This window comes from Nocardia sp. CA-107356 (assembly GCF_050946365.1).
In the GTDB taxonomy this organism is placed as follows: domain Bacteria; phylum Actinomycetota; class Actinomycetes; order Mycobacteriales; family Mycobacteriaceae; genus Nocardia.
Genome location: NZ_CP191992.1, coordinates 6247663 through 6305333, shown reverse-complemented (window position 1 = coordinate 6305333; position 57671 = coordinate 6247663). Strand labels below are relative to the sequence as shown.

Below are 57671 nucleotides of genomic sequence, written 5' to 3'. Positions count from 1 at the left end.
GAGGGGCAGTAGAACGGGCCGACCGCCTTGGTCGCATTGCCGCATCCAGTCGCGACGGCGCCGGAGAACAGCACCAGCTTCGGCTTCGCATACTTCTTGCCGGTCTGCTGCGGCAGTTGGGCCGCCCATACCGCGTCGAGGCTCTGCGCCGTGAGCACTACTCGGCAGTCGACGTACCTATTCGCATCCGCACCGGTCTTGCAGTGCTCAGGGGTCCCCGCGATGCCGGGCTGCACCTGGCTGTTCTCGGTGCCGTTCAACTGCCCGAGCAGCGACCCGGGATCACCTCCCAACAACAATCCGAGCACCAGCAGGATCAGACCGCCCGCGCCGCCCCCGAGGGCGAGTTTGCCGCCCATCCCGGGGCCACCGCCGGAGGAAGCTCGATCCGGGTCGATCTGGAGGCCTTCATTGAAGGTCATCGTCGTCGCTTTCTGTGTTGGATTTGCAGCGCTTGCGGCGCTGCGTGTTCGCGCCCCCCGATTGTCTCGCGACCGAGCGGCCGAGACGCGCGACCGCACTGCATGCGCTTCGGCCACTCGGCTGCGAGACGGCCGCGAACGGCGTTCGTAAGACTCGCACCTTGGTGGTCACTAACGTGGTAGCGCCCAGATTCGGCCCAGAAACGCGCGGACCGACGACCTGTTGCCTACAGCTTGGCATGGGCTCGGCCATATCGGTTTCCACTCGGGGAATGTGTCTCACTACGATGGACGCGCACCGGGTCGCCCTTCCGGTGTCACATTCGTCGAAAGGAATCCCGTGCTGCGCACCCACTTGGCTGGTTCGCTGCGAAGCAAGCACGCCGGTCAGACCGTCACCCTCACCGGCTGGGTGGCCCGGCGTCGTGACCACGGTGGCGTGATCTTCATCGATCTGCGCGATGCGTCGGGTGTGGCGCAGGCGGTGTTCCGCGAAGGTGAGCCCGCCGAGCAGGCGCATAAGCTGCGCGCCGAATATTGCGTGCTGGTCACCGGTGTCGTCGAGCAGCGGCCCGAGGGCAACGAGAACCCGGAGCTGCCGACCGGCTCGATCGAGGTCAACGTCACGAAGCTCGAGGTACTCAACGAGGCCGCGCCGCTGCCGTTCCAGCTCGACGAGCAGCCCGGTGACGAGGCCCGCCTCAAGTACCGCTACCTCGATCTGCGCCGTGAGGCACCGGGTAAGGCCATTCGGCTCCGGTCCAAGGTCAACGCCGCAGCCCGCGCGGTGCTGGCCCACCACGAATTCGTCGAGGTCGAGACCCCGACGATGACCCGCTCGACACCAGAGGGCGCCCGCGACTTCCTGGTTCCCGCCCGCTTGCAGCCGGGCAGCTTCTACGCACTGCCACAGAGCCCGCAGCTGTTCAAGCAACTGCTGATGGTCGCGGGAATCGAGCGGTACTACCAGATCGCGCGCTGCTACCGTGACGAAGACTTCCGCGCCGACCGCCAGCCCGAATTCACCCAGCTCGACCTCGAGATGAGCTTCGTGCGCCAGGAGGACGTGATCCTCGTCGCCGAGGAAGTCCTGGAGGCGCTGTGGAAGCTGGTCGGCTATGAGATCCCCTTCCCGATTCCGCATATGACCTATGCCGAGGCAATGCGTCGCTTCGGTAGCGATAAGCCCGACCTGCGTTTCGGCGTCGAGATCACCGAATGCGCCGAGTATTTCAAGGACACCCCGTTCCGGGTGTTCCAGGCGGAGTATGTGGGTGCGGTCGTGATGCCGGGTGGTGCGAGCCAGCCGCGGCGTCAGCTCGACGCCTGGCAGGAGTGGGCCAAGCAGCGCGGGGCCAAGGGTTTGGCGTATGTGCTGGTACAGGAGGACGGTACGCTCGGCGGTCCGGTCGCCAAGAATCTCAGCGAATCCGAGCGCGAGGGCTTGGCCAAGCATGTCGGCGCGGTGCCCGGTGACTGTGTGTTCTTCGCCGCTGGTCCGGCCAAGGCGCAACGCGCGCTGCTCGGTGCGGCGCGCGGCGAGATCGCGCGCAAATGTGGCTTGATCGATGAGAACGCTTGGGCGTTCGTGTGGATCGTGGACGCGCCGATGTTCGAGCCCACCGCCGACGCGACCGCGAGTGGTGATGTGGCACTTGGTTATTCGGCGTGGACGGCGGTGCATCATGCGTTCACCTCGCCCAAGCCGGAATCGCTCGACACCTTCGATACCGACCCGGGTTCTGCCCTGGCCTACGCCTACGACATCGTCTGCAACGGCAATGAGATCGGTGGCGGCAGCATCCGTATCCATCGCCGCGATGTGCAGGAGCGAGTTTTCAAGGTGATGGGCATCGGGCACGACGAGGCCCAGGAGAAGTTCGGCTTCCTGCTCGACGCGTTCTCCTACGGTGCGCCGCCGCACGGCGGTATCGCATTCGGCTGGGACCGGATTACCGCACTGCTGGCCGGGATGGATTCGATCCGCGAGGTAATCGCCTTCCCGAAGACCGGTGGAGGTGTCGATCCACTGACAGACGCTCCCGCGCCGATCACCGCGCAGCAGCGCAAAGAAGCGGGTCTGGACTTCAAGCCGGAGAAGAAGAAGGACGGCGACGCGAAGGGTGCGGCCGCCGCCGAGTAGTGGCTGTGGATGCGGTCGCTGCCCTCGAAGTGACCGCCAATTCTGTTGTGGGGCCGAGGTCCCGGTGCGCTGGACGCAGGTGCGCCCAGCGGCACCGGGACTAGGACACGGACACGGTGCCGCCGGTGAGTGCCCGGTAGGCGTAGGTCACCGCGATCGTGCACACCGGTCCGGCGACCAGCAGACCGAACCCGCACAGCAGCGTGGCGACGAAGGTGATCACCAGGACCGCGATGGCGAGCAACAGCACCTGCCCGATATTGGCGATGACCAGCGTGGCGCTGGACTTGATCGCGGCGAACGGCCCCTGTTCCTGATCGACGACGAAATGCAGTGCGAACATGCACAGGAACCCAGCGATCAGGCCGGGCACCAAGCACAGTGCCGCGCCGATCCAGGTGAGCGCGAAGGCGAGCAGAGCTGTCAAGAGGACATTGCCCGCATTCACGAAATGGAAGTAGGACGCGAAAGTCGGTTTGTTGCCGTCGGTTTCGTAGAGCGCGCCGCGGATCATGGCGGCCTGCAGCAGCCAGATCGCGGCCATCACCACCAAGAAGATCAGCAACAGGCTGAACAGCGAATTCGGTTGGACGACCTGGACGATGAGCACGAAGGCGAGATAGATGATCACGCCGAGCGCGGTGATCGCGAGCCAGGGGCCGGCATTCGCGCGGAACTTCTCCCAGCCGTAGCTCAGCGCGTTGCCGACGTCGAGGCTGGTCGGTACGCCGGGGGCGGACTGGTAGCCGTAGGTCGGTGTGTCGGGTTGGGAGCCGGGGGGCATTGTGCCCGGGGGCGGCATGGTTCCGGGCGGCATGGTGCCGGGCGGCGGCATTGCGCCGGGCTGCATCGCACCAGGCTGCATCGCACCGGGAGGCATGGCGCCAGGAGGTACCGTGCCGGTCGATGCGGCGCCGGGCGGCATGGTGCTGGGCTTCTGCAGGCCAGGCGGTGTACCGGTCGGTGCACCGCCGGGTGGCATTGCGTCGGAGTGTCCAACGCCAGGTTGTGCCGTACCGGTCGGAACGGCACCGGCAGGTGCGCCGGATTGCATGGCGCCGGGTGACGTCGTCGCGGGCTGTGTCGACCCGGGCGCTGCCGCGGGATCGGTTGCCGGCGGTTCGTAACTCGGCTGTCCCGATTGCCCGGGCGTGCCGACGGGCGGCGCCGGCTCCAACGGTTCACTGCCGTATTGCGCCGCGCCCGGACCCTCGAACTGTGGGTATCCGGCGGGCCCCGCCATCTCGTGCCTGCTGTGTCCGGCGCTCGGTTCCATCGGTTGCGGGGCCGCGCTTTCGTGCTGTCCCGGTCGCGCGGCGAACTGTTCGCCAGCACTGTCCTCGGGCGCGCCGCCACTCTGCTCGGGCGAGCCGGCTGGCTCGTTCGGCGTGGGCGACGGTGTGTCGGTCATTATCTGAAGACCTTTCGACGCAACTGGTTTGCGGTGTGGCGCACGGCAGTTGACGATGAGAAAACCGGACAGCCGCAATGGTGTCAAGCAAGCAGTGCCCGTTCCGCAACCTTGACGCAGACACGCCGAGCGACGCGGAAAGGTTGTGTAACCGCTCGCTAGAAGTGACCCGGTGCGAGTAGCTTGAGTAGCGATGACCGCACTATTGGCCGAACGCGCCGCCGAAGTCGTGTCCGCAGCACAGCAGTTGCTCACAAAGCGAATGGGTGCTCCGGTAAAGCTGAGCGATCCGATGGAACTCAGCGGTAGTGGTAGGACGACTGTCCTACGCGTGCGTGTTTCGGAGAACTCGTATTCCCTGCCCCGGACGCTCATCGTCAAGCAGGTTCGCGGATCCGCGGAGGACCGCAGGACAGGTGGTCTGGCACCCGGCGTCGCCAGCATCGATTCCGCGTTTCTGCGCGAGGCCGTGTCGTATCAGTTCACCACCGCACTCAGCCGCGAACAGCGGCCCGGCGCGTACGTGATAGCGCACAGCCTGCCGGACCGGCTGCTCGTCCTGAGCGATCTCGGTGAGAACTTCCGGATGACGCAGGTGCTGCAATCCGGAGCGGAACCCGCGACGCGCAATGGGTTGATGGCGTTCGCGCAGGCCCTGGGGCGAATGCATGCGGCGACCGTGGGGCGGGAGGCAGATTTCGTCGCACTGCTGCGCCGGGTGGATGTGGTACACCGGGTCGACGGCATCGCACAGCAGGCCGGTGCCGCGATCTCAGAGGTGCCCGGCATGCTGCAGCGTGAACTCGGCATCGAGGTGCCCGGTGAAATCGCCGAGCGGATCGTGCGCGGCAACCGGCTGTTCTCGGCCGGACGCTTCCGCGCGTTCAGCCCGTCCGATCTGTGCCCCGATAACGTGATCCTCAATGAGGAGGGCGCGCGCTTCCTGGACTACGAATGGGGCGGCTACCGCGATGCCACCCTGGATATCGCCTACGCGCTCGTATCGTGCCCCGGCTGCCTCTGCGACTTCGAACTGTCCCGGGAACGCGCCAAGCAGATGGTGGAGGCGTGGCGCTCGGAGGTCGTCGGCGTCTGGCCCGCACTGGCCGACGACGGCGTCCTCGCCGAACGAATCCTGGAGGCCCGCCTCATCTGGGTCTGGCTGACCACCTATTGGTTCCTGCCCGCCGACCACACCCGCATCGCCGCCGCCCGCGAACACGGTCTCTCCGTCCCGCGCTCGGAAGCCCTCATCAACCGCTGGGCTGCATTGGCCGAGGATGCGCGCTGCACCGGCGATGACGCGGTCGGTGATTTCGCCGAAGATGTGTCGGCAATGCTCGAAGAGCGTTGGGCGGAATAGGGTTTCACATCTGCTTGCGCCGGTTGGAGCGGACGGTAGCTGACCAACTCCGGTGCTGATGCGGACGGGGGCATGGAGCCAGCACGTACTCGCAGTGCGTCGGCGGCACCGCCGAGCGTGAAATGGTGGCTCGACACGACCGACTCGGCCACCTTTTGACTCCCCTCGGTGAGAAGTCCGTTGTGGGCTGGTGGTGCCGAGCCTGCGCGACCACCGACGGTGAAATGGTGGGTCGACAGGGCGATGGCAACGACCTTTTGACTACCGTCGACGGGATTCCGAGAGTGGGGTTAGCGGGTGAGGTCGGTGAGGCGGGCCTCGAGATGGGCTCGCTCGATGGTGTTTTCGGTGAGTAGGAGGGCGGATTCGTAGGCTCGGGCGGCTTCGGCGGTGCGGCCGAGTTGGGTGAGGAAGGCGGCGCGGGAGGCTTCCAGGTAGCCGTAAGTGGCTAGGGATGGTTCGCTCGCGAGGGCATCGAGGAGGGCGAGGCCGTGGGCTGGGTTGCCGGAAAGGCCGACAGCCACTGCATGATTGAGGCGCACTACCGGGGACGGCCAGACTCGGAGCAAGAGTGCGTACAAACCGGTGATTTCGCGCCAGTCGGTTTGCTCCCACGAGGGGGCCTCGTCGTGGACGGCGGCGATGGCGGCCTGCAGGGTGTATCGATCGGTATGTGGCAGAGCGCTTTTCACCAAGACGATGCCCTCGGCTATGGCTTTCCGGTCCCAGCGGGAGCGATCTTGGTGTTCGAGGGTGCAGAGTCGGCCGTCGGCGTCCAGCCGCGCGGCGCGCCGCGCGTCGGTCAGCAGGATCAATGCGAGTAGTCCGGTGACGGACGGGTCGTCGGGAACCAGCGCGTGCATCATTCGCGCAACCTGAAGTGCTCGTACGACGAGATCGTGACGGACCAGCGTATCGCCCGATGGGGCGGTGTGACCGGTGGTGAACAGCAGGTGGATGACCGCGCAGATGGCGTCGAGCCGGTCGGGCAGTTCGCGTACCGAGGGCACCCGGTAGGGGATGCGCGCCACCGCGATCTTCTTCTTGGCGCGGGTGATTCGGGCCGCCATGGTCGATTCGCTGGTCAGGAAGGCACGGGCGACCTCGGCGGTGGTAACGCCGCAGACGAGACGCAGCGTGAGCGCCACTTGGGCTTCGCGGGCAAGGGCGGGGTGGCAGCAGGTGCTGATCAAACGCAACCGGTCGTCGGGGATGGCGGCGGCCGAATCCAGTTCGGCGAGTGCGAGGTCGGCGGTGTCGTCGTCGGTCCGGTCGGTGATCAGCTTCGGCAGGGTGCGTTGCATGGTCGAGTCGCGGCGCAGCAGATCCAGGCCGCGCCGCCGCGCGACGGTGGTGAGCCAGCCGCCGGGCTTGGCGGGGACGCCGTGCTGGGCCCAGTCGGTGAGTGCTCGCGCGTAGGCGTCCTGGACGCATTCCTCGGCGAGGTCGAAGTCGCGGACGAGCCGCACCGTCGCGGCGAGCACGAAGGCCCATTCGCGACGGTGCGCCTGCTCGACGGCCGCGGCGGCATGGTCGGCCGCATCGGTGTCGATCGACATCGAATCAGTCGAACGTCATGATCGGGCGCACCTCGACACCGCCGAATCGGGCGGGTACCTGCTCGGCCAGTGCGATGGCGGCGTCCAGATCCGCGGCCTCGACCAGGTAGTAGCCGCCGAGGGCCTCTTTGGCCTCGGCGAACGGCGCGTCGGTCACGGTGAAATCGCCGTCGTCCTTCTGACGGATCGAGGTGGCGGTGGGGGTGGGTTGCAGTGCGTTGCCGCCCTTGACCGCGTCGCCGGCGATCTCCTGGAAAGCCACGTGCGCCTGGTAGACCTCGCCCATGACCTGCTCCGATGCGCTCGCGTACGCGCTCTCGTCCTCGTAAATCAGCACCAAATACTGGCCCATGATCTCGCTCCTTCGGGTTCCGGCGACCCGCCGATCGGGCCGTCGTATTCGTTCCGACGAGCGAGCTCGACGGAAATCGACAACCTGTCGCGAGAAAATTCTGCTCCCGAAATGCGTCGGGCGCATCGAAAGACCTGATGCAGGTCCGAGTGCGGCTCAGACCGTGCGCTCGGCCTTGCACCGGCCCGGCGAGCGCCACATCGCTGCCTCGGCAGACACTGCTGAGCCAGCGCTCTGGCTTGAGGATGCATATCTGCCAACCTTCGCCACTTTCGCGCGGAATTGCCCACCGAAGGCGAGCGGCCGAGGCCAGCGCTACCGGGACACCGGCCCCGGGCGCGGCTCGACTCGGCCACCGGACCGCACAGCGAACGAAGCGCCATGGTGGACACCGGAATTCGGATCGGCGACATCCGCGACGTAGAACCAGTCCATTTGGGCCTGGTCCGGAGTGACCTCGAGGACGCCGTAGCCGTGCGATTCCATCTCGATGTAGCGCAGATGGTGATTGACGCCCTTGACGGATTCCTCGACCGGCACTGCGACCGTGCGCGGGGGTGCCTTCAGCAATTCGCCGAGGCTCGACGAGGTGACCGACGGAACGACGAATTCCGCGCCGGCGGTCGGTCCGGCCGGATAGTTCGCCGGATCGATGGGCAGGTCGGCGGCCCAGGAGGAGTGGATATCACCGGTCAAGAAGACGACGTCGCCGACCTGCTGCTCGACGATCGACTGGAACAATGTGCGGCGGTCGGCGGTGTAGCCGTCCCACTGGTCGCCGTTGGCCGGAATGCCGGATTGGGGCACACCCATCATGGTCGTGATGGCCTGGGTAGTGGCCGGTTCCAGCGGCGGGAACACCAGCGGTGCGATCATCACCGAATTGCCGACGAGTTTCCACTGCACCGGTGCTGACGCCAAACCGGCGGTGAGCCAATCCATTTGGGCCTTGCCGGTGATGGTGCGCGCCGGGTTGTCGACGTCCCGCCAGCCCGCGACCGGCTTGACTTCCTGGTCGCGGTAGCTGCGCAGGTCGAGCATGGACAGCTCGGCCAGCGTGCCGAAACGCAGTCGCCGGTAGATCTGGACGTCGGCGCCCGAGCTGGTCGCGCGGACCGGCATCCATTCGAGATAGGCGCGGGCGGAGGCGGCGCGGCGGGGTTGCCAGTCGCCCTCGGTGGCCGGATCGTGGTTATTGGCGCCGCCGGACCAGGCGTTATCGGCGAACTCGTGGTCGTCCCAGGTGCAGATGAACGGCACTCGCGCGTGCAGCGCGAGTAGGTCGGGATCGGTTTTGTACTGCGCGTGCCGAATTCGATAGTCGGTCAGCGTGACGATCTCGTTGGCGGGTTCGTGCGGGCGGACCGCACCGCTGCGCCCACCGTATTTGCCCCGGCCGTATTCGTAGATGTAGTCACCCAGGTGCACGATCGCGTCCAGGTCGGCGCGGTTCGCGAGATGCCGGTAGGCGCCGAAGTACCCGGCCTCCCAGTTCGCGCATGACACCACGCCGAAGCGCAGGCGGTCGACCGGTGCCGTGGTGGCCGGGGCGGTGCGGGTCCGGCCGATGGGGGAATGCACGCCGAATGCGGTGAAGCGGTAGAAGTATCCGCTGCCGGGCTGCAGGTCGGTGACGTCGATTTTGACGGTGTGATCGGATTCGGCTGTGGTCGTGGCGATTCCGGATGCGGTGACCGAGGTGAAGCGCTCGTCGGAGGCGACCTCCCAGCGCACCGGTGCCGATTCGCCGCTGCCGGAGCCCGGCGTCGCGTCGTCGGAGACCGTGACCCGGGTCCAGATGATCACGCCGTTCGGCAACGGATCGCCGGAAGCGACACCGTGGCGGAATACCGGCCCCTCCGCTCGCGCGGGTGCGGTGGTCAAGAGTGCGGTGGCGGTCGCCGCGGCCCCACCCGTCAGCAGGGTGCGTCGAGCGAACGACCCGAGGGGCTCAGAATCTGGAACGTCGACGTTTTCGGCCACGAGTGTCGATCACAGCTGATCCATGAGCGGCAGGCAAATCGTGACCGTTCCCGTACCGCCCGGTCTCGGTTTGCCTGCGACAACGGCGCAGCACCACCTCTCGCGCACGCAGCGTGGGAGGTGTCGGTCCCTCTCGGTAACGTGCTCGGTGTGAGCGACGGCTTATTCGACATGCCCGGTGACGATGCGCCGACGGGGCACTCCATCGACAGTGTCGTGCGCCGCGATGCCGGTGCGCCGCTTGCGGTGCGGATGCGGCCGGCGACATTGGACGAGGTGGTCGGGCAACAGCATCTGCTCGGGCCCGGATCTCCGCTGCGGCGGTTGATCGAGGGTTCGGGCGCGGCGTCGGTGTTGTTGTACGGACCGCCGGGAACCGGGAAGACAACGCTGGCCTCGCTGATCTCACAGGCCACCGGCCGCCGCTTCGAGGCGCTGTCGGCATTGTCGGCGGGTGTCAAGGAGGTGCGCGCGGTCATCGATGTGGCCCGTCGTCGTCTCAGCGTGGGCGAACAGACCGTGTTGTTCATCGATGAGGTGCACCGCTTCTCCAAAACCCAGCAGGACGCGCTGCTCGCCGCGGTGGAGAACCGGATCGTGCTGTTGGTCGGCGCGACGACCGAGAATCCGTCGTTCTCGGTGGTGTCGCCGCTGCTGTCGCGGTCGCTGGTATTGCAACTGCAGTCGCTCACCGAGGCCGATATCCGGACCGTACTCGACCGTGCGCTGGCGGATCCGCGTGGTTACGCCGGGGCGTACACGGTGACCGACGCCGCGCTGGACCACATTGTGCGGATCGCGGGCGGTGACGCGCGCCGGGCATTGACCGCTCTGGAGGCGTCGGCGGAGTCCTCATTGGACGGCATCGTCGACGTGGATCTCGTCGAGGCCAGTGTGGACAAGGCCGCGGTCCGCTACGACCGTGCAGGCGATCAGCATTACGACGTGGTGAGCGCGTTCATCAAATCCATTCGCGGCTCGGATGTCGATGCGGCCCTGCACTATCTGGCCCGGATGCTCAGTGCGGGCGAGGATCCCCGCTTCATTGCCCGCCGCCTGGTGATCTCGGCCAGCGAGGATATCGGTATGGCCGATCCGATTGCGCTGCAGACGGCGGTCGCGGCCGCGCACGTCGTCCAACTCATCGGTATGCCCGAGGCCCAACTCACCCTGACCCACGCGACGATTCACCTGGCCACGGCCCCGAAATCCGGTGCGGTCCCCGCCGCGCTCGGCGCCGCTCTCGCCGATATCTCGGCAGGCAAGGCGGGCGCGGTGCCCCCGCACCTGCGCGACGGCCACTACGCGGGCGCCGCCGCACTCGGCAATGCCCAGGGCTACAAATACCCGCACGACGACCCGGACGGCGTGCTGGCCCAACAGTATCCACCCGACGAAATCGTCGGCCGTGACTACTACAGGCCGACCGACCACGGCGTCGAACGCGATATCCAACGCCGAGTCGAGAAGCTGCGCCGAATCGTCCGCGGACGATAACCACGGCGTCGTGCCGCCGGACAGGAAGACGGTGGTGGGCGCGCTTGCCGCTGCGGGCCGCGCGTGCGCAGGCCGGGACAGGTCGACCGGTGGGTGCCACCACCCCGGTCGCTGAAAAAAGGGATGCGGCACACCGGTAGGCTGGATATCTGTGCAGACCCACGAGATCCGACGGCGATTCCTGGACCATTTTGTCCGTGCCGGACACACCGAGGTGCCCAGTGCCTCGCTGATCCTGGCCGACCCGACCCTGCTGTTCGTCAATGCGGGCATGGTTCAGTTCAAGCCGTACTTCTTGGGGCAGGAGGCGCCGCCGTTCCCGCGTGCGACCAGTGTGCAGAAATGCGTCCGCACCGGCGATATCGAAGAGGTCGGTGTCACCACGCGGCACAACACCTTCTTCCAGATGGCGGGCAATTTCTCCTTCGGTGACTACTTCAAGGAGAAGGCCATCACCCTCGCCTGGGAGTTGATCACCACATCGCAGGAGGACGGTGGCTACGGCTTCGATCCCGAGCGGATCTGGGTGACCGCCTACGAATCCGATCCGGAGGCCGCCGAGATCTGGCATCGGGTTGCGGGCATCCCCGAGGAGCGGATCCAGTTCCGCGACGGCAAGGACAACTACTGGGATATGGGCGTACCCGGCCCGGGTGGACCGTGTTCGGAGATCTACTACGACCGCGGCCCCGAATACGGTAAAGACGGTGGTCCGGTCGCCGATGAGGACCGCTATCTGGAGATCTGGAACCTGGTCTTCATGCAGGACATCCGCGGTGAACAGAGCCCCAAGCTGGGCCATCCGCCGATCGGATCGCTGCCCAAGAAGAATATCGACACCGGTATGGGCGTCGAGCGCATCGCGCTGCTGCTGCAGGGTGTCGACAACGTCTACGAGACCGACCTGCTGCGCCCGATCATCGATAAGGCCGAGGAGTTGACCGGCCGGTCCTACGGCGTCGACCACGAGGACGACCGGCGCTTCCGTGTCATCGCCGACCATGCGCGCACCTCGGCCATGCTCATCGCCGACGGCGTCAATCCTGGCAATGAGGGCCGCGGCTATGTGCTGCGCCGCCTGTTGCGCCGGATCGTGCGTTCGGCTCGGCTGCTCGGCGCCGAGAAGCCGGTTGTCGGCGAGTTCATGAAGGTCGTCAGCGAGTTGATGGCGCCGTCGTATCCGGAACTGTCCACCGACTTCGCGCGCATCGAGAATGTCGCGGTCGGTGAGGAGGCGGCGTTCCTCAAGACCCTCAACACCGGCTCCCGGTTGTTTGCCGAGGCCGTCGACGAGGTCGCGGCCAAGGGCGGCAAGACAATTCCGGGTTCGGATGCCTTCAAACTGCACGACACCTATGGCTTCCCGATCGAGCTGACCCTGGAGATGGCGGCCGAGGCGGGACTGTCGGTCGCCGAGGACGGGTTCCGCTCCCTCATGGCCGAGCAGCGGAAGATGGCCAAGGAGGATGCGCAGGCGCGCAAGCACGGACATGCCGACCTGACCATCTACAAGGAACTGGTCGATCGTGGCGCGACGGAATTCACCGGCTTCGACGAGCTGACCTCCGAGGCGCATGTACTCGCGCTGATCGCCGACGGCGTCCGGGTGCCGACCGCCACCGTTGGCCAGGATGTCGAGGTCATCCTGGACCGCAGCCCGCTGTACGCGGAGTCCGGCGGTCAGATCGCCGATCGCGGCACCATTACCGCGCAGGGGCTCAAGCTGCGCGTCAACGATGTGCAGAAGATCGCCAAGAAGCTGTGGGTGCACAAGACCACCGTCGAGCAGGGGCAGATCACCGAGGGTGATGTCGTACTCGCGCAGGCGGATCCGGCGTGGCGTCGGGGTGCCACCCAGGGCCACTCCGGCACGCATATGGTGCACGCCGCGCTGCGGCAGGTGCTCGGCCCGAATGCCGTACAGGCCGGTTCGCTGAACAAGCCGGGCTATCTGCGTTTCGACTTCAACTGGCAGGGTCAGCTCTCCGAACAGCAGAAGGCCGATATCGAGGCCGTCTCCAATGATGCGGTGGGCGCGGACTTCCCGGTGAACACCTTCGTCACCGATCTGCCCAAGGCCAAGCAGATGGGCGCACTGGCGCTGTTCGGCGAGAACTACGGCGACGAGGTGCGCGTCGTGGAGATCGGCGGACCGTTCTCGATGGAGCTGTGCGGCGGTACGCACGTACAGCATTCCTCGCAGATCGGCCCGATCACGGTGCTCGGCGAGTCGGCCATCGGTTCCGGCAAGCGACGGGTGGAGGCCTTCGTCGGCCTGGACTCCTACCAATACCTCGCCAAGGAGCGCGCGCTGCTGGCCGGTGTCGCATCCTCGCTGAAGGTGCCCTCGGAGGAGGTGCCCGCGCGCGTCGAGCAGCTGGTGGAGCGGCTGAAGGTGGCCGAGAAGGAACTGGAGCGCACCAAGGTCGCCGCGGTGCTCGCCTCGGCCGGCACGTTCGTCGACGAGGCCGAGCGAGTCGGCGCTGTGCTGTTGGTAGCCGCCGCCGCGCCCGCGGGTGTCGCTGCCGGTGACCTGCGCACCCTGGCCACCGATATCCGCGGCCGGTTCGGCAGCAACCCGGCGGTGGTGGTGCTGCTCGGCGATGCCGACGGCAAGGTGCCGTTCGTGGTGACGGTCAACAAGAGCGCGCAGGACCTCGGCTTCAAGGCCGGTGATCTGGTCGCCAGCTTCGGCCCGAGCATTGCGGGTCGCGGTGGCGGCAAGCCGGAGATGGCGCAGGGCGCTGGTTCGGATCCCGCGGGTATCGAAGTCGGCCTGGCCGCGGTCCGTGCTCGGGTGGCCGAACTGGCCGGGTGATGGGGGACTCGGAGAGTCATCATTCGTCGGATGCGCGCTCTGCTGATCCGGAGGGCGCTTCGCGTAGGGGCGCCGACCGCCCCTCGCCCGTGACCGACCCTGGTCGTGGCAGGCGGATCGGCATCGATGTCGGCAGTGTTCGGATCGGGGTCGCCTCCAGCGACCCTGATGGCATGCTCGCCACTCCCGTGGAGACGGTGCCTCGGGCGAAGCCAGCCAGGCGCGCGTCCGGTCCGGCAAGCGATATTTTCAGAATTGCCGAAATTGTGCGGGAGTACGAGGCTGTCGAGGTTATCGTCGGCCTGCCCCGGACATTGCGCGGGGAAAAGGGCGCCGCGGCCGGGCTGGCGATCGCATTCGCGGAACATTTGCGCGCAGTCATAGCACCCGTGCCTATCCGACTTTCCGACGAACGTTTGACTACGGTGTCAGCTGCACGTGCATTGCGGGACAGTGGAGTTCGCGCGCGTGGCCAGCGGCAGGTGATCGATCAGGCGGCGGCCGTGGCGATCCTGCAGGGATGGTTGGACGAACGGAGTGCGGTGTTGAGGTCGGCCGAAGCAACGTCTGAGTCCGGAGACGGTGCATGACGGATCGATGGGCGCGAGCCGAGGAACGGTTCCGACAGCGTGAGGCTGATCGGCGTTACCAGCGAAACGACCAGGCCTGGGAGGACTACGACGACGACACCACGGTCATCCCGCGCTACACCGACGAGGATCCGGACGAGCCGCTCCCGACCGGGCGTTCGCGTCGCGCGGCGCCGCAGCGCGCCGAGCAGGGGGAACCGCGGCGGGGCCGCCCTTCGAGCGCTCAGCGTGCTGAGGACGCGGAGCCCCGGCGCTCGCGCGGCGACGGGGTGGGCGGCGGCCGGGCCGGTGGCGGTCCATCGCGGTCCGGGCGGACCCGGTCCGAGCGTGGCGGGAGTCGTGCCGAGGAACCCCGGTCGGAGTCCCGGTCAGAACGTCAGCGCAGCGCGCCATCGCGGGGCAGGCGTTCCCGGGCGGCCTCACGCAAGGCCGCCGAGCGGAAAAAGCGCCGCCGGAATCTGTGGCTCATCGGTGCGATGTTCGTGGTGCTGTTCGTCGGTGCCGCGGTCTTCGCCGGGATGAAACTGGTCAAAATGTTCGGCGCACCCGAGGATTTCGCGGGTCCGGTCGGACCGCTGGTTGTGGTGCAGGTGCATCCCGGCGACACCTCGAACCAGATCGCGGACGCAATGCAGAAGAAGGGCGTTGTCGCGAGCAGTGAGGCATTCTTCCAAGCGGCCGTGCGTAATTCGAATATGAACTCCGTGCAGCCCGGGTACTACGCAATCCCGAGTCACAGCCCGTCCGTGCAGGCGGTGACGGCGCTGCTCGGCAAGGATTCGCGGGTCGGCAATCTGGTGGTCGCCGAGGGACGGCTGCTGCACGACCAGCAGGACGTGAACACCGGCAACCGCAAGGACGGCATCTACCGCAAGATCGCCGATGCCAGTTGCGTCGGCACCGGCACGAATAAGAAGTGCATCACCTATGAACAACTCGACGCCGCCGGAGCGAGCGCGGATCTGAACGTCCTCGGCGTGCCGAGCTGGGCCGAACAGCGGGTGCGTGACGTGCCCGACCGCACCAGGCAGCTCGAGGGTTTGATCGCCGCGGGCACCTGGGATTTCGATCCGAGTGGGACACCGGAACAGATCCTGCAACAACTGGTGAGCGCGAGCGCGCGCAGTTACGAGTCGACCGGACTGCTGCAGTCGGGCGCTGAAACGAAGCTGAATCCGTATCAGACCCTCATCGCCGCCTCATTGGTGGAACGCGAGGCGCTGCCGCAGGATATGGGCAAGGTGGCGCGGGTGATCGTGAACCGGCTCGAGGTCAACCAGCCACTGCAGTTCGACTCGACGGTGAACTACGCGCTGGACCGCACCGAGGTCGCGACCACCGATGCCGACCGCGCCAAGCGGACCCCGTGGAACACCTACGCCATGCCGGGGCTACCGGCTACGCCGATCTCGGCGCCGTCGCTGAATGCGTTGCGGGCGGTGGAGAATCCGGAGGCGGGGACCTGGTTGTACTTCGTGACCGTCGACAAGCAGGGGACCACATTGTTTACCGAGAGCTACAGCGAACATCTGCGCAATATCGAAAAGGCCAGGCAGAGCGGGATCCTCGACAGTGGACGGTAAAGGGATCCGGCCGCGCAAGGCGGCGGTGCTGGGGAAGCCGATCGCGCATTCGCGCTCGCCGCAGTTGCATTTGGCCGCATACCGTGCGCTCGGTCTCGACTGGACCTATGAACGCATCGAATGTTCGGCCGAAGAGCTGCCCGGGTTGGTCGACGGGCTCGGTCCCGAGTGGGTCGGGCTGTCGGTGACCATGCCGGGTAAAGAGGCGGCGCTCGCCTACGCGAGTGAGCGGACCGAACGGGCCGTGCTGGTCGGGTCGGCGAATACGCTGGTTCGGATCGATACCGGTTCGAGCGATGCTGGCGGGGCGGTGTCGGCCGACGCGCCGGCCACCAGCGGCTGGCGTGCCGATTGCACCGACGTAGACGGGGTGCTCGGCGCGTTGCGCGGTGGCGGTGTCGGCGAACTCGCGCAGGCCGTGGTGCTCGGCGCGGGCGGCACTGCACGCCCGGCGCTGCTCGCGTTGTCCGAACTCGGCGCGGAGGCGGTGACCGTTGTCGCGCGGGATGCCGGGCGGGCGCGCGGGGCAGTGGATCTCGCGGAACATCTCGGTATGACCGCCACCGTGATCGCTTTCGACCCCCACCCATTGCGCGCGGCATGTGCGAACGCGGGTGCCGTGGTGAGCACGATTCCGGCGGAGGCCGCCGCCGTTGTCGCCGAGGCGGTGGCCACGGCCCCGGTGGTGCTCGATGCGATCTACAACCCGTGGCCTACTCCACTGGCCGTCGCGGTCGCACGGGCTGGGCATACCGTGGTGAGTGGGCTGGAAATGCTGCTGAATCAGGCCTACGGGCAGGTCGAGCAGTTCACCGGCCGCCCCGCTCCGCGCGCGGAAATGGCCGCGGCGGTAAATCTGTAACCGGTTCTCATTTGGATCCGGCCGACTCGAGGCTATGGTGTTGACCATGAATGGTTGGGTGTTGCGGGCCATAGTGCTCGGTGCGCTGGTCGTTGGCCTGCGTGCCGCGCTGGGATTCGCGATGGTGTACTGGCCGACCCAGGGCAGCTGGATGCGGCCGCTGTGCTTGGTCGTGCTGCTCGTGGCAATCGTGTTCTGGGGTCTGCTGGACGGACGCAAGGACCGCGAAGTCCATCCGGATCCGGAGCACGGCTCGGACCTGACCATCTCGTGGCTCGAGACGGCGGCCGCCGCAGGCCTGGGCAGTGGCGCGGTCTCCTGGCTGCTCGACTGGCTGCCCAAGTTCGATCTCGGCGATAACGGCCTGCTCTTCGAGCTGACCGCGGGCGCATCTTTCATCGTCCTGCTGGTCTTCATCCCGGGCCTCATCGGCGTCGGCCTCGGGCGCATCATCGCCGACCGCCAGCTCAACAAGTCCGCGAAGCGGCCCGCACCGCAGGTGCCGGAGTCGACCGCGACCCCCGCGTAGCCGCGCGCGAATTCGACTGGAGGCGACCTTCAACGGCCGATATGGCCGGAAGGTCGCCTTCGCTGTGCCTAGAGGAGGACGGCGCCGCTGCTCGAGCTGTCCTCGCGGGCGATCGCCGAGTAGGCGGCGGCCAGCAGGGTGGGGTCCGGACCCTCGAGGCGGCCGGGTTTGGCGAGACCGTCGAGGACGACGAAGCGCAGGACGCCGGAACGGGTCTTCTTATCGGTCTGCATGGCGTCGAGCAGTTGGGGGAGAGCATCGGCGTCGTAGCTGGTGGGCAGGCCGACGCTGGCCAGGATGGTGCGGTGGCGGCCGGCGGTCGCATCATCGAGACGACCGGCGAGGCGACCGAGTTCGGCGGCGAAAACCAGACCGACCGAAACGGCCGCGCCGTGGCGCCAGCGGTAGCGCTCGCGGCGCTCGATGGCGTGCCCGAGGGTGTGGCCGTAGTTGAGGATCTCGCGCAGACTGGCTTCCTTGAGATCGGACGCGACGACATCGGCCTTCACCTGGATCGCGCGGCGGATCAGCTCGGGCAGCACAGCACCGGTCGGATCGAGCGCCGCCTCCGGATCGCGCTCCACCAATTCCAGGATCACCGGGTCGGCGATGAAACCGGCCTTGATGATCTCGGCCATGCCCGCGACGATCTCATTGCGCGGCACCGTCTCCAGGGTCGCGAGATCGACCAGCACCGCCGCCGGTTCGTGGAAGCTGCCGACGAGATTCTTGCCCGCCTCGGTATTGATGCCGGTCTTACCGCCGACGGCCGCGTCGACCATGGCCAGCAGCGTGGTGGGCACATGCACGATCTGCACCCCGCGCATCCAGGTGGCGGCCACGAATCCGGCGAGATCGGTCGCCGCGCCGCCGCCGAGGCTCACCACGACATCGTTGCGGGTCAGGCCGATGCGGCCGAGCACCTCCCAGCAGAAGCCCGCGACGGCCAGATCCTTACCCGCCTCGGCGTCCGGGATCTCGACGCGATGCGCGTCGATACCCTTGTCGGCCAGCGCCTTCCGCACTACCTCGGCGGTCTCGGCCAGCGGCGGCTGATGGAAGATCGCGACGGTGCGCACGCCGGTGGTCGCGCCAGCAACCGAGTCGACGAGTTCGGCGAGCAGGCCGCGGCCGATGATCACCGGATACGGGTCGGCGGTGCGGACTTCGATGCGAGTCGGCTCGGTTGGGCTTTCACTCACGGGTACTCGGCTCCGATTCTGTGCGTGCTGGTTGGTTGAGGGCTCGCGCGCGAGCGCGGCGGGCCCTGGTGCGCCGGGACCGGCTGCCGGGGGTCGGCGTGTCACCGGATCCTTCGGAGCCGGCGGGGCCGTTGGAGATTTTGCCGGTGGGCTTGGTTCGTTCCGCGGCCGTTGGTTCATTGCCATCGGCCTGCGCGGCGGCCCGGCGGCGGGCGGCGGCGCGGGCTCTTGCGGCCCGCCGGGCCCGTGACCTACTGCTGCCCTGGGCTTTCGGGGTTTGGGTCGGTGCTGCCGCGGCATGCTGACCTGTGTCCGGCGTGGTCTCGGTCGAATCGGGCTCCGCATCTTGCGGCAGCACCGATTCCATGCCCAGCTTCGCCATGATCATCCGCACCACCCGGCCCGGACTGCGGCCGTCGGTACGCACCCGCACCGTTGCGACCTCGCGGTAGAGCGGCCTGCGCTTGCGCATCAGCTCGCGATACTTCGCACCTGGATCCGCCCCGTTGAGCAGTGGCCGCTGGGTGCTCGCGCCGGTGCGGCGAAGTCCTTCGGCCACACTGATTTCCAGATACACCACGGTGCGATTGCGCAGCAGCGCCCTGGTGTCGGTGGACAGCACGGCCCCGCCGCCGAGCGAGACCACACCGCGTTCGGCGAGGATGGCGCGGCGCACCACCCGCTCCTCGATCCTGCGGAATTCGGGCTCGCCGTCCTCGGCGAAGATCTCCGGGATGGTGCGCCCGGTCTCGCGTTCGATTCCGGCATCGGTGTCGTACAGCTCGACACCGAGTTCCCTCGCGAGCTTGCGGCCGATCGTCGATTTTCCCGCCCCCGGCGGTCCGACCAGCACCACGCGCGGTGCGCGCGGATCGGACTGCACGATCATTGCGGCACGTGTGGTCGGGTGCTGACGCGCTTGACGTAGCTGGTGATGTTGTCGAGGGTCTCGACCAGCGAATCGCCGCCGAACTTCTCCAGCGCCGCCTGCGCCACGACCAGCGCGACCATCGACTCGGCGACCACACCCGCGGCGGGCACGGCACAGACATCGGAGCGCTGATGGATGGCCACAGCCTCCTCACCGGTGCTCATATCGACCGTGGACAGCGCGCGCGGCACCGTCGAGATGGGCTTCATCGCGGCGCGCACACGCAGCGGTTCGCCATTGGTCATGCCGCCCTCGAGACCGCCCGCGCGGTTGGTCGAGCGCAGCACACCGTCCGGTCCCGGCTTCATCTCGTCGTGCGCCTGGCTGCCGCGGCGGCGCGCGGTTTCGAAGCCGTCGCCGACCTCGACGCCCTTGATCGCCTGAATGCCCATGAGCGCGCCCGCGAGTCGCGAGTCGAGCCGGTCCGCACCGCTGATGAAGGAACCGAGTCCGACGGGCAGCCCGTCCACGATCACCTCGACGACGCCACCGAGGGTGTCGCCGTCCTTTTTGGCGGCCTCGATCTCGGCGATCATTGCGGCCTCTGCGTCCTTGTCGAACGCGCGCACCGGACTTTCATCGATCGCGGCCAGGTCGGCGGGGGTCGGCACGATGCCGGTGGTGTTGGCGGCGGTCCCGATCGAGACAACGTGCGAGACGACCTCCACACCGAGGGCCTGCCGCAGGAAGTTCCTGGCGACGGTGCCCGCCGCGACACGCGCGGCGGTCTCGCGAGCGCTGGCCCGCTCCAACACATTGCGGGCATCGTCGAAGTTGTACTTGAGCATGCCGGAGTAGTCGGCGTGGCCGGGCCGGGGTCGGGTCAGCGGTGCGTTGCGGGCCATATCGGCGAGTTCGCTCTCGTCGACCGGGTCCGCGGACATGACCGTCGTCCACTTCGGCCATTCGGAGTTTGCGATCTCGATGGCCACCGGTCCGCCCATGGTGCGTCCGTGGCGCACCCCGCCGACCACGGTGACCTTGTCGGCCTCGAACTTCATCCGGGCGCCACGCCCGTATCCGAGCCGACGGCGGGCCAACTGTGCGGAGATCTCGTCGGATGTCACCGCGACACCTGCCACCATCCCCTCGAGGATGGTGACGAGAGCGGGACCATGGGATTCTCCGGCAGTTATCCAGCGCAGCACGTCCTCCATCTTCCCATGTCGGCGCGGGTGCTCCGGCACGCGGCCCGCCGTGATGACGGGCACGGTCGCGTGGCCAGCGCCATGGGTATCGGCTAGCTGGACGCCGCCGCCAGGCTCAGCACGGTCGCGAGACACATGGCCGGACCGTGGGGCAGCGCCTGCGGTCCGGCGCGATCGTCGCCGGACCGAATCCGCCGCCGGGCCAGCACGACCAGTCCGAATGCCGCGGTCAGGACCGGGGCCGTCAGTGCCGCCCTGACCCACACCTGCGCGCCGCCGAGTGCAGCGACTGCGCCGAGTCCGACGGCGAGCTTCACATCGCCCGCCCCGAGCGCGGCGGGTGCGATCAAGTGCACCAATAGATATGGCATCGCGAGCAGTAATGCACCGACTGCCGCCGCTGTGAATTGTGTTGTGAACAGCGCGTATCCGAAGATGATCACGGCACCGGAGGCGGTGAGCGCATTGGGCAGTCGGCGATGCCGGAGATCGAATGTGGTGAGGGCCGCGCACCAGGCCATCAGCAGGGCAAAGGCGATGGGAGACATGGTTTTCAGCCTCGTCTGCCGTGCCCGCGGATACAGCCCCGAATGTCGAATTGGGGATAGCCGATCGATATGTGAACACCGATCGAGTCGCTCGAGCGACTATTGATAGGCCGTAGGGAGCGGACGACCCTTCTCCTCGAGCACTTGTCGCATCACGTCCGGATAATCGGTGATGACACCGTCGACGCCGGTATCGATCTGGGCCGCGATCGTGGCCTTATCGTTCACCGTCCAGGGAATCACCCGCAGACCGAGGCGGTGGGCGTTGTCGACATAAGTCCGGTCGGCGATGAGGGCGAATCCGGGCTCGCCTGCCTTCTTGCCGTACGGAACCGAATATCCGGGCGAGACGATATCCGCGCCGAGAGCTTTCACCGCGGCGAGCGGATCCGCTGGGTGATCCTCGTAGCGGATCGGTCCGAGCCAGCGCGAGCCAGCAACGAAGGTGGTGTCGTCATAGAGCGCGACGACCGGCACCGAGGGTGCGGCTTTGCGGACCAACGGCAGCGTGCGCCAGTCGAAGCTCTGGATTTCCACCGCACCGGCCTTTCCCGCCTGCTGGACCACACCGAGGATGGTGTCGACGAACTCCTGTGGCGTTGCGGACTGTTCGGGCTTTTCGGCCTCGACTTTGGTTTCGATATTGAAGCGCACCCCGCCCGCGCCGATCGTGGTGACCAGGTCGAACAGCTGGGGCAACGTGGCGATCCGGTTGCCGGGAACCGCTTGCTGGCGCGGGAAATTCGCCAATGTTCGGCTGCCGCAGTCCAGCGTCTGTGTCTGGGCGTAGGTGAGGTCGTGAATCACCTTGCCCACGTAGGGGAATTGCGGGTCGCCGGGAAAGGCGGGGGCGGTGTCGGTGCATTTCTCCGCGAGCACCAGGGGGTCGTGCCAGATGAGTGGCGTCCCGTCGGCGGCGAGCACGATATCGAGTTCGAGGGTGGTCACGCCGAGCCGCAGCGCCTTGGCGAAGCCGTCGAGCGATTCTTCGATGGTGAGGCCGCGCCCGCCGCGGTGCGCTTGCAGGTCGATCGTGGTGGGTGTGTCGTGCTCGGTGGTTCGCGAGGGCGTGTCGCAGGACGCGACTGCGCTGATCGCGAGCACGGCCACGATGCTGGAAAGTAGGCCGTGTCGCATCCGCGTGGTCGTCGACATGGGCCGAACGTAGCAATCGGAACCGTCGGAGCGGCTTCGGCAACGCGACATTGTGCCGAATACGACGGGTACGGCACGGTTTGTGCCGGTGTTTCATGCGGAGCTACGGCGTGTCGGCGGTAGCTTTGACACATGTCTGCTGATCATGCGGGCCGTGGGCCCGACTACGCGGCACGCCGTGGTGCGCTGCGGAGTCTGCTGGTGGAGAACGAGGTCGACGCGCTGTTGGTCACCGATCTGGTGAACATCAGGTACCTGACCGGCTTCACCGGGTCCAATGCCACCCTCCTGGTGACCTCATGGGATATGCGTAATGCCGAGGAGCGCACGGTAATCGGGACGGACGGGCGTTACCTGAGCCAGGTGGCCGAGCAGGTGCCGGACCTGCGCGCCGAAATCGCCAGGGCCACCGCCCGGCGCATCGTGGAGCTCGCGGGGGAGTGGCAGCTGGGACGGGTCGGCTATGAGAGCCACGTCGTCACGGTCGACGAGCATCGAGGATTCATCGAGCAGAAGACCGGTTTGGAGTTCGTGGCCACGCCGAGGCTGGTCGAACAGCTGCGCATGGTCAAGGACGCTTACGAGGTCGAGCAGTTGCGCGCTGCCTGCGCCGCAGGTGACGCCGGGTTGGCCACTCTGCTGGAACGTGGCGGTCTGCGCCCCGGCCGCACCGAACGTCAGGTCGCCAGGGATCTCGAGTGGGCGATGTTCGAACACGGCGCCGACGCGATCGCCTTCGAGACCATTGTGGCGACGGGTGCGAACTCCGCCATTCCGCATCATCGGCCCACCGGCGCGGTGCTCGCCACCGGTGACTTCGTCAAAATCGACTTCGGCGCCGTGGTCGGCGGCTACCACTCCGATATGACCCGCACCTTCGTGCTCGGCGCCGCATCCGACTGGCATCGCGAGGTGTACGCGCTGGTCGAGGCGGCACAGCGGGCCGGACGCGAGGCGCTGAAGCCGGGCGCGCAGGTGACCGACGTGGACGCTGCGGCGCGGGCGGTGATCGAGGCGGCCGGACACGGGAAGCTGTTCGTGCACGGTCTCGGGCACGGTGTCGGACTGCAGATCCACGAAGCGCCGGGAATCGCCAAAACCGGAACCGGTACACTTCTCTCTGGCGTGGCGGTGACCGTCGAACCAGGTGTGTACTTCCCCGGCCGCGGCGGCGTCCGGATCGAGGACACGCTCGTGGTGCGCGAGGGGGGCCCGGATCTGCTCACCAACACCAGCAAAGACCTGACCGTCGTCGACTGACGCCGGTTGCCCGAACATTCATGAACTAGGAGATCCGAGAACAGTGGCGGACACCAGCGACTTCAAGAACGGCCTCGTGCTGAAGATCGACGGTCAGCTCCAGCAGATCATCGAATTCCAGCACGTCAAGCCGGGTAAAGGCCCTGCCTTCGTGCGGACCAAGCTGAAGAACGTGCTGTCCGGCAAGGTCGTCGACAAGACCTTCAACGCGGGCGTCAAGGTGGAGACCGCCACCGTCGACCGTCGCGATATGACCTACCTGTACCACGACGGCACGGACTACGTGTTCATGGACGGCGACACGTTCGACCAGATCTCCATCGCCGAAGAGACCATCGGCCCCGGCGCGCGCTTCCTGCTGGAGAACATGACCGTGCAGGTCGCCACCCACGAGGGCGCGCCGCTCTACGTCGAGCTGCCCGTCACGGTCGAGCTCGAGGTGCAGCACACCGATATCGGCCTGCAGGGCGACCGTTCCACCGGCGGCACCAAGCCCGCCACCCTGGAGACCGGCGCCGAGGTGCAGGTCCCGCTGTTCATCAACACCGGCGACAAGCTGCGCATCGACTCGCGCGACGGCAGCTACCTCGGCCGAGTCAACGCCTGATCGCCGGACCTGGCGAACAGGGATAATAACGACTGTGGCGGAACAGCCCTTGGATAAGAAGTCCACTTTCAAGAAGCTCGGCGCGCGCCACAAGGCCCGCCGCCGGGCGGTCGATCTGCTCTTCGAGGCGGAGGCCCGCGACGTGGACGCAGCCGACCTGCTCACCGAGCGGGCCGAGCTGGCCACCCAGGATCAGGCGGTTGCCCCGGTGCACGCCTATACCCGCACCCTGGTCGAGGGCGTCGCCGACGATCTGGATCGGGTGGATGGCACCATCGAGTCCTATCTCAAGGACTGGGAGCTGTCCCGGCTGCCCGCCGTCGATCGGGCCATTCTGCGCATCGCGGTGTGGGAGTTGTTCCACGCCAACGATGTTCCGCCGGTCGTCGCCGTCGATGAGGCCGTGGAGTTGGCCAAGGAGCTGTCGACCGACGATTCGCCCGGATTCGTCAACGGTGTGCTCGGCCAGGTCGTACTGGTGGCCCCGCAGGTGCGTGCCGCCGCCGCGGCAACCAGAGCGCCGCGTCCGGAGTCGCAGGGGTGACCAATAAGTACCTGGTCATGGCGATGCGCAAGCCGTCGTTCGACCCGGCCACCATCGAACCGCACAGGCAGTTCCTGAACGAGCTGTTGGAGCGTGGGCAGTTGGTGGAGAGCGGACGCTTCACCGACGGCACCGGCGGCGCCTACGTGATCCATGCCGAAAGCCTCGAGGCCGCCCGCGAGATCGCGTTCACCGACCCGGTGCACACCACCGGTTCATCGGAACTCACCGTGTACGAGTGGGAGATCGCCGTCTCCGCTTGATTGATTGCCGTCCACCCAGCCGCGCACCGAAATGGTGCGCGGCTGTTGACGTTTCAGGACATACCGCGATCCGGTGCACTAGCCGATAGGACGGGCCCACCTGCGCTCCCGCTGGTGGGTGTACTGGTCCAGCGGGAGCGAACCGCGAGCCGTCGACCGACTCGCGGAATCGGGTGTGCCGGGGCGTGCGGTGGCGCACCGACGGATGGTGTGCGCCGCATTCGACGAACCTGGGCACGGGTCGATCCTGGTTCCTCAACCGCACTCGAGGTCAAGGATTTGTGGTGTGGCCTGGGTCACTAACGGTGAGCACGATCTTCCCGGTGGTTCGGCCCTGTTCGATCAGGCGGTGTGCCTCGGCGGCCTGCTCCAGCGGCAGCACCGTTTCGACGTGTGGACGCAGCTGGTTCTTTTCGACCAGGTCGGTCAATGATTCGAGGTCGGCGCGGTCGGGTTCGACCAGGTAGGCACTGGCGCGCACGCCGAGTTCGGCCGCGCGCTCGTACATTCCGGGTGTCCAAGACGCCTGTCCGTTGACGAGAATGCCGCCGGGACGCAAGGTTTCGAGCATGCGCAGCGCCGGTTCGCCGCCGTACATCTGGATCACGATATCGAGATCGCGGACCGTCGCGGCGATATCGGTCGTCGTGTAGTCGATGGTTTCGTCGGCGCCGAGTGCGGTGAGGAATTCGTGCTTGGCCGAGCGTGCGGTGCCGATCACATACGCCCCGAACGCCTTTGCGATCTGCACGGCGAGATGGCCGACCCCGCCTGCCGCGGCGGATACCAGAACACGTTGTCCAGGAGCGACTTTCCCGATATCGACGAGCATCTGCCAGGCCGTGAGGGCGGCCAATGGTAGCGCCGCCGCCTCGGTGAAGCTCGAACCCGTTGGCATGGGCGCGAATTGGTGCGACGGCGCGGTCACATATTCCGCATAGGCGCCAGCCGCGCGCGGAAACCATGGCATGCCGTACACCCGATCGCCGGGTCGGAAGCGAGTCACCCCGTAGCCGACCTGCTCGACGACTCCGGCGACATCCCAGCCGTTGACGAAGGGCAGCGTCAACGCCTGGACGTATGCCCGCCCTTCTCTGCTGAAGTAGTCGATCGGATTGACCCCCGCCGCAACGACTTTCACCAGCACCTCGGTATACAGCGGTGTCGGCCGCTCGATCTCGACGAGTCGCATGGTTTCGGGCCCACCCCAGTGCTCCTGCTGAATAGCTCGCATGATCTGTCCTCTCACCTGAAGAATATGGACGCTCGTCCGAGTTGTTTGAGCGGCCGGTGCGTCCACAGGTCCGCCGTATGCGCTGACTCGCATCGCCATTCGCCTGCCCGATGCCCGTTGGGTTGCGGATGGTGGTGCGAGTCAGCGGCAGCTGCAGGCAAAGTAAGTGGACAGTCGTACTATTACTTGTCTACAATCTTCTGTCAACACCGCCGGATGAATGGGCAAGCCAGCTAATTCGATGCGAAACAATCAGGACGATCGTCCGTCGACTATGCTCGACGTCGGACGAAAGGCAGGTATCGGTGACCGTCGAAGCCAAGGTCGACAAGCGTCTGCAACGCGGTGAGCGATCGCGCCGCGTCATCCTCGACCGCGCCATGGACATCGCCTCGGTCGAGGGCCTGGAAAGCCTGTCCGTGCGGCGTCTGGCGACCGAACTCGACCTCAGCAAGAGCGGCGTTTTCGCGCACTTCGGCTCCAAGGAAGAACTTCAGCTCGCGACCGTCCGTGCGGCCGTGGAGGTGTTCGTCGCACATGTGGTGAAGCCCGCGCGACGTGCGCCCGCCGGCATCCGCCGCGTCCGAGCACTCGCCGACTCATGGCTGGACTATGCCGCGAAGCCGTACTTCAGTGGTGGCTGCTTCTTCCTGTCCGCCGTCGCCGAATTCGACGCCCGCCCCGGCCGCGTACGCGACGCCGTCGCCGCATCGCGCCGAGACTGGTTGCGGCTCTATGAAACCACCGTCGCCGAGGCCATCGACCTCGGCGAGATCGCCCCCGATAACGAGCCCGCCGACCTCGCGTTCGAACTCGACGCCATCGCACGCACCGCGGCTCAGGACGCGCTGCTGTTCGGCGAATCGGCCCCCTATGACCGAGCCCGCCGAATCCTTTCCGCGCGACTGGCCGCCGTGTCGACGCACCGGCCCGCCAGTGGGACTTGACGGTTCGCTCGCTGCGTCGACGCCGGTGCACCTATCCTGGGTGGAAACCCCAGGGGAGGCCGAAACATATGGCACGGGTGCTGATCTGGCTGCGGAACAATATCGACGGTCTCGTCGCTTTGGTTCTCGCGGTCATCTTCGGTGTGATCTCACTGATCGATATCGGTTTTTTCGATGCGGATCTGATCAACGCGGTCATCCTGCTGGTGCTCGGTTTGCTGGCCACCACACTGCTGCGTGATCGGCATCTGTCGGCCAAGGCCATTCGGGATTCGAATTCGGTGCAGCTGCTGTACGGTCCGGAGATCGGGCATGCGCATACGCTCGCGCGGCGCGGCACCGAGCAGTGGCTGTTCAAGGGCGGCACCGGAACCTATCTGCGGGCCGTCACACTGCGCGAATGCGTGGAAAACGCGCGCCGCGAGCAGCGTCCGCTGCGAATTCAGGTCGAGGTCCTCGACCCGAGCAACGAGCAGCTGTGCAAGACCTATGCGCAATTCCGCTCGTCGCTGGTGCCGGAGGCCGACCGCACCGGCGAACTGTGGACCACCGAACGCACCCGCAAGGAATCCTTCGCGACGGTACTCGCCGCCTGCTGGTATCGGCAGCGCTTTACCTTCCTGACCATCGATGTCGGCCTCTCGACGGTGATGACGACCTTCCGCTGGGACCTGTCGTCGAGTTGCGTCATTGTCACCCAGGACAATCCGAACACCCCGGCCCTGATGTTCGAACGGGACAAGCCCTACTACCGGGACTTCAACCGGGAACTGGTGGCCAGTTTCAAACAGGCCAGGCAGGTGCCGCTCAGCCGAAGCGAGGAGCTGTCGCTGGCCGACGAGCCGTCCGTCGATCAGACCCGCGGACTGTTCGACGCGCTCGGTCTCGCACTACCGGCCTCCTACACCGATCGCGACGTCGCCGATATCGTGCGTCGCGCGCTACAGCCGAGGAATCCGTACTGAATGAACGATTACGACCGTCTCCTAACGCTGATCGGCTCCGATGCGGCGGGGCGCGTCACGTCGAGCGAGCGGCGCGCGGTCGCCGGCGATATCGTGCGCCGCTGGACCCATGACCTGATGACCGGTGTGTTGGACGGTCGCGTCGAGGTCATCCCGGTCCTGCATCCCCTGGGGTTCGTGTGTTTCCCCACCTGGCGTGGCGGTGGTCGTGGCATCTGCGTGCACGTCTGGACCGCGGGTCTGCGCGCCCAGCCGACGACCTCGCCGATGCACGCACACAGTTGGGATCTGCTGAGCGCGGTGCTGTACGGCCGGGTCGGCAATCAAATCCTGGACGTGGCAGGCGCTACCGATCGGCCGACGCACCGGATCTTCGAAATCCACAGTGCCGCCGACGGTGACGTGGTGCGCGCGACCGCGCAACTGGTCACCTGCCGCACCCGATCGGCCGAGCATTTCCACTCGGGCGAGGTATACACGTTGCCGCACGGGGTATTTCACGTCTCCGACGTGCAGGGCGAGGCTGCCACCGTGGTGCTCGGCGAGGCGCGACACGGCCGACCAGACCGATCGCTCGGCGGCCTCGCCACCGCCGACCACTGGGTGCACCGCACCGCGTGCACCACATCCGAAACCCGGCAGGCCGCCGAGACCGTGCTGGATCACCTGAATACCCTGCCGGAACAGCTGGAGGACCGATGCGAACGAGCGACGTGATGAATCTGGCTGTTCCCCAGGCGAACCGGGCCGATTCGGTCCGGATCGGGGCGCTGCACGAAAAGCCGCCGGACGCGACCGTCGCGCTCGCTCGGTCGGTGGCGGTCGAGGCGGCGGTCGAGGCGGGTCGCGCGATTCGTGCGGGGCTGGCCGGATCGCTGACCGTGCGGATCAAGGATGCGGCCGGTGACCTGGTCACCGATCTGGATCTGCGGGCCGAACATCTCATCGTCGGCCGTATTCGTCGCGCCTTTCCTGACCACCGCATCCTCGCCGAGGAATCCGGTCTCGACGGGGTGGACGATACCTGGTGCTGGGTCGTCGATCCGCTGGACGGTACCAATAACATCGCCATCGGACTGCCCGTCTGCACTGTTGGTATAGCCCTGTGCCACAACGGAATCCCGGTGCTCGGCGTCATCCATGAGCCGGTATCGGACCGCACCTGGTCGGCCGTGCGCGGCGGAGGCGCGAACGGACCCGGCGGCCCACTGCGCCACCCGCCACATCGGCCCAGCGAATCCGCGCCGACCCTGGCCTGGTTACAGGGTTATCCGGTGGGTCGCACCGACCCGGCTGCCAGGGCCCTGCGTCTGTCCCTCGAATCCGGCTCGCGCCGCCTGATCCAGCTCTGGTCCCCGCTGCTGTGCTGGGTGATGCTTGCGCGTGGCGATATCGACGGCTTCGTAGGTTATCGAGCCGGTCTCGTCGACCTCCCGGCGGGAACCTTGCTCGCTCGGGAATCCGGCTTGCACCTCACCGATTTCGACGGCGCACCGCTCGATGATCGCCTCGATCTGCCCACCGGTGAGGTCGACTTCATCGCCGCGAGCGCCGAAATGCTCCCGGACCTGACCCTACTGGTGAAGTCGGCCGCGGATGTCACGGTCACCGGTTTGCCGGGCTGAACCGAGGTGCAGCTATCCGCTCACGAGTAGCGCCGCGACCGCCCCCGCCGTCGCGACCACCGCAAGTCCCAGCCCCGTGAGCACGAACCGCCGCATCGGCACCCGCACCCCGTGCGTGCGGCAGAACTCTAAGCACAGCAGCGTCGCCAGCGATGCCCATGGCGTCACGATCGGGCCGATATTGGTGCCGATCAGCAAGGCCAGCAACTGGTTCCGATGATATTCGGGAATGACCGCCTCGCCCGCCGTATAGGCCGGAAGATTATTGGCGATATTGGACAAACCCGCCCCGGCCCCGGCCGCACGGAAGGCCCCGACCGGCCCGGAGTCGTCGCCGATCAGCGCGTGCATCACATCGGCGAGACCGAATCGGCTCAGCGTCGGCACCAGCAGGAAGAGTCCGACCACGAAAACCAGGAGCTGCCAGGGGATCAGCGACCAGCGCAGCGCGGATCGGTCGACGATCGCGAAGGCCGCAACCGCGATGGCGGCGGCGACCGTGGCGGCGATGCCGATCCGGTCACCCACGAACGGGATGGCAAAAATGAACAGCAGACATGCGCCCGCAGTTGTGTAGAGCAGCGTGCGCTCCCTGGCGTTCTTCGGGCGGATCGGCTCCGGCGGTATGTACCGGTCGGTGTCGCGTTGACCGCGCCGCCAGTACCAGATCCATAGGCACACCATCGTCGCGGCAATCGATAGCAACTGCGGTGCCCACATCCGCGCGGCGAAATCGGTGGCACGCAAGGCAACTCGATCGGCGGCAAGGAGATTGGTGAGGTTGGAGACCGGTAGCAGCAGACTCGCCGTATTGGCCAGCCACAGTGTGGTCATCGCCAACGGCAGTGGCGGAATGCGGGCCGGTATCGCCAGTGCGAGCATGACCGGGGTGAGCAAGACGGCAGTCGTATCGAGATTGAGCAGAATGGTGGTCGCCGACGCGAAGAGCACACAGAGCAGGAACAGCGCCGGATAGTAGCCCCGGCCCAGAATGGCCAGCCGGTGCGCGATCACGTCGAAGACCTTCGCCTGTCGTGTCAGCTCCGCGAGAATGATCACACTGCACAGGAACAGCAGCAGTGGCCCGATCCGTCGCATATTGTCGGCGGCCTCGGCGCGCGGCAGCAATCCGGTTGCCACACAGAGCAGGCCGGCCGCGAGCAGTCCGAGCCGGACCCAGTCCAGCGTGCTCAGCCCCCGTCTGGGTGGTGGCGCGGACGTCAGGGCACTCGACGGCGGGTTCTCCGCAGCGGTATCGACCTGTTCGGGCACATGCCCCATCATGCAGCATATCGGCTGGGGCACTTCCGTATTCGCCGCGCGTCGCAATGATCTGCTTTCGTTTGGGGTTACCACCTCTCGGGGCATACTGATGCTGTGACTTCGGGCGGGCGGCGGGACTTCTTCATCAGCTATTCACCGGCCGACGAGCGATGGGCCACCTGGTTGGCCTGGCAGTTGGAGACCGCTGGCTACACCACCCTCATCCAGGCCTGGGATTTCGTACCGGGTACGAACTTCATCGATTTCATGGATCGCGGCGTGCGCGATTCGGCAGTGGTGCTGGTCGTACTGTCGGAGAACTATCTCGGTTCGTACTACGGAACCATGGAATGGCAGGCGGCCTACCGGACCGATCCGGGCAAGCTCATGCCGGTGCGTATCGCCGAATGCGCATTGGAGGGCCTGCTCGCCACCATCACCTACCTCGATCTGGTGCGGGTGCCCAGCGCGGATGAGGCGCGCCGAATCCTGCTGGAGCGGGTCGGGCATCTGCTCGCGGGGCGGGCGAAGCCGCCGTCGGAACCGGGCTTCCCGCATGACGCACCCGGCCCGGCGCCAGACCGGTTCGCCGCCGAAACCATGTCGGACAGTGTCGAATCCATGCTGAGCCGCCGCACACCGGTGACGGCTCCGGCCTTTCCCGGCGCCGCACCGCGCGACGAGCAGCGCACCGGCGTTTCGGTACTGCATGTGGCGGGGCCGCGGTTCGGTCGCGGCCTGCTCGGGCCGGACGAGCCGAGCACCGCGGCCGAATTGCAGGCTCGCATCCACGCCAATGTCACTCATCTGGTCGATCAGGGTGTGGCCAAACCGGATTTGATCGTGGTGTCCGGCGATATGACCGAATCCGGCCGTCCGCGTGAGGTCGACGAGGCGCTGACCTTTCTGAGCGGACTGCGCACGCTACTCGGTCTCGGTCCGGATCGGTTGATCGTGGTGCCCGGCAATCACGATGTGTCCAAACCCGCCTGCCACGCGTACTTCCTGGGCTGCGAGGCCCGCGATCGCAAACCGCAGCCACCGTACTTCCCGAAGCTCGAGCAGTACGCGCGGATGTTCTCCGCGCTGTATCAGGGCCTGGATCACCTCGTTTTCGATATCGGTCAGCCGTGGACACTGTTCCCGATTCCCGAATTGCGTGTCGTGGTAGCCGGATTGAACTCGACCATGGCCGCAACCCATCTGCCCGAGGACGATTACGGCCGGATCGGGGAACCCCAGGCGGCGTGGTTCGCCGAGCGGCTGCGCCCGTTCGAGGAGAACGGATGGCTGCGCCTCGGCGTCGTCCGGCACGACCCACTGCCCGGTGCTGGCACGCCCGCCCATGATCCGGACCTGCTGCGCGATGTCGATACCTTGTCGAGGCTGCTCGGCGGCCGGTTGAATTTGCTGATGCACGGCCCAGGACCCGGTGGGCCGCATCTGGATCGGCTCGATGGCACGCTACCCGTGTTGCCCGCGGCCGCGCCGGGTCGGGATGAGATCATCCAGCTGACCGCCGCGGGTCTGGCCCGGTTCGCCGGACGGGGTGATGCGACCGCGCAACTCGAGCTCGACTGGCTGAAAACGGCGGCCGCGCTGCCCACGGCCAAACAGCCCGAACTTCTCGGTCCGGACGAGCCCGAACTTCCCGAACCGCCCGTCGAGACCCCGGCGGTCGACCCGCACGGGCGGCTGCTGGAGCGCGTCGCCGAGGTGTGTGAAACCCGTTATCCCGGTGCGAAAATCCGCCGCGTCGAGGTGCAGCCGCCGCATCTGTTGATCACCACGGAATACGACGAGGTCATCGCCCAGTGGCGCATCGGAGTGCACGTCGGCGATATGACCCGGCAGGTGGTCGAGGACTTCCTCGGCCACGACCCGGAATACGGTTCCGAACTCGTCTATCGCGGTGCGGCGCCGCCGCGTTCACTGCGCGAGGAGGCGGCCAGCCACGGTCTGCGGGTACGCAGCTTCACCGAATTCCAGGGCCTGCTCGATCTGGACGACTATCTCACCCGCCAGGCCGCGCGATTGCGTTCGGATCGCACCTATCCACCGGATCTGTATGTGCCGCAACGCTTCCGGATCCTCGAACACGGTGACCAGTCGATCCGTGACGATCTGGTCGGTGAACTCATGCAGGTGGTCGCCGCCGACCACGGCCGATTCATCCTCATCCTCGGCGATTTCGGCCGCGGCAAAACCTTCGCGCTGCGCGAGTTGGCCCGCCGCATCACCGATACCATGCCCGCGTTGATCCCGATCCTCATCGACCTGCGTGCACTGGACAAGACCCATTCGGTGGACGGTCTGGTCGCCGCACATCTGGCCAACCACGGTGAGGACCGGATCGATCTCAAGGCGCTGCACTACATGCTGCGCGAGGGCCGGGTGGTGCTGCTGTTCGACGGTTTCGACGAACTCGTCACCCGGATCAGCTACGACTTCGCCGCCGACCATCTGGAGACGCTGCTCCAAGCCGCGGTCGGCAAGGCGAAGATCATTGTGGCGAGCCGGACCCAGCACTTCGAATCCCGCGCCCAGGTGCTCACCGCACTCGGCGAAAGGGTGGGGCTGCTCCAGGATCGACGCATCGTCAACATCGAGGACTTCGCGCCCGCGCAGATCCACGCCTTTTTGACCAATCGCTACGACGGCGACGGGCGTCGCGCGGATGCCAGGATGGGGTTGATCACCGGCATCGAAGATCTGCTGGGGCTCGCACAGAACCCGAGAATGCTCGGCTTCATCGCCGATCTGGACGAGCGGCGGCTGCGGGCGGCTGCGGGCGCCAAGCAGGCGGTGGGTCCGGCCGGGCTGTACCGGGAAATCCTCGAATCCTGGCTGACCTATGAGGCCGACCGGACCGCGGGTGTCGCTGGCGCGTTGCCCGGGCTGCGCCTGCACGAATTGTGGCTGGGGGTAACCGCATTCGCACTGCGCATCTGGGAGACCGGCGAACCGTACCTGCGGCTGTCGGAATTGACCGAGGTGGCATCGGGTTTGGCCGAACTGACCGGGTCGAGCCGGATGTCGGTGCAGCAGTCCGCGCATGCCATCGGCTCCGGCAGTCTGTTGGTGCGCACCGAGGACAACCTGTTCGGCTTTATCCACTCCTCGGTGATGGAGTGGTTGATTGCCAACCACATCTCCGAACAGTTCGAGGTCGGAACCGTTGCGCCCGCACAACTCGCCCAGGCGCCGCTGTCGCCACTGTCGATCGACTTCCTCTGCGATCTCGCCGACAACCGGGCGCTGCGCACCTGGGCCGAAGCGGCACTCGCGGACCAGGCGGCCGACGATATCTCGCGCACCAATGCCATTCGGGTGACGACCCGGCTGCGCACCGCGCCGACCGCGGACCTGCGCGGCGCGAGCCTGGTGGGGGAGGATCTGTCGTATCGGGATCTGCGCGATGTCGATCTCACCGGAGCCGATCTGACCGGCGCCCGGCTGGTCGGCACCAACCTGGACCGGGCCGTATTGCACGGCGCGCGGCTGGTCGGCGCCCGGCTCGACGAGGCCAGTCTGGTCGGCACGGATCTGGGTGAGGCAGATCTGACCCGCGCGCGACTGGTGCACACCGATCTGACCGGATCGCGGGCGAGCGGTAGCCGCTGGACCCGCGCCGCACTGATCGATGTCACCGGCACCCCCACCGGCACCGACCTGCGCGGCGCGGCGTGGGTGCCCGGAGTCGCGGCGCAGACCGAATTCGCCCCGGCCGCAATCGGAGTCCGGCACGGCTTCCACGCCAGACACGGCAGGTTGCCACAGCCGGTCGCCTACAACCCGGACGGCGGCACTCTTGCCATCGGCAGCGACGACGGCGGTGTGCTCATCTGCGATAGCGAGACCGGACGGCCGCTGCGCACGCTGCAGACACATCGGGCCAGAGCCTTCGCCGTGGCCTTCACCGATACGGTGCTGATCACCGGATCCGGTGACGGAACCGTCGCCATCTGGGACGCCGCCACCGGTGAACTGCGCCGAATTCTGCAGGGGCACAGGAACTGGCCATGGCCCGTTGTGCTGAGCCCCGCCGGTGATCTGCTGGCCACCGGCGACGCGGACGGGGTGCTGCGCCTCTGGACGCTGCCCAGCGGTGAACTCCGCCACGAATGCCGCCCCGCCGAGAGCGACCGAGAACTGATCTACAGCTTGGCGATTCACGGTCCACTGGTCGCGGCCTCGTACCGAAGCGGGACGGTCCGGCTGTGGGATATCGAAACCGGCAGGGAGAGTGGCGAATTCAGCGGCGCGTCCGGATCGGTATTCCGGGTCGCGTTCAACCCGACCGGCGAGCTGCTCGCGGTCGGCGGCGTCGACGGCACCCTGGCGCTGTGGGATCCGCTGAGCTGCCGCAAGATTCGTGATCTGCTCGGCCACACCGGGCGGGTGTACACCGTGACCTTCCATCCGAATCTGCCGATCGTCGCGAGCGGGGATACCGATGGCGGATTGCGGCTGTGGGATGCCGAGACCGGTGCCGAACGACAGGCTCTTGCCGACCACGCTGCGGCCATCTACTGGCTGGCCTTCGATCCGTCCGGCGACCTGCTTGCCTCGGGTGACAGCGCCGGGCTGGTGTGCCTGCGCGATAGCGCGACCGGGGATCTGCGGCACCGGCTCACCGCACATACCGGCTCGATCTGGCCGTTCGCTTTCCGTCCGGACGGCGCCCAATTGGCCATTACCGACGACCAATTCACCACCCGGCTCTGGGATCCCGTCACCGGCACCTGCAAACACACCCTGACCGGTCACGGCCGCCAGGTCCGTACCGTCACCTTCAATGCCGACGGCACGCTGCTCGCCGGGGTAGGCAACGACGGTATGGTGCGGCTCTGGGATCCGGTGACCGGGCGGCTGGTCCGCAGACTGATCGGCAGCGAGGATCGCCTGCTCACCTTCGAATCGGCGGTATTCAGCGCGATACGGCCGCAGCAGCTCGGCATGGTCGGCAACGACGGGCGGCTCAGCCTGTTCGATCTCGGTGCCAACCTGTACGAGCGACACATCAATGTCGAATCCGCGCCGATCTGGGCCATCGCCTTCGACCCAACCGGCGACTTCGTGGCCACCGCCAACGACGACGACACGGTGATCGTCTGGGTCCGCACCACCGGTGCGCTGCACGCCGTCTGCGCCGAACATCGCGGCCGGGTGCGCTCGATCGCATTCAGTGCCGACGGCACGCTGATGGCCACCGGCTGTGACGACTCCGTCGTGCGGCTGTGGGATGTGGGCTCCGGCCGGTTCCTGCGGGCGCTGCGCGGACATCGGGACCGGGTGTACACGGTCGCCTTCCACGGCGGTCGCGTCGCCAGCGCCTCCTGGGACACCACAGTCCGGATCTGGGATGTCGAATCCGGCGATGAACTGCACACCCTGACCCGACATACCGGCAGGCTCTGGACGGCCGCCGTAGACCCGCACACCGGCACGCTGGCCACCGGGGGTGACGATCTGGTTGTCCGGCTGTGGGATATGGCGTCCGGACGTCATCTGCATACGCTCGAAGGCCATAAGCGCCGGGTCTGGTCGCTGAGCTTCGACCCGTCCGGCCGGGTATTGGCCAGCGGTGGCGATGACGGCAACATCATCCTGTGGTCGCTTCCGGACGATGATGTCGCCGGCGCGCCGTCGATCCGGGCCATCCTGCTCGGTCTGTCCGAGGGTTGGGCGGCGCTCGCGCCGGACGGTCGCTACAAGTTCGAAGGCAATACCGCCGGGCAGTTCTGGCATGTCATCGGCATGTCACGCTTCGAATCCGGGGAGCTCGACCCCTATCTGCCCGAGGTGGGGCAGCTCGCCGCCGATGCGCCCTTCTGAGGCGGGACACCAGCTGAGCTGCCGGGTAGGGATTCGGTCCGCGGTGGGCGGCTGCGTCGAAATTTGAGAGACCGATAGGATTTCTCTTGCAATGTTGCTTTCGGTGCGGAGGTTGGCGATGGTCGAGGACGGGCGCACGGAGTCGGACGCTGCCGAGCTGGCAGAGCTGCTCGGTGGTGGATGCACCGCGAAACAAGCGTGGGACCTGTTCGATCGGTTGCCCGCGGCCAGGGTTGCGGAGGTCACGGTCGGGCGCTGGCGGGGCGCGGAACTCGATACCGGACATCCGTTTGCCGGAGTGCTCGTCGCATCGGGCTGGTACGGCAAACAATTCGACGACCCGGAATCGGTGCATCCGCTGCTGTTCGCCGACGCATCGGGAAATATCTTCGCGGTCGATCCGCGCCGGGTACCGCTCGGTCTCGCCGGTAAGGTGCCGGTCGCGGGCGTCCAGGCCGTGCGGAAGCTGCTGCCGGTCATCGGTCCGGTGATCCGAACCCGCGAGCCCGCAGCGCGTTTGCGCGATATCGAGTATCGCGGTGTGGTGAGTGCCGCGATGAGCTACGACCACCTGCCGATCATCGACCACTTCCGTCGCATCGATGCCGATACACTGCTCGGCGTCATGGATATGCGGGGTATGGACGAGCCGTACTTCTTCATCCTGCGCCGCTGACCAGCTGTTATCGGTGGGGTTTCGGTTGGCGCGGTGCCGATTTCCGGGCCCGCCATCGGCTTGGCGGCATACCATTGAGCTGAGCCAAGGAAACCGATACATCCGCGCCCGCGGAATGTCCGTCCGGCGCGTACGCACGCAGGGAGGCAGGGCGATGGAGCGGACGTCGTGTCTGGTGGTCGGTGGCGGACCGGCCGGAATGGTGCTCGGACTCCTGCTCGCCCGCGCCGGTATCGACGTGACCGTCCTGGAGAAACACAAGGACTTCCTGCGCGACTTCCGCGGCGACACAGTACATCCGACAACCCTGGACCTCCTGGATGAGCTGGGGCTGGCGGAGGAATTCGCGAAACTCCCGGCGCGCAAGCTGGATAGGATCCAGCTGCCGATCCGCGGTTCGGTGCAGACGGTGTTCACCCTGGAGCATCTGCCCGGCACACATAAATACATCGCGATGGTGCCGCAGTGGGATCTGCTGGACCTGCTGGCGCGGGCGGCCGATCGCGAGCCGAACTTCCGGCTGCGCATGAATACCGAAGCGACAGCGGTGATCCGGGACGGTAGTCGGATCGCCGGCGTCGCCTACCGGACCGGTGACGGCGATATCGGCGAGATCCGTGCCGACGTGACGGTGGCCTGCGATGGCCGCGACTCGGTGCTGCGGGCCGAGGTCGGGCTCGGCTCGCGCAGTTGGCCGACGCCGATGGACGTATGGTGGTTCCGCCTGCCACGCACTGATATCGACCCGGCCGGAGTGATCGCGCTGCTCAGTGCCAACCGCGCCGCGGTCATGTTCGACCGCGGCGACTACTGGCAGGTCGCCACCCTTATCGCGAAGGGTGGTGATGCGGCGGCCCGTCGCGGTCCGGTCTCCGAGATCGTGCGCAGCATGGCCGATGCCGCGCCGTGGCTGCGCGATCGGGAGAATGCGCTGCGGGGCTGGGACGAGGTGAAGTTGCTCGACGTGAAGTTGGACCGCCTGGACAAGTGGTACACCGACGGCTTGCTCTGCATCGGCGACGCCGCCCACGCGATGTCCCCGGCCGGGGGCGTTGGTATCAACCTCGCTGTCCAGGACGCCGTCGCCACCGCGAGAATTCTTGCCACACCACTGGCTTCGGGTACGTTGACAACCCACGACCTGGCCAAGGTGCAGCGTCGCCGTAGCATCCCCACCGCCATCACCCAAGGCATGCAACGATTCCTGCACACCGTCGCGATCGGCCCCGCACTATCCGGCCGAGTCGATATCGCCAACGCCGCCAGCACTCCGTTGCCGTTGCGCGTGCTGCGTCGAATCCCCGTGCTGCGCACCGTCCCTGCGTTCCTGGTCGCCAGAGGTGTACTGCCCGAGCATGCGCCCGCCTTCGCCCGGCGGCCCTGACACACATACCTACCGGCGGATGCATGCAGTGCAACAATGCATATTGTGTATCCCGCGATTCACGGGAAACGTCAATGGCCACAGGTGATTTCATCCACGTTTGACTCGGCCGACGAGATGACCGCGCCGCCGCCCGGACTCAGGGGCGCAGGACGATTTTGCCGATGGGGGAGCGCTCCTCGATGAGCTGATGTGCCTTTGCGGCCTCGTCGAGTGGCAGTACGGAATCGACAAGCGGTGTCAGGGTTCCGGTGGCGGCTCGATTGAGGGCTGCTGACCGGGCTGCCGCTACTTCGGCGAGCCAGTTCGGTCCGGCGCAGCCGGTGAGGGTGAGGCCTCGGGTGATCAGGTCCATTGCCGAGACCTGGGCGGGGGCGCCGGAAAGCCAGCCGTAGCTGAGCATTCGGCCGCGCAGCGGGGTCATGGTATCGAGCAGGGTGCCGGCACTGGTACCGCCGATCGAATCGAAGACGACATCGAGCGTTGTGGCGCCGAGGATTTCGGGTAGCCGGGCGGGCCAGTTCGCGGCGTTGTGGTCGATGACCTCATCCGCGCCCGATTCCAGTGCCCGCGCACACTTTTCGGGTCCGCCCGCGGTCGCGATCACGCGCGCCGCGCCGAATTCCTTGGCGAGCTGGATCAGTGCACTGCCGACTCCCGTTGCGGCGGCTTCGATCAGCACTGTTTCGGTGCCGGTGAGTGCCGCCGTCTCGAGTAGCGGCAGCGCCACCGAGCCGTTCATGAGGATCGCGACCGCATCGGTCGACGACAGGCCGTTGGGGATCGGGGTCGCCGAAGAGGTAGGCGCGGAGACGAATTCGGCGTAGGAGCCGAAGCCGACGGTGTCCACCGCGACGCGTCGGCCGATCCAGGTTGTGTCGACGTCGGCTCCGGCCTCGGTGACCACGCCGGCGGCCTGGAAGCCGAACACTATCGGTGGCTCGACGGGCATCGGAAACTCGCCCGAGCGCAGTTTGGTTTCCGGGAACAGCACCGGGATCGCCTCGGTGCGGATCACCAGTTCGCCGGGGCCGGGTTGCGGTGCCGGGACGTCGCGGGAGACCAGGACCTCGGGTCCGCCGACGCCCGTCATTACGATTGCCTTCATTGATAACTCCATAACTTGACTGTCGGTCCAGATATTCTCGAAGAATATGGACCGACGGTCAACTTGTCAATGAAGGTGGTGGAATGACGGACGAACGCCCAAGGGAACGGGCGGATGCGGCACGGAACCGGCAGGCGATACTGGCCGCGACCGCCGCGCTGCTCGCCGAACACGGCGCCGACGCGCTCACCATGGACCGGGTCGCGGCCGCGGCCGGAGTCGGCAAGGGCACGATCTTCCATCGCTTCGGCAATCGCGCCGGACTGCTGCACGAGATGATCGCCGAGACCACATTCGCGCTGATGGACGCCGTCCGCGCCGGACCGCCGCCACTGGGGCCCGGGGCGCCGGCCGGGGAGCGTCTGGTGGCGTTCTTCGACGCATTCGTGCGATTGATGACCGACAATATCGAGGTGACGGTCGCCTACCTCCAGGGCCCGCCGCATCCACAGGCCGCCGAGATCCATGAATTCTGGGATGCGCACATCGTCGCGCTGCTGCGGGAGGCCCGCCCGGATCTGGATGCCGAGGTGGTCGGCAGGCTGCTGCTCGGCGCATTGGGCGGTGAACAGGTGCCGCGGCTGGCGCGTGCGGGGGAGACCGAACGCCTGCTCGCGTCGGTTCGTCAGCTGGTGGAATCGGTGCTGCGAGCGTAGCGACTGCTGGTAAGTCGCTCGAAATGGTCAGCCGTGATCCCGCTCGAGGATCGCGTCGAAGCGCTCGTCGGCGCTATCGAGTTGGTGCAGGATACGGCGTTTGACGTGCTCGGCCAGCGGAGTGTCCTGGCGCGTGACGAGTTCGCGATAGATATCGGTGAGCGGACGGTATTTGACGGCGAGGTTGCGCATTGCCGTTCCGTCGGCATACAGGATGCCGACACCATTGTCGGTGAAGTCGGAGAGTTTGACGATGCGAGCCCACGGCGCGCGATCCAGCTCGGCCGCGACGTGTTCGCGATATTGTGCGTGCCGATCGACGGTCGGATCCGGTTCGGGATTGGTGACGGCGGCGACGAGTTCGGCGACGCGGGCACCGAATCGGGCAGAAAGTTCGGCGAGTGCGGCATCGGTCGGCGAGCCGGGGCGGGCACCGGCCAGTTCGGCGCAATGATCCTCGACCGAATCGTGGAGCAGCCCGGCCGCGACGACGTCCGGGTCGCGTACCTCGTAGTGGCTGATGATCCGAATCGCGACGCGAAGTAGGTGGCTGAGATACGGTTCGCGACCGTAGCGATCGTCGCGATGCAGTTCGGTGGCCAGGTCCAATGCCGCGGTGAGACGCTCGGCGTCGGATAATTCGGCAATTTCGAGAAGAAGTCGTTCGCGCAGTCCGGATTCGCCGTAAACCTCGCTGATCGTATGTAGCGGCATTACGGCCAAAACCCCCGCCCCAGGATTGCTCATATTGTCAATCTATCGGGGACCGGTCGGTCGGCGCTGTGCTCTGGAGCACTGTTCACCTCGACCGGCGCGCGAAATAATCCGTTGCCGCTCGCAGGCGGCCGTGGTCTCCTGGAACACACGCGAGGCGGAACTGGAGGTGAACGTGGCCGCGCACGACAAACGGCCGCGCCCCGGTTCGGCCAACGACAACATGCTGAAACTGCATCGGCGCACCATGGTGCTCGATGGGCGGGTGTATACGGTGCTGAGCCTGCGCCCGGGCAGTGATTTCCGCTTCGCCACCAACCGTTTTCACGACACCTGGCATGTGCTCTCCGATTGGCGCGGTGCGCGGGTGCTTGCTCGGCTGCTGTGGGGTCTGGCCTATCAGCGGCGGCCGGGCACGCTCGTGGTGATCGATCCGGCGCATCTGGACCCGAATCCATTCGACGCCGCGCCGTCGGATCCGATCGTGCTGGTGCCCGCCGATCTGACCGTATTCACCCGCGCCGCGGCCATCGGTCTGCGCAGGCGACTGCCGTTCCGCGATGGTTCGCGGGGAACCGTGCGCTGGCAGACGTTCGGCCTGGACGCCGCGGTCGCCGAACTGCGGGAATGGCGGGCCGCGGAACCGGGGGAACGGGACTGGAACTTCATCGATATCCCGACCGGATGGGAACGCGTCGAGCGAATCGGCGGCCTGGTGACGATATTCGGTGCGGCCGACCAGTTGCGTTCCTGGGGGACCACGCTCGCGACGCTGGGCACCTATGCCTACGACGGCATGGATTACGAATACCTGGACGAAGACAGGAACGGTGAGGTGCAGATCTTCCGGCACTACCGCCGGAAGGTGAACGTCGCACGTCAGGCCCGCGCCGAGGTGCTGGCCCGGCTCGGCGGGCACGCGCCGACGGAGGATGTCCAGCGGGCTATCTGGTCGCACGCCGCGACCGTTCGCCGACGTCGTTTTCCGACGCCCGAGCAACCGCGAGCTGCCTCGGAACCGCTCGCACCGAACTGATCCCGCACCGGCAGCACCGCATCCGTTGCGGTGCTGCCCGTTGCCCGAGGTCATTTCGCCTGTGGAACCAGCGTGTTCTGCCTGGCCGCGGTCCACCACCGGCCGTTCTCCTTGACCAGGACGTACAACGCGATCATGGCGTGATCGATATCGATCAGTGCGCCCTCGGCCGTCGTCGCCCGCGCGAGCTTGTGCGCGATCGCTATATCGGGCCGCAGGAAGACGATGTCGGCCACGTCGTAGCGGACATACTGATCCTTCAGGAATCCCGCCAGTCCCTGCCGATTCGCCTCGAGTAGCGCGTCCTTCCCGACCATGAGCGCGCCGACCGCATTGACCACAGCCGCGTTGGCGGTGAAGTCGGCGGTCATCAGTTCGGCATCATTGGTGTTGTACGCGGTCTGGACATTGGCGATGATCTGCTGGATCGCCGCGATGTCGTCGGTGTGGTCGACCGTGGTGTCCTCGACCAGGGGCTGAATTGTCGTTGCGTTCATGGAGATCAGCTTGTTATCTCAACCATGGTTGAGGTCAACTGATCGTCGGACGTGTCACTCAGCGGACGCCGCGCGGCCGGAATTGAATGCTGATCCGAGGGCCGGTCGGCTTGCGCGTCTTCGGTACCGCATGCTCCCAGGTGCGTTGGCACGAGCCGCCCATCACCAGCAGATCACCATGGCCGACCTGATATCGAATGCTCGCGCCGCCTCCGCGTGGGCGCAGCAGTAGCGCCCGCGGCGCACCGATCGACACGATGGCGACCATGGTGTCGTCGGTTGCTCCGCGCCCGGAGGTGTCGCCATGCCAGGCGACGCTGTCGCGCCCGTCGCGGTAGTAGCACAATCCGGCCGTGCGGTACGGCTCGCCGAGTTCCTCGCGGTAGTGCCCGCTCAACGCCGCCCGCGCCTCGTCCAGCGATGGATCCGGCAGCAGCGCGCCCTCCTCGTAGAAGCAGAGCAGCCGCGGCACATCCACCACCCGGTCGTACATCGGCCGCCGCTCCGCCTGCCAGGGCACCTGATCGACCAGGCGCTCGAACAGCACGTCAGCCCCCGACATCCACCCGGGCAGCACATCCACCCAAGCCCCATGACTCAATGTCGTCCGTCGAATGCCTTGGAGCCCTCCGACCTCGATCTCTCCGAATCCGTCGAGCAGCGATCCCTGCAGCGGTGTCGACATGCCGCCGAATCTACGCCAACTCGAACATATGTGCTAGCGAGAAACGGCCATCGAATGACGGACTCGGTCTTGGTAAGAATGACGGGCAGCACGTTGACAATGGGGAGGCGGCAATGACCGAAATGCATCCGAAGGCGCCGATGGCAGGTGTCGCGTTGACCGCGATCGGAGTGTGACGCTGGCGCGACACCTGCGAGCGGCTCGGACATCGATGCCGGAGAATGGCTCGACCGGCACGGCTGGCGCACCGAGTTCCGAGCATGGGACGACATGGTCGCCGACTTCGACAGGGCGGTCGCGTTGCACAACCCCAACGTCGGAGTCGTCGTCGCGCGAGTCGTAGTCGCTGTCCGGAATGCCCGGCGTATCCGAAACTCGCCGCGTGGTCCGGCTCACAGCGGTTTCGTGGCACCGCTCACAGCGGGATATGCCTGGTGAAAGCGGTGCGAACGGCGCTGCTAGGCTGCATGCCGTAAGACATCCTTTAACGGACCGTCCGGTGAGGCGGGGAAGGAGGTCGGCATGGCCGTGCCCGAGGAACGGGCCGCCAAGTCCGGCGCTGCCGAAACGTCGCAGCGACACACCCCGGAGTGGGTGAGCGCGGGACGCGAGCTGTTGTCTCCTTCCGACGTCGGCCGGACCATCGCGCGCATCGCGCATCAGATCATCGAGAAGACCGCCCTGGATGCGGGCGAGCCGGGCGCACCGCGCGTGGTGCTGATCGGCATTCCCACTCGCGGTACGACTCTCGCCGCGCGACTTACCGACAAGATCGAGGAATTCTCCGGCGTGCGCCCGGCCCTCGGCTCACTCGACATCACCCTCTACCGCGACGATCTGCGCAGCCGCCCGCACCGCCCGCTCGAGCGCACCTCCGTCCCGGAAGGCGGAATCGAAGACGCACTGGTGGTACTCGTCGATGACGTGCTGTTCTCCGGCCGGACCGTCCGCTCCGCCCTCGACGGTCTGCGCGACCTGGGCCGCCCCCGCGCCGTCCAACTCGCGGTACTCATCGACCGCGGCCATCGCGAACTCCCGATCCGCGCGGATTTCGTCGGCAAGAACGTGCCGACCTCCCGCAGCGAGGACATCTCCGTACTGCTCACCGAACATGACGGCCACGACGGCGTCTACTTGCACCAGGAGGAAGCGCAGTGAACCGGCTCGCCGGACCCGCCCCTTGCCTCGACCAGCGCATCCGTGGTGGTCGCGTGGCCCGGGAGGTGGCGGCGTGAAGCATCTGCTGACGGTGACCGACCTGAGCCGCGCCACCGCCACGGAATTGCTCGACGAGGCCGAACGCTTCGAGCAGGCGCTGCTCGGTCGCGAGGTGAAGAAGCTGCCGACGCTGCGCGGCCGCACGGTGATGACGGTCTTCTACGAGAACTCGACACGCACCCGGGTGTCCTTCGAGGTCGCGGGCAAGTGGATGAGCGCCGACGTGATCAACGTCAGCGCGAGCAGTTCGTCGGTCTCCAAGGGCGAATCGCTACGCGACACCGCGCTCACCTTGCATGCCGCCGGTGCCGATGCGCTGATCGTCCGGCATCCGGCTTCCGGTGCGGCACACCAGATCGCGCGTTGGATGGATGCCTGGGGATCGGCCGAGGGCCGCACCGGTCCGGCGATCATCAACGCTGGCGACGGCACCCACCAGCACCCGACGCAGGCACTGCTCGACGCGCTGACTCTGCGTCAGCGTCTCGGCGATATCGAGGGCAAGCGTGTCGTCATTGTCGGCGATATTCTGCACAGCCGGGTCGCCCGCTCGAATGTCTTCCTGCTGAACACCCTCGGCGCCGAGGTGGTGCTGGTCGCGCCGCGCACGCTGCTGCCGGTCGGTGCGGAAGCCTGGCCCGCTCGGATCTCGCACAGCCTCGACGCCGAATTGCCCGGCGCGGACGCGGTGCTCATGTTGCGGGTGCAGCAGGAGCGGATGAACGGCGGATTCTTTCCGTCGGCCCGCGAATATTCGGTCAACTACGGGCTTTCCGAGCGCAGGCTCGCGCTGCTCGACGCGGACGCGGTGGTGCTGCATCCGGGTCCGATGCTGCGCGGTATGGAAATCGCCTCGCCCGTGGCGGATTCATCGCAGGCGGCAATCCTGCAACAGGTGACGAACGGAGTACATATGCGGATGGCCGTGCTGTTCCGGCTGCTGGTCGGTACCCAGGAGGCTGCCGCATGAGTCTGCTGCTGAAGGGTGTTCGGCCGTACGGCGAGGGCGAGCCGGTCGATGTACTCGTGCGCGATGGCGTCATTGCCGCCATCGGGACGGATCTCGACACCAGCGATGACACCGAGATCATCGACGCACCGGGCCAGATCCTGTTGCCCGGCTTCGTCGACCTGCACACCCATTTGCGCGAACCCGGCCGCGAGGATACCGAAACCATCGAAACCGGTTCCGCCGCAGCGGCACTCGGCGGCTATACCGCGGTCTTCGCCATGGCCAACACCAGTCCGGTCGCCGACTCGGTGGTCGTCACCGACCATGTGTGGCGCCGTGGCCAGGACATCGGCCTGGTCGATGTGTATCCGGTGGGTGCGGTCACCGTCGGTCTCGAAGGTAAGCAACTCGCCGAAATGGGCACCATGGCCGCCGGAATCGGCGCGGTGCGCATGTTCTCCGATGACGGCCACTGCGTCTACGACCCGCTGCTCATGCGCCGCGCACTGGAGTATTCGAACTCCCTGGGCGTATTGATCGCCCAGCATGCCGAGGAGCCGCGCCTGACCAAGGGCGCTGTCGCACACGAGGGGCCGACCGCGGCCCGTCTCGGCCTGGCCGGTTGGCCGCGCGCCGCGGAGGAGTCGATCGTCGCGCGCGACGCACTGCTGGCCCGCGATGCCGGCGCCCGCGTTCACATCTGCCACGCCTCCACCGCCGGCACCGTCGAACTGCTGAAATGGGCCAAAGCGCAAGGTATTTCGATCACCGCCGAGGTCACCCCACACCACCTGCTGCTCGACGATTCGCGCCTGGAGACCTACGACGCGGTCAACAAGGTGAACCCGCCGCTGCGCGAGGTCTCCGACACCGTCGCGCTGCGACAGGCACTGGCCGATGGCATCCTCGACTGCGTCGCCACCGACCACGCCCCGCACGCCGAACAGGACAAGTGCTGCGAATTCGCCGCCGCCCGCCCCGGCATGCTCGGCCTGGAGACCGCGCTGTCGATCATCGCGCAGACCATGGTCGCGCCCGGCCTGCTGGATTGGCGCGGTGTCGCCAGGGTGATGAGCGAGCGTCCGGCCGAGATCGTCGGACTCGATGGACACGGCCGCCCGATCGAGGTCGGCGAACCGGCCAATCTCACGCTGGTCGATCCGGATGCGACCTGGACTGTGCGGGCCAGCGAGCTCGCCAGCATTTCGAACAACACACCGTTCGACGACATGACGTTCCCGGCTCGGGTGACAACGACGTTGCTGCGAGGCCGGGTAACCGCCCGTGAGGGCAAGGCGGTGGGAGGTCCGTAAGTGGAAAGAACGCTGTGGGTGGTCGGGCTGCTCGTACTGTTCGCCCTGTGCATCTGGCTGATGTATCGAGGCTGGCAGAACCGCGCCGCGCGCCAAGCGGCACGTATCGGCGAACTACCGCATGTGCCAGGTGATCTCGGCGCTCAGGTGCTCGAGCCGACCACCGGACTGTATCTCGGCAGCACCATCGCGCCCAGCTGGCAGGACCGGATCACCGTGGGCGACTTGGGTTTCCGGGCTACAGCGGAACTCACGCGGTTCGAACGGGGGATTCTGCTAGAGCGCGACGGTGCGACGATGCTCTGGATTCCGCAGGAATCCATTACCGCCGTGCGGACCGAACGCGGACATGCGGGCAAGGTGATGACCGAAGATGGAGTGCTGGTAATTCGCTGGAAGCTGCCGACCGGAACCGAGATAGATACCGGTTTCCGAGGTGACGACAAGACGGTGTACCCGGCGTGGGCCAGGGCGATGACGGGAGACGACGAGGGATGAAAGAAGTAGCAGCGGCTCTAGTACTGGAGGACGGGCGGGTTTTCCGCGGCACGGCCTTCGGCGCGGTCGGTGAAACGCTCGGTGAGGCGGTGTTCTGCACCGCGATGACCGGGTATCAGGAGACCCTCACCGACCCGAGCTACCACCGCCAGATCGTGGTGGCCACAGCCCCGCAGATCGGCAATACCGGCTGGAACGACGAGGACGACGAATCCGGCAAGATCTGGGTCGCCGGATACGCGGTCCGCGACGCCACGCGCGTCGCGTCGAACTGGCGCTCCACCGGCACCCTGCAAGACCAACTGGACCGCCAGCAGGTCGTCGGCATCGCAGGCATCGACACCCGCGCGCTGGTGCGCCACCTGCGCACCCGCGGTTCGATGAAGGCGGGCATCTTCTCCGGTACGGCGCTGGCCGACGCCGACGAATTGCTGGCCCGCGTCAACGGACAGCCCTCGATGCTGGGCGCCGACCTGGCCGAAGAGGTCAGCACCGAAGCGCTGTACACGATCGAACCGAACGGCGACCCGCGCTTCACCGTCGTCGCGGTCGACCTCGGCATCAAGACCAATACACCGCGCATGTTCGCCCAGCGCGGTATGCGAGTGCACGTGGTGCCGTCGACTGTCTCGCTGGACCAGATCCGGGAACTGAAGCCGGACGGTGTTTTCCTGTCCAACGGTCCCGGCGACCCGGCCACCCAGGACGGTGCGGTCGCGATCACCCAGGGTGTGCTGGAGCAGGGCCTGCCGCTGTTCGGAATCTGCTTCGGCAACCAGATCCTCGGCCGCGCCTTGGGCCGCAAGACCTACAAGATGAAGTTCGGCCACCGCGGCATCAATATCCCGGTCGTCGAGCACGAGACCGGGCGGATCTCGATCACCGCGCAGAACCACGGCTTCGCGCTCGAGGGCGAGCAGGGCGAGCAGTTCGACACCCCGTTCGGCAAGGCCGAGGTCAGCCACGTCTGCGCCAATGACGGCACCGTCGAGGGCGTGCGGCTGGTGAACGGCCGCGCGTTCTCGGTGCAGTACCACCCGGAGGCCGCCGCCGGACCCCATGACGCCGCCTATCTCTTCGACCGTTTCGCCGGTCTCATGGAAGGAGCCTGATGCCTCGCCGCGAGGATCTGAAGCACATCCTGGTGATCGGCTCTGGTCCGATCGTCATCGGCCAGGCGTGCGAATTCGACTATTCCGGCACCCAGGCGTGCAGGGTGCTGCGGGCCGAGGGCCTGCGGGTTTCGCTGGTGAACTCGAACCCGGCGACCATCATGACCGACCCGGAATTCGCTGATTCCACCTATGTGGAGCCGATTACGCCGGAGTTCGTCGAGAAGGTCATCGAAAAGGAGCGCCCCGACGCCATTCTCGCCACTCTCGGTGGGCAGACCGCGCTGAACACCGCTGTCGCCCTACACGAACGCGGGGTGCTGCAGAAGTACAACGTCGAGCTGATCGGCGCCGACTTCGAGGCCATCCAGCGCGGTGAGGACCGGCAGAAGTTCAAGGACATCGTCGCCAAGGTCGGCGGCGAGAGCGCGCGCTCGCGGGTCTGCCACACCATGGACGAGGTCCGCGCAACCGTCGTGGAACTGGGCTTTCCGGTGGTCGTGCGGCCGTCGTTCACCATGGGCGGCCTCGGCTCGGGTATGGCCTACAACGACGAGGATCTCGATCGCATCGCGGGCGGCGGTCTGGCCGCCTCGCCCACCGCGAACGTGCTCATCGAGGAATCCATCCTGGGCTGGAAGGAATACGAACTCGAGTTGATGCGCGACGGCCGCGACAATGTCGTGGTGGTCTGCTCGATCGAGAACGTGGACCCGATGGGCGTGCACACCGGTGATTCGGTCACCGTGGCGCCCGCCATGACGCTCACCGACCGCGAATACCAGAAGCTGCGCGACCTCGGCATCGACATCCTGCGCGAGGTCGGCGTCGACACCGGCGGCTGCAATATCCAGTTCGCGGTGAACCCGGCCGACGGGCGCCTGATCGTCATCGAGATGAACCCGCGCGTCTCGCGCTCGTCCGCACTGGCTTCCAAGGCAACGGGTTTCCCGATCGCCAAGATCGCCGCCAAGCTGGCCATCGGCTACACCCTGGACGAGATCGTCAATGACATCACCAAGGAGACCCCGGCCTGTTTCGAGCCGACCCTGGACTACGTGGTCGTCAAGGCGCCGCGGTTCGCGTTCGAGAAGTTTCCCGGCGCCGACGCCACGCTGACCACCACCATGAAGTCGGTCGGCGAGGCAATGTCGCTGGGGCGCAATTTCGCCGAGGCGCTCGGCAAGGTGCTGCGCTCGCTGGAGACCAAGGCCGCGGGCTTCTGGACCCAGGAAGACGGCAAGTGGACCGATATCGAAGCCATCCTGGAAGATCTGCGCACCCCGACCGAGGGGCGTATCTACCAGGTCGAGCGTGCGCTGCGGCTTGGCGCCGGCATCGACGACGTCGCCAAGGCCTCCGGCATCGACCCGTGGTTCGTCGCCGAGGTGGCCGGGCTCGTCGAGCTGCGTCGGGAGATCATCGACGCACCGGTGCTCGATGAGCCGCTGCTGCGTCGCGCCAAGCACTACGGTCTCTCCGATCGTCAGATCGCCGCGCTGCGACCGGAATTGGCGGGCGAGACCGGTGTGCGCGCACTGCGCCACCGGCTCGATATCCGTCCGGTCTTCAAGACTGTCGACACCTGCGCCGCCGAATTCGAGGCCAAGACGCCGTACCACTACTCGACCTATGAACTCGACCCCGCCGCCGAGTCCGAGGTCGCGGCGCAGCGCGAGCGCGACAAGGTGATCATCCTGGGTTCGGGCCCGAACCGCATCGGTCAGGGCATCGAATTCGACTACTCCTGTGTCCATGCGGCGCAGACGCTGTCGCAGGCCGGGTACGAGACGGTGATGGTCAACTGCAATCCGGAGACCGTCTCCACCGACTACGACACCGCGGATCGGCTCTACTTCGAGCCGCTGACCTTCGAGGATGTGCTCGAGGTCTTCCACGCCGAATCCGAATCCGGCACCGTCGCTGGTGTGATCGTGCAGCTGGGCGGGCAGACCCCGCTGGGCCTCGCGCAGCGCCTCACCGATGCCGGTGTGCCAGTGGTCGGCACGAGTGCCGCCGCCATCGACCTGGCCGAGGACCGTGGCGAATTCGGTGATGTGCTGGTCGCCGCGGGCCTGCCCGCGCCGAAATACGGCACCGCGACCACCTTCGCGCAGGCCAAGAAGATCGCCGCGGGCATCGGCTACCCGGTGCTGGTGCGCCCGTCCTACGTGCTCGGCGGGCGTGGCATGGAGATCGTCTACGACGAGGACTCGCTGGAGGGCTACATCTCCCGGGCGACCGAACTCAGTCCGGAACATCCGGTCCTGGTCGACCGCTTCCTGGAAGACGCCATCGAAATCGACGTCGACGCGCTCTGCGACGGCGAGGAGGTCTACCTCGGCGGTGTGATGGAGCACATCGAAGAGGCGGGCATCCACTCCGGCGACTCCGCCTGCGCACTTCCGCCGATCACCCTGGGCCGCAGTGATATCGAGGCGGTGCGCCGCTCGACGATCGCGCTGGCCAAGGGCATCGGGGTCAAGGGCCTGCTCAATGTGCAGTACGCGCTGAAGGATGACGTGCTCTACGTACTCGAGGCGAATCCGCGGGCGAGCCGGACGGTTCCGTTCGTCTCCAAGGCCACGGCGGTGCCGCTGGCCAAGGCGGCCGCGCGCATCACCATGGGCGCCACCATCGCCGAACTCCGCAAGGAGGGCATGCTGCCCGCCGAGGGCGACGGCGGCCACGTGCCGCTCGACGCCCCGGTCGCGGTCAAGGAAGCGGTACTGCCGTTCCACCGGTTCCGCAAGGCCGACGGTAGCGGCGTCGATTCGCTGCTCTCGCCCGAGATGAAGTCCACCGGTGAGGTCATGGGCATCGACGCCGATTTCGGTACCGCCTTCGCCAAGAGCCAGGCCGCGGCCTACGGTTCGCTGCCGACCGAGGGCACCGTATTCGTCTCGATCGCCAACCGGGACAAGCGCGCGATGGTGTTCCCGGTCAAGCGCCTCAACGACCTCGGCTTCCGCATCCTGGCCACCGAGGGCACCGCGGAAATGCTGCGCCGCAACGGAATTCCCTGCGAACAGGTGCGCAAGCACTCGGACCCGGCGCCTGCGCAGGGGCTAGAGGGCGCGGACATCCCGGTTCCGACCATCGTGGAGCAGATCCGCGACGGCGAGGTCGACATGGTGTTCAACACCCCGTACGGCAACTCCGGGCCGCGCGTGGACGGCTACGAGATCCGTACCGCGGCGGTGGGCGTGAACATCCCGTGTATCACCACGGTGCAGGGTGCGGCCGCGGCGGTGCAGGGCATCGAGGCCAGCATCAACGGCGGTATCGGGGTGCGCTCGCTACAGGAGCTGCATTCGGTGCTGCGTGGCTGACGGGGCGACGGACGAAGGAGGCGGTGCGATGAAGACATTCGGTGCCCGATTGCAGCACGCCATGCGGCATTTCGGCGCACTGTGCGTCGGCATCGACCCGCATCCGGGTCTACTCGAATCCTGGGGCCTCACCGACGATGTCGACGGCGTCGAGAAATTCGCCGAGATCTGCGTCGAGGCCTTCGACGGTGAGGTCGCGCTGATCAAGCCGCAGGTCGCCTTCTTCGAGGCCTACGGTTCCGGCGGAATCGCGGTATTGGAGCGCACCATCGAGGTGCTGCGCGCCTCGGGCACCCTGGTGCTCGCCGACGCCAAACGCGGCGATATCGGCTCCACCATGGATGCCTACGCGCGGACCTGGCTGGCCGACGGCCCGCTCGGATCGGATGCGGTGACGGTCTCGCCGTATCTCGGATTCGGTTCCCTCGCACCGGCTTTGACGCTCGCGGAGGCGAACGGCCGGGGTGTCTTCGTGCTCGCCGCCACGTCGAATCCCGAAGGTGCGCAAGTGCAGCGGGCGCTGGCGGCGGATGGTCGCACGGTCGCGCAGATGGTGGTCGACGCGGCGGCTCAGTGCAATGCGGGCCAGGAGTTCGGTTCGGTCGGCATTGTGCTCGGGGCGACACTCACCGAGCCGCTGGATCTCGCCGCGCTCAACGGCCCGATCCTGATGCCGGGCGTCGGCGCGCAGGGCGGTGGGCCGGAAACCGTGCGCGAGCTGGTCTCGGATCATCTGCTGCCTGCGGTCGTGCCTAATGCCTCGCGCGAGGTGTTGCGCCACGGCCCATCCGTCTCGGCACTGCGTGCCAAGCTGAGGGCTGTGCAGGACGAGTTCGCCTTCCTGCGGCGCTGACGCGGCGATGATTGCGGTGGACCGGCGCTTCGGCGTCGGTCCATTGTGCGTTTCGGGGTGCGGGAGTACCGGTTGAGCGGGGATGACGTGTCATATCGAACAGCTGTGCGCCCCGCTGCGCCGTTTTCCCCATCATTCGGCATACCGGTGGCCGATGCGGCGTCCTGATCGATTACGGAGCGCGCTGGCCCGGCACAGAGTGCCGTCCATGCTCACCTCGCCGCGATCGTGGCGACCGCCGGGGCCGCCCGAAGGCTCGAAATCTGTCGTTTCACGCCTCCGACACGCGCAAGAACAATGCGACACGCGGAAAAATCCGAGAAACTTCCAGGTCGGACGAGCGACCGGTTGCTGGCGCGATGCGGGTTACCGCCGCAACCGCTCCGCTAACCCGCTGAATGTATGAATACCCCCAGCTCGCGGGGCATTTCGAGATTTCGGCGGTAGGATCTCCGCAGCGATCGACGCGCTGTGCGCATCCCGCCGGGACCACCCCTACGATATCGGCGAATCATGCGCTGACCTGGGGGGTGGGTTCGCAATCGGAGAACGTCGTGGGTACGGTCGCTGAGACTGCTGGGTTACCGGCAGGAGTTGATGCAATGAACGATGAGACGGAGGAACCGTGGCCCTTCCCCAGCTGACTGACGAGCAGCGCGCCGCTGCTTTGGAGAAGGCGGCTGCCGCTCGCCGTGCTCGGGCGGAGCTCAAGGAGCGCCTGAAGCGTGGCGGCACCGACCTGAAGCAGGTCCTCACCGATGCCGAATCCGACGAGATCCTCGGCAAGATGAAGGTGTCGGCTCTGCTGGAGGCCCTGCCCAAGGTGGGCAAGGTCAAGGCGGCGGAGATCATGAGCGAGCTGGAGATCGCCCCCACCCGGCGTCTGCGCGGACTGGGTGATCGGCAGCGCAAGGCGCTGCTCGCCCGATTCGACTTCGCCTGACCACCAAGGTGGTCGAACACACGCGGAAGGGTCGACTGGTTGTACTGGTCGGCCCCTCGGCCGTGGGTAAGTCGACCGTGGTCCGTTGCGTCCGCGAGCGACTTCCCCAACTGGTCTTCAGCGTGTCGGCGACAACCCGGGCCCCCCGGCCCGGGGAGGTCGACGGCCGCGACTACCGGTTCGTGTCCCGGGAAGAGTTCGACGCCATGATCGCGGCGGGTGAACTCCTCGAGTGGGCCGATATCCACGGGGGATTACAGCGCTCCGGCACCCCGGCCAAACCGGTGCGTGACGGATTGGCTGCCGGACTGCCGGTGCTCGTCGAGGTGGACCTCGAGGGCGCGCGGTCGGTACGCAAGGCCATCCCGGAGGCGCTGCTGGTATTCCTCGCCCCGCCCAGCTGGGACGAATTGGTATCACGGCTCACCTCGCGCGGTACCGAATCGCCCGAGGTGATCGCACGCAGGTTGGATACCGCCAGGACCGAATTGGCGGCCTGTGACGAGTTCGACATCGTCATAGTGAACGACGAGGTGACCAGCGCCTGTGAGCAGTTGGTATCGTTGTTTGTTAGCACAAATTCGAGTTCGTGACACGCACACGCTCGAAATAACCCAGCCCGAAGAACCGATCCCCGCAGGAGCCCACACAAGTGAGCAGTACGGACATCAAGCCCGCGCCCGCATACGACACTCCGGTCGGCCTCACCAACCCGCCGATCGACGAGCTGCTGGAGCGCACCTCGTCCAAGTACGCGCTGGTCATCTACGCGGCCAAGCGGGCCCGTCAGATCAACGACTACTACAACCAGCTCGGCGACGGCATCCTCGAATATGTCGGTCCGCTGGTCGAGCCGGGTCTGCAGGAGAAGCCGCTCTCGGTCGCGATGCGGGAGATCCACTCCGACCTGCTCGAGCACTCCGAAGGCGAATAGCAGACTCGTCGAACTCCCCGCGTAGGCGGGGATCAGCCCACCGGAGGGGTAGTGACCACACGGATCGTCGTCGGCGTCGGCGGCGGAATCGCCGCTTATAAGGCTTGCTCGATCGTGCGCCGGTTCACCGAGACCGGGCATCAGGTTCGGGTGATCCCCACCGAGTCGGCGCTACAGTTCGTCGGCAAGGCAACTTTCGAAGCGCTGTCCGGGAACCCGGTGCACACCGATGTGTTCACCGATGTGCCCGAGGTGCCGCATGTGCGGTTGGGCCAGGAGGCGGACCTGGTGGTCATCGCCCCGGCGACCGCCGATCTGATGGCGCGCGCCGCACAGGGCCGCGCCGACGATCTACTCACCGCCACGCTGCTGACGGCCCGATGTCCGGTGTTGTTCGCGCCCGCGATGCATACCGAGATGTGGGAGCATCCGGCCACCATCACCAATGTCGCGACGCTGCGTGCGCACGGTGCGATCGTCATGGAACCCGCGTCGGGCCGGTTGACCGGTGCCGATACCGGTCCCGGCCGGTTGCCCGAGCCCGAGGAGATCTTCGGGCTCGCGACGCTGCTGCTGGAACGCGCCGACGCCATCCCGCGTGATCTGGCGGGCCGCCGCGTGGTGATCACCGCGGGCGGCACCAGGGAACCGCTGGATCCGGTGCGTTTCCTGGGTAATCGCAGCTCCGGCAAGCAGGGCTACGCGTTGGCTCGGGTGGCCGCGCAGCGCGGTGCCCACGTGACGTTGATCGCGGGCAATACGATCGAGATGGCCGCACCCGCCGCTGTCGACCTGGTGCACATCACCACCGCCGAACAGCTCAAGACCGCCGTCGAGAAGCATGCGCTCGGTGCGGACGCGGTGATCATGGCCGCCGCCGTCGCCGACTTCCGGCCGACAACGGTTGCTGCGGCCAAGATCAAAAAGGGCGCGCACGAGCCCGACGTGATCCCGCTGACCAAGACCGACGATATTCTCGCCGGGCTGGTCCAGGCGCGACGCGACGGTCAACTGCCCGGTACCGCGATCGTCGGCTTCGCCGCCGAGACCGGTGACGAGCAGGGCGATGTGCTCACGCACGCGCGGGCCAAACTGGCACGCAAGGGCTGTGATCTGCTGGTCGTCAACGCGGTCGGCGAGGGCAAGGCGTTCGAGGTCGATACCAACGACGGCTGGCTACTCGGTGCCGACGGCACCGAACAGGCGCTCGACCACGGGTCGAAGGCGTTGCTCGCGAGCCGGGTGCTGGACGCACTCGGTCCGCTGTTGCGCTGAGACCCGTTGCGTCGCTTGGAATGACGCGAACCGTGCACTTTGGGTGGATACTGCGCCGATGCGTGGTTAGGCTGGTTGTCGACCGCAACCCGGACTGGTCGACGTGTTGGAGGCTGGAGCCCCGGCCCGACACGTTGACGGAATCAATAGTCTGAGACAGTTGCCTGTCGTCAGCTCCATCGCGTCGGTGGTTTGGAATAGTCTGAGATGAAGGATTGTGAGGTTAACGCATCGCGTTGCCGTCGCAATTCGATATGAGTAACCCGTTGAGGGAGAGGGAAGAACTGTGCCCACGTCTGGCAGCCGCCTTTTCACCAGTGAGTCCGTGACCGAAGGTCATCCGGACAAGATCTGTGACGCCATCAGCGATTCCATCCTCGACGCGCTGCTCGCGGAAGATCCGCGCAGCCGGGTCGCGGTGGAAACACTCGTGACCACCGGTCAGGTTCATGTCGCGGGGGAGGTCACCACCTCGGCCTACGCGGATATTCCGAAGATCGTCCGCGAAAAGGTCCTGGAAATCGGATATGACTCGTCCGCAAAGGGATTCGACGGCAATTCCTGTGGTGTGAATATCGCGATCGGCGCGCAGTCGCCGGATATCGCGCAGGGCGTGGACACCTCGCACGAGGCGCGCACGGCCGGATCTCATGACGAGATCGAGCGCCAAGGCGCGGGTGACCAGGGCCTGATGTTCGGCTATGCGAACACCGACACGCCCGAGTTGATGCCGCTGCCGATCTCGCTGGCGCACCGGCTGTCGCGTCGGTTGACCGAGGTCCGCAAGTCCGGTGTGCTGCCGTACCTGCGTCCCGACGGCAAGACCCAGGTCACCATCGAATACGACGGCGACCGTCCGGTCCGCCTCGATACGATCGTCATCTCCACCCAGCACGCCGCCGATATCGACCTGGACAACCTGCTCGCCCCCGATATCCGCGAGAAGGTCGTCGACGTGGTCTTGGGCGACTTGGATGTGCCCACCCTTGATGTGTCCGATATTCGGCTGCTGGTGAACCCGACCGGCAAGTTCGTGCTCGGCGGCCCGATGGGCGACGCGGGCCTGACCGGCCGCAAGATCATCGTCGACACCTACGGCGGCATGGCCCGCCACGGCGGCGGCGCGTTCTCCGGTAAGGATCCGTCGAAGGTGGACCGCTCGGCCGCCTACGCCATGCGCTGGGTCGCGAAGAATGTCGTCGCGGCCGGACTCGCCGACCGCGTCGAGGTTCAGGTCGCCTACGCCATCGGTAAGGCCGCACCGGTCGGTCTGTTCGTCGAGACCTTCGGCACCGAGAAGGTCGACCCGACGCGCATTGCCACAGCCATCACCGAAGTCTTCGACCTGCGGCCCGGCGCGATCATCCGCGACCTCGACCTGCTGCGGCCGATCTACGCGCCGACCGCCGCGTACGGCCACTTCGGCCGCACCGATATCGACCTCCCCTGGGAACACACCGACCGGGCGGACAAGCTGCGCGCGGCCGTCGGCCTGTAGGTACATCGGGGCCCGCGTGCACCAACCCACAGCGGACCTCTCCGCCATGGCTCCCGCCGGCGCCGGAGCCATGGCGACGCACGATTCGACAGCAGCGGGACACCCGATCGCACGGGTGCTCCCGCTGTTGTCGCCTGCGCACCTGGACCGTGACTTCGACTACGTCGTGCCTCCGGAGTTGGACGAAATCGCCCAGCCCGGCGTCCGAGTCCGGGTCCGCTTCGCGGGCCGCCTCGTCGACGGCTATATCCTGGCCCGCCTGTCCCACAGCGACCACACCGGCAAGATGGTCGAACTCGAGCGCGTGGTTTCGTCCGAACGCGTCCTGACCCCGGAAATCCTGAA

General features: G+C 66.7%; 50 protein-coding genes (2 of these 50 only partly in view). 34 read left to right on the top strand and 16 right to left on the bottom strand.

The genetic code is table 11. The annotated features are described in order from the left end of the window. Positions 1-422, bottom strand: the beginning of a protein-coding gene (ypfJ, locus tag ACQP1G_RS28570) for a KPN_02809 family neutral zinc metallopeptidase (protein ID WP_433192648.1). 502 nt of this gene lie to the left of the window's left edge; 422 of the gene's 924 nt are visible here — the first part of the coding sequence; it begins with the start codon at positions 420-422; its stop codon lies off the left edge, out of view. A gap of 340 nt (positions 423-762) precedes the next feature. Here ypfJ and aspS point away from each other — a divergent pair, with 340 nt between their 5' ends. After that, complete coding sequence (gene aspS / locus ACQP1G_RS28565; protein WP_433192647.1) at positions 763-2565, top strand: aspartate--tRNA ligase; 1803 nt, start codon at positions 763-765, stop codon at positions 2563-2565. A 100-nt stretch (positions 2566-2665) separates the two neighbouring features. Here aspS and ACQP1G_RS28560 read toward each other — a convergent pair whose 3' ends face one another. Next, on the bottom strand, positions 2666-3976 hold the full coding sequence (locus ACQP1G_RS28560) for a hypothetical protein (RefSeq protein ID WP_433192646.1): 1311 nt from the start codon (positions 3974-3976) through the stop codon (positions 2666-2668). 193 nt (positions 3977-4169) lie between these two features. On the opposite strand from ACQP1G_RS28560, the gene ACQP1G_RS28555 reads away from it, so the two are divergent. Then, positions 4170-5339 (top strand): phosphotransferase family protein, encoded by a 1170-nt coding sequence (locus ACQP1G_RS28555; RefSeq protein ID WP_433192645.1) that lies wholly within the window; start codon positions 4170-4172, stop codon positions 5337-5339. Positions 5340-5629: 290 nt separating this feature from the next. On the opposite strand, the gene ACQP1G_RS28550 is transcribed toward ACQP1G_RS28555, so the two are convergent. From ACQP1G_RS28550 to ACQP1G_RS28540, 3 genes are all read right to left on the bottom strand, one after another. Further along, complete coding sequence (locus tag ACQP1G_RS28550) at positions 5630-6898, bottom strand: RNA polymerase sigma factor (protein ID WP_433192644.1); 1269 nt, start codon at positions 6896-6898, stop codon at positions 5630-5632. Positions 6899-6902: 4 nt separating this feature from the next. After that, on the bottom strand, positions 6903-7250 hold the full coding sequence (locus tag ACQP1G_RS28545; protein WP_433192643.1) for a YciI family protein: 348 nt from the start codon (positions 7248-7250) through the stop codon (positions 6903-6905). Positions 7251-7565: 315 nt separating this feature from the next. Next, complete coding sequence (locus ACQP1G_RS28540) at positions 7566-9233, bottom strand: alkaline phosphatase D family protein (protein WP_433192642.1); 1668 nt, start codon at positions 9231-9233, stop codon at positions 7566-7568. Positions 9234-9404: 171 nt separating this feature from the next. On the opposite strand from ACQP1G_RS28540, the gene ACQP1G_RS28535 reads away from it, so the two are divergent. The 6 genes from ACQP1G_RS28535 (at position 9405) to ACQP1G_RS28510 (ending at position 17112) form a co-directional block, all read left to right on the top strand. Beyond that, positions 9405-10730, top strand: a complete 1326-nt coding sequence (locus tag ACQP1G_RS28535; protein ID WP_433208887.1) for a replication-associated recombination protein A — start codon at positions 9405-9407, stop codon at positions 10728-10730. A gap of 151 nt (positions 10731-10881) precedes the next feature. After that, complete coding sequence (gene alaS, locus ACQP1G_RS28530; RefSeq protein WP_433192641.1) at positions 10882-13548, top strand: alanine--tRNA ligase; 2667 nt, start codon at positions 10882-10884, stop codon at positions 13546-13548. Beyond that, entirely contained in the window at positions 13548-14138 is a 591-nt protein-coding gene (gene ruvX / locus ACQP1G_RS28525; RefSeq protein WP_433192640.1) for a Holliday junction resolvase RuvX, read from the top strand. Before alaS ends, ruvX begins: the two co-directional genes overlap by 1 nt. After that, entirely contained in the window at positions 14135-15721 is a 1587-nt protein-coding gene (gene mltG, locus ACQP1G_RS28520; protein WP_433192639.1) for an endolytic transglycosylase MltG, read from the top strand. Before ruvX ends, mltG begins: the two co-directional genes overlap by 4 nt. Beyond that, positions 15711-16583: a shikimate dehydrogenase gene (locus tag ACQP1G_RS28515; protein WP_433192638.1), complete on the top strand. Its 873-nt coding sequence runs from the start codon at positions 15711-15713 to the stop codon at positions 16581-16583. The genes mltG and ACQP1G_RS28515 overlap by 11 nt, the downstream gene beginning before the upstream one ends. Positions 16584-16629: 46 nt before the next feature. Then, positions 16630-17112: a B-4DMT family transporter gene (locus ACQP1G_RS28510; protein ID WP_433192637.1), complete on the top strand. Its 483-nt coding sequence runs from the start codon at positions 16630-16632 to the stop codon at positions 17110-17112. Between the two features lie 68 nt (positions 17113-17180). On the opposite strand, the gene aroB is transcribed toward ACQP1G_RS28510, so the two are convergent. The 5 genes from aroB to ACQP1G_RS28485 all read right to left on the bottom strand — a co-directional run bounded on the left by aroB (position 17181) and on the right by ACQP1G_RS28485 (position 22096). After that, complete coding sequence (gene aroB, locus ACQP1G_RS28505) at positions 17181-18314, bottom strand: 3-dehydroquinate synthase (RefSeq protein ID WP_433192636.1); 1134 nt, start codon at positions 18312-18314, stop codon at positions 17181-17183. Further along, positions 18307-19203 (bottom strand): shikimate kinase, encoded by an 897-nt coding sequence (locus ACQP1G_RS28500; protein WP_433192635.1) that lies wholly within the window; start codon positions 19201-19203, stop codon positions 18307-18309. Before ACQP1G_RS28500 ends, aroB begins: the two co-directional genes overlap by 8 nt. Continuing rightward, positions 19200-20393 (bottom strand): chorismate synthase, encoded by a 1194-nt coding sequence (aroC, locus tag ACQP1G_RS28495; protein WP_433208884.1) that lies wholly within the window; start codon positions 20391-20393, stop codon positions 19200-19202. The genes ACQP1G_RS28500 and aroC overlap by 4 nt, the downstream gene beginning before the upstream one ends. Before the next feature lie 92 nt (positions 20394-20485). After that, complete coding sequence (locus ACQP1G_RS28490) at positions 20486-20941, bottom strand: prepilin peptidase (RefSeq protein ID WP_433192634.1); 456 nt, start codon at positions 20939-20941, stop codon at positions 20486-20488. 99 nt (positions 20942-21040) lie between these two features. Then, complete coding sequence (locus ACQP1G_RS28485) at positions 21041-22096, bottom strand: glycerophosphodiester phosphodiesterase (RefSeq protein WP_433192633.1); 1056 nt, start codon at positions 22094-22096, stop codon at positions 21041-21043. A gap of 132 nt (positions 22097-22228) precedes the next feature. Here ACQP1G_RS28485 and ACQP1G_RS28480 point away from each other — a divergent pair, with 132 nt between their 5' ends. The 4 genes from ACQP1G_RS28480 to ACQP1G_RS28465 are packed head-to-tail and all read left to right on the top strand — an operon-like array spanning position 22229 to position 24770. Continuing rightward, on the top strand, positions 22229-23356 hold the full coding sequence (locus ACQP1G_RS28480) for a M24 family metallopeptidase (protein WP_433192632.1): 1128 nt from the start codon (positions 22229-22231) through the stop codon (positions 23354-23356). Positions 23357-23399: 43 nt separating this feature from the next. Beyond that, the gene (gene efp, locus ACQP1G_RS28475) at positions 23400-23963 is read left to right on the top strand and encodes an elongation factor P (RefSeq protein WP_330256558.1); all 564 of its coding nucleotides are present in this window, start codon (positions 23400-23402) and stop codon (positions 23961-23963) included. A 34-nt stretch (positions 23964-23997) separates the two neighbouring features. Further along, positions 23998-24507, top strand: coding sequence for a transcription antitermination factor NusB (nusB, locus tag ACQP1G_RS28470; protein WP_433192631.1), 510 nt, complete (start codon positions 23998-24000; stop codon positions 24505-24507). Next, the gene (locus ACQP1G_RS28465; RefSeq protein WP_433192630.1) at positions 24504-24770 is read left to right on the top strand and encodes a YciI family protein; all 267 of its coding nucleotides are present in this window, start codon (positions 24504-24506) and stop codon (positions 24768-24770) included. The genes nusB and ACQP1G_RS28465 overlap by 4 nt, the downstream gene beginning before the upstream one ends. Positions 24771-25041: 271 nt before the next feature. Here the strand turns inward: ACQP1G_RS28465 and ACQP1G_RS28460 are convergent, their stop codons facing one another. Further along, positions 25042-26004 carry an NADP-dependent oxidoreductase gene (locus tag ACQP1G_RS28460; RefSeq protein ID WP_433192628.1) on the bottom strand — a complete coding sequence of 321 codons (963 nt, stop codon included), beginning with the start codon at positions 26002-26004 and terminating at the stop codon, positions 25042-25044. A 305-nt stretch (positions 26005-26309) separates the two neighbouring features. Here ACQP1G_RS28460 and ACQP1G_RS28455 point away from each other — a divergent pair, with 305 nt between their 5' ends. From ACQP1G_RS28455 to ACQP1G_RS28440, 4 genes are all read left to right on the top strand, one after another. Then, positions 26310-26951, top strand: coding sequence for a TetR/AcrR family transcriptional regulator (locus ACQP1G_RS28455; RefSeq protein WP_433192627.1), 642 nt, complete (start codon positions 26310-26312; stop codon positions 26949-26951). Positions 26952-27019: 68 nt separating this feature from the next. Beyond that, positions 27020-27916: a hypothetical protein gene (locus ACQP1G_RS28450; RefSeq protein ID WP_433192626.1), complete on the top strand. Its 897-nt coding sequence runs from the start codon at positions 27020-27022 to the stop codon at positions 27914-27916. Beyond that, positions 27917-28633 carry a hypothetical protein gene (locus ACQP1G_RS28445; RefSeq protein WP_433192625.1) on the top strand — a complete coding sequence of 239 codons (717 nt, stop codon included), beginning with the start codon at positions 27917-27919 and terminating at the stop codon, positions 28631-28633. It begins immediately after the preceding gene. Next, the gene (locus tag ACQP1G_RS28440; RefSeq protein WP_433192624.1) at positions 28615-29541 is read left to right on the top strand and encodes an inositol monophosphatase family protein; all 927 of its coding nucleotides are present in this window, start codon (positions 28615-28617) and stop codon (positions 29539-29541) included. Before ACQP1G_RS28445 ends, ACQP1G_RS28440 begins: the two co-directional genes overlap by 19 nt. A 12-nt stretch (positions 29542-29553) precedes the next feature. On the opposite strand, the gene ACQP1G_RS28435 is transcribed toward ACQP1G_RS28440, so the two are convergent. Continuing rightward, entirely contained in the window at positions 29554-30822 is a 1269-nt protein-coding gene (locus tag ACQP1G_RS28435; protein WP_433208881.1) for an SLC13 family permease, read from the bottom strand. A gap of 96 nt (positions 30823-30918) precedes the next feature. Here ACQP1G_RS28435 and ACQP1G_RS28430 point away from each other — a divergent pair, with 96 nt between their 5' ends. The 3 genes from ACQP1G_RS28430 (at position 30919) to ACQP1G_RS28420 (ending at position 38702) form a co-directional block, all read left to right on the top strand. Further along, the gene (locus tag ACQP1G_RS28430; RefSeq protein WP_433192623.1) at positions 30919-36642 is read left to right on the top strand and encodes a TIR domain-containing protein; all 5724 of its coding nucleotides are present in this window, start codon (positions 30919-30921) and stop codon (positions 36640-36642) included. A 118-nt stretch (positions 36643-36760) separates the two neighbouring features. Continuing rightward, positions 36761-37318, top strand: a complete 558-nt coding sequence (locus ACQP1G_RS28425; protein WP_433208878.1) for a DUF4334 domain-containing protein — start codon at positions 36761-36763, stop codon at positions 37316-37318. A gap of 154 nt (positions 37319-37472) precedes the next feature. Next, on the top strand, positions 37473-38702 hold the full coding sequence (locus tag ACQP1G_RS28420; protein ID WP_433192622.1) for an FAD-dependent oxidoreductase: 1230 nt from the start codon (positions 37473-37475) through the stop codon (positions 38700-38702). A gap of 139 nt (positions 38703-38841) precedes the next feature. On the opposite strand, the gene ACQP1G_RS28415 is transcribed toward ACQP1G_RS28420, so the two are convergent. Beyond that, positions 38842-39810, bottom strand: a complete 969-nt coding sequence (locus ACQP1G_RS28415) for a quinone oxidoreductase family protein (RefSeq protein ID WP_433192621.1) — start codon at positions 39808-39810, stop codon at positions 38842-38844. Positions 39811-39893: 83 nt separating this feature from the next. Here ACQP1G_RS28415 and ACQP1G_RS28410 point away from each other — a divergent pair, with 83 nt between their 5' ends. After that, positions 39894-40466 carry a helix-turn-helix domain-containing protein gene (locus ACQP1G_RS28410; RefSeq protein WP_433192620.1) on the top strand — a complete coding sequence of 191 codons (573 nt, stop codon included), beginning with the start codon at positions 39894-39896 and terminating at the stop codon, positions 40464-40466. A 27-nt stretch (positions 40467-40493) separates the two neighbouring features. On the opposite strand, the gene ACQP1G_RS28405 is transcribed toward ACQP1G_RS28410, so the two are convergent. Next, positions 40494-41213 carry an HD domain-containing protein gene (locus ACQP1G_RS28405; RefSeq protein WP_433192619.1) on the bottom strand — a complete coding sequence of 240 codons (720 nt, stop codon included), beginning with the start codon at positions 41211-41213 and terminating at the stop codon, positions 40494-40496. A 142-nt stretch (positions 41214-41355) separates the two neighbouring features. On the opposite strand from ACQP1G_RS28405, the gene ACQP1G_RS28400 reads away from it, so the two are divergent. Next, positions 41356-42216 carry a hypothetical protein gene (locus ACQP1G_RS28400; protein WP_433192618.1) on the top strand — a complete coding sequence of 287 codons (861 nt, stop codon included), beginning with the start codon at positions 41356-41358 and terminating at the stop codon, positions 42214-42216. Positions 42217-42266: 50 nt separating this feature from the next. On the opposite strand, the gene ACQP1G_RS28395 is transcribed toward ACQP1G_RS28400, so the two are convergent. Together ACQP1G_RS28395 and ACQP1G_RS28390 are read right to left on the bottom strand one after the other, a co-directional pair. Next, positions 42267-42713 (bottom strand): SgcJ/EcaC family oxidoreductase, encoded by a 447-nt coding sequence (locus ACQP1G_RS28395; protein WP_433192617.1) that lies wholly within the window; start codon positions 42711-42713, stop codon positions 42267-42269. A gap of 58 nt (positions 42714-42771) precedes the next feature. Beyond that, a complete protein-coding gene (locus ACQP1G_RS28390; protein ID WP_433192616.1) occupies positions 42772-43398 on the bottom strand; it encodes an alpha-ketoglutarate-dependent dioxygenase AlkB in 627 nt (208 codons plus the stop codon). Positions 43399-43920: 522 nt separating this feature from the next. On the opposite strand from ACQP1G_RS28390, the gene pyrR reads away from it, so the two are divergent. The 13 genes from pyrR to ACQP1G_RS28325 all read left to right on the top strand — a co-directional run. Then, positions 43921-44556: a bifunctional pyr operon transcriptional regulator/uracil phosphoribosyltransferase PyrR gene (gene pyrR, locus ACQP1G_RS28385; protein WP_433192615.1), complete on the top strand. Its 636-nt coding sequence runs from the start codon at positions 43921-43923 to the stop codon at positions 44554-44556. 73 nt (positions 44557-44629) lie between these two features. Beyond that, a complete protein-coding gene (locus ACQP1G_RS28380; protein WP_433192614.1) occupies positions 44630-45586 on the top strand; it encodes an aspartate carbamoyltransferase catalytic subunit in 957 nt (318 codons plus the stop codon). Continuing rightward, positions 45583-46881: a dihydroorotase gene (locus ACQP1G_RS28375; RefSeq protein ID WP_433192613.1), complete on the top strand. Its 1299-nt coding sequence runs from the start codon at positions 45583-45585 to the stop codon at positions 46879-46881. Before ACQP1G_RS28380 ends, ACQP1G_RS28375 begins: the two co-directional genes overlap by 4 nt. After that, positions 46882-47379 (top strand): transporter, encoded by a 498-nt coding sequence (locus ACQP1G_RS28370; protein ID WP_433192612.1) that lies wholly within the window; start codon positions 46882-46884, stop codon positions 47377-47379. It begins immediately after the preceding gene. Beyond that, on the top strand, positions 47376-48491 hold the full coding sequence (gene carA, locus ACQP1G_RS28365) for a glutamine-hydrolyzing carbamoyl-phosphate synthase small subunit (protein WP_433192611.1): 1116 nt from the start codon (positions 47376-47378) through the stop codon (positions 48489-48491). The genes ACQP1G_RS28370 and carA overlap by 4 nt, the downstream gene beginning before the upstream one ends. Then, positions 48491-51823 (top strand): carbamoyl-phosphate synthase large subunit, encoded by a 3333-nt coding sequence (gene carB, locus ACQP1G_RS28360; protein WP_433192610.1) that lies wholly within the window; start codon positions 48491-48493, stop codon positions 51821-51823. The genes carA and carB overlap by 1 nt, the downstream gene beginning before the upstream one ends. Before the next feature lie 28 nt (positions 51824-51851). Then, positions 51852-52676: an orotidine-5'-phosphate decarboxylase gene (pyrF, locus tag ACQP1G_RS28355; RefSeq protein ID WP_433192609.1), complete on the top strand. Its 825-nt coding sequence runs from the start codon at positions 51852-51854 to the stop codon at positions 52674-52676. Positions 52677-53301: 625 nt separating this feature from the next. Next, positions 53302-53619, top strand: coding sequence for an integration host factor, actinobacterial type (gene mihF / locus ACQP1G_RS28350; RefSeq protein WP_040692163.1), 318 nt, complete (start codon positions 53302-53304; stop codon positions 53617-53619). Positions 53620-53627: 8 nt separating this feature from the next. Then, positions 53628-54212, top strand: coding sequence for a guanylate kinase (gene gmk / locus ACQP1G_RS28345; protein WP_433192608.1), 585 nt, complete (start codon positions 53628-53630; stop codon positions 54210-54212). A gap of 59 nt (positions 54213-54271) precedes the next feature. After that, positions 54272-54553 (top strand): DNA-directed RNA polymerase subunit omega, encoded by a 282-nt coding sequence (rpoZ, locus tag ACQP1G_RS28340; RefSeq protein WP_040692158.1) that lies wholly within the window; start codon positions 54272-54274, stop codon positions 54551-54553. A gap of 51 nt (positions 54554-54604) precedes the next feature. Next, positions 54605-55828: a bifunctional phosphopantothenoylcysteine decarboxylase/phosphopantothenate--cysteine ligase CoaBC gene (gene coaBC / locus ACQP1G_RS28335; RefSeq protein WP_433192607.1), complete on the top strand. Its 1224-nt coding sequence runs from the start codon at positions 54605-54607 to the stop codon at positions 55826-55828. A 286-nt stretch (positions 55829-56114) separates the two neighbouring features. Further along, positions 56115-57326, top strand: a complete 1212-nt coding sequence (gene metK, locus ACQP1G_RS28330) for a methionine adenosyltransferase (protein WP_433192606.1) — start codon at positions 56115-56117, stop codon at positions 57324-57326. Positions 57327-57396: 70 nt separating this feature from the next. Further along, positions 57397-57671, top strand: partial view of a hypothetical protein gene (locus tag ACQP1G_RS28325; protein ID WP_433192605.1) — the 5' end (the start) only. Its footprint extends 2464 nt past the window's final position; only the first 275 of its 2739 coding nucleotides appear in the window; it begins with the start codon at positions 57397-57399; its stop codon lies off the right edge, out of view.

Excerpts from the sequence above, each read along its gene's own strand:
- ACQP1G_RS28560 (WP_433192646.1), bottom strand. The coding sequence starts at position 3,976 with ATGACCGACACACCGTCGCCCACGCCGAACGAGCCAGCCGGCTCGCCC.
- ACQP1G_RS28555 (WP_433192645.1), top strand. The coding sequence starts at position 4,170 with ATGACCGCACTATTGGCCGAACGCGCCGCCGAAGTCGTGTCCGCAGCA.
- ACQP1G_RS28550 (WP_433192644.1), bottom strand. The coding sequence starts at position 6,898 with ATGTCGATCGACACCGATGCGGCCGACCATGCCGCCGCGGCCGTCGAG.
- ACQP1G_RS28545 (WP_433192643.1), bottom strand. The coding sequence starts at position 7,250 with ATGGGCCAGTATTTGGTGCTGATTTACGAGGACGAGAGCGCGTACGCG.
- ACQP1G_RS28535 (WP_433208887.1), top strand. The coding sequence starts at position 9,405 with ATGCCCGGTGACGATGCGCCGACGGGGCACTCCATCGACAGTGTCGTG.
- ruvX (WP_433192640.1), top strand. The coding sequence starts at position 13,548 with ATGGGGGACTCGGAGAGTCATCATTCGTCGGATGCGCGCTCTGCTGAT.
- mltG (WP_433192639.1), top strand. The coding sequence starts at position 14,135 with ATGACGGATCGATGGGCGCGAGCCGAGGAACGGTTCCGACAGCGTGAG.
- ACQP1G_RS28510 (WP_433192637.1), top strand. The coding sequence starts at position 16,630 with ATGAATGGTTGGGTGTTGCGGGCCATAGTGCTCGGTGCGCTGGTCGTT.
- ACQP1G_RS28500 (WP_433192635.1), bottom strand. The coding sequence starts at position 19,203 with ATGATCGTGCAGTCCGATCCGCGCGCACCGCGCGTGGTGCTGGTCGGA.
- ACQP1G_RS28490 (WP_433192634.1), bottom strand. The coding sequence starts at position 20,941 with ATGTCTCCCATCGCCTTTGCCCTGCTGATGGCCTGGTGCGCGGCCCTC.
- ACQP1G_RS28485 (WP_433192633.1), bottom strand. The coding sequence starts at position 22,096 with ATGTCGACGACCACGCGGATGCGACACGGCCTACTTTCCAGCATCGTG.
- ACQP1G_RS28480 (WP_433192632.1), top strand. The coding sequence starts at position 22,229 with ATGTCTGCTGATCATGCGGGCCGTGGGCCCGACTACGCGGCACGCCGT.
- ACQP1G_RS28460 (WP_433192628.1), bottom strand. The coding sequence starts at position 26,004 with ATGCGAGCTATTCAGCAGGAGCACTGGGGTGGGCCCGAAACCATGCGA.
- ACQP1G_RS28450 (WP_433192626.1), top strand. The coding sequence starts at position 27,020 with ATGGCACGGGTGCTGATCTGGCTGCGGAACAATATCGACGGTCTCGTC.
- ACQP1G_RS28445 (WP_433192625.1), top strand. The coding sequence starts at position 27,917 with ATGAACGATTACGACCGTCTCCTAACGCTGATCGGCTCCGATGCGGCG.
- ACQP1G_RS28440 (WP_433192624.1), top strand. The coding sequence starts at position 28,615 with ATGCGAACGAGCGACGTGATGAATCTGGCTGTTCCCCAGGCGAACCGG.
- ACQP1G_RS28435 (WP_433208881.1), bottom strand. The coding sequence starts at position 30,822 with ATGGGGCATGTGCCCGAACAGGTCGATACCGCTGCGGAGAACCCGCCG.
- ACQP1G_RS28425 (WP_433208878.1), top strand. The coding sequence starts at position 36,761 with ATGGTCGAGGACGGGCGCACGGAGTCGGACGCTGCCGAGCTGGCAGAG.
- ACQP1G_RS28420 (WP_433192622.1), top strand. The coding sequence starts at position 37,473 with ATGGAGCGGACGTCGTGTCTGGTGGTCGGTGGCGGACCGGCCGGAATG.
- ACQP1G_RS28415 (WP_433192621.1), bottom strand. The coding sequence starts at position 39,810 with ATGAAGGCAATCGTAATGACGGGCGTCGGCGGACCCGAGGTCCTGGTC.
- ACQP1G_RS28410 (WP_433192620.1), top strand. The coding sequence starts at position 39,894 with ATGACGGACGAACGCCCAAGGGAACGGGCGGATGCGGCACGGAACCGG.
- ACQP1G_RS28405 (WP_433192619.1), bottom strand. The coding sequence starts at position 41,213 with ATGAGCAATCCTGGGGCGGGGGTTTTGGCCGTAATGCCGCTACATACG.
- ACQP1G_RS28395 (WP_433192617.1), bottom strand. The coding sequence starts at position 42,713 with ATGAACGCAACGACAATTCAGCCCCTGGTCGAGGACACCACGGTCGAC.
- ACQP1G_RS28390 (WP_433192616.1), bottom strand. The coding sequence starts at position 43,398 with ATGTCGACACCGCTGCAGGGATCGCTGCTCGACGGATTCGGAGAGATC.
- pyrR (WP_433192615.1), top strand. The coding sequence starts at position 43,921 with ATGGCCGTGCCCGAGGAACGGGCCGCCAAGTCCGGCGCTGCCGAAACG.
- ACQP1G_RS28375 (WP_433192613.1), top strand. The coding sequence starts at position 45,583 with ATGAGTCTGCTGCTGAAGGGTGTTCGGCCGTACGGCGAGGGCGAGCCG.
- carA (WP_433192611.1), top strand. The coding sequence starts at position 47,376 with ATGAAAGAAGTAGCAGCGGCTCTAGTACTGGAGGACGGGCGGGTTTTC.
- carB (WP_433192610.1), top strand. The coding sequence starts at position 48,491 with ATGCCTCGCCGCGAGGATCTGAAGCACATCCTGGTGATCGGCTCTGGT.
- pyrF (WP_433192609.1), top strand. The coding sequence starts at position 51,852 with ATGAAGACATTCGGTGCCCGATTGCAGCACGCCATGCGGCATTTCGGC.